The organism is Geodermatophilus saharensis, from assembly GCF_900188205.1.
Taxonomy (GTDB): domain Bacteria; phylum Actinomycetota; class Actinomycetes; order Mycobacteriales; family Geodermatophilaceae; genus Geodermatophilus; species Geodermatophilus saharensis.
Map to the genome: position 1 here is coordinate 205178 of NZ_FZOH01000001.1, position 56331 is coordinate 261508.

At 75.2% G+C, this 56331-nt stretch carries 56 protein-coding genes, 4 tRNA genes and 1 riboswitch (2 of these 61 only partly in view); of the genes, 46 read left to right on the forward strand and 14 right to left on the reverse strand.

Features of this window, described 5'->3' with window-relative positions:
- Both ccsB and CHC04_RS00980 read left to right on the forward strand, forming a co-directional pair.
- A protein-coding gene (gene ccsB / locus CHC04_RS00975; RefSeq protein ID WP_089402053.1) for a c-type cytochrome biogenesis protein CcsB crosses the window boundary here: on the forward strand, positions 1–858 show its 3' portion. The gene continues 102 nt to the left of window position 1, outside the view; the window shows 858 of its 960 coding nt (coding positions 103–960); the start codon falls outside the window, past its left edge; it ends in the stop codon at positions 856–858.
- Positions 859–990: 132 nt separating this feature from the next.
- A complete protein-coding gene (locus CHC04_RS00980; protein ID WP_089402054.1) occupies positions 991–1365 on the forward strand; it encodes a hypothetical protein in 375 nt (124 codons plus the stop codon).
- Positions 1366–1502: 137 nt separating this feature from the next.
- Here the strand turns inward: CHC04_RS00980 and CHC04_RS00985 are convergent, their stop codons facing one another.
- On the reverse strand, positions 1503–1715 hold the full coding sequence (locus CHC04_RS00985; RefSeq protein WP_089402593.1) for a hypothetical protein: 213 nt from the start codon (positions 1713–1715) through the stop codon (positions 1503–1505).
- A 104-nt stretch (positions 1716–1819) separates the two neighbouring features.
- On the opposite strand from CHC04_RS00985, the gene CHC04_RS00990 reads away from it, so the two are divergent.
- Positions 1820–2269: an Lrp/AsnC family transcriptional regulator gene (locus CHC04_RS00990; RefSeq protein ID WP_217897118.1), complete on the forward strand. Its 450-nt coding sequence runs from the start codon at positions 1820–1822 to the stop codon at positions 2267–2269.
- Positions 2262–2585, forward strand: a complete 324-nt coding sequence (locus tag CHC04_RS00995) for a DUF4229 domain-containing protein (protein ID WP_089402055.1) — start codon at positions 2262–2264, stop codon at positions 2583–2585. The genes CHC04_RS00990 and CHC04_RS00995 overlap by 8 nt, the downstream gene beginning before the upstream one ends.
- Positions 2586–2598: 13 nt before the next feature.
- On the opposite strand, the gene CHC04_RS01000 is transcribed toward CHC04_RS00995, so the two are convergent.
- From CHC04_RS01000 to menE, 3 genes are read right to left on the reverse strand one after another with little or no spacing between them, the layout of a single operon-like run.
- A complete protein-coding gene (locus CHC04_RS01000) occupies positions 2599–3000 on the reverse strand; it encodes a DUF6841 family protein (protein WP_089402056.1) in 402 nt (133 codons plus the stop codon).
- 25 nt (positions 3001–3025) lie between these two features.
- Complete coding sequence (locus CHC04_RS01005) at positions 3026–3898, reverse strand: 1,4-dihydroxy-2-naphthoate polyprenyltransferase (protein ID WP_089402057.1); 873 nt, start codon at positions 3896–3898, stop codon at positions 3026–3028.
- A complete protein-coding gene (gene menE, locus CHC04_RS01010) occupies positions 3898–5037 on the reverse strand; it encodes an o-succinylbenzoate--CoA ligase (RefSeq protein WP_089402058.1) in 1140 nt (379 codons plus the stop codon). Before menE ends, CHC04_RS01005 begins: the two co-directional genes overlap by 1 nt.
- A gap of 41 nt (positions 5038–5078) precedes the next feature.
- Between menE and CHC04_RS01015 the strand changes: the two genes are divergently transcribed.
- The 3 genes from CHC04_RS01015 to CHC04_RS25170 all read left to right on the forward strand — a co-directional run bounded on the left by CHC04_RS01015 (position 5079) and on the right by CHC04_RS25170 (position 9273).
- A complete protein-coding gene (locus tag CHC04_RS01015) occupies positions 5079–6035 on the forward strand; it encodes an o-succinylbenzoate synthase (protein ID WP_245816898.1) in 957 nt (318 codons plus the stop codon).
- Positions 6032–7711 (forward strand): 2-succinyl-5-enolpyruvyl-6-hydroxy-3-cyclohexene-1-carboxylic-acid synthase, encoded by a 1680-nt coding sequence (gene menD / locus CHC04_RS01020; protein ID WP_089402059.1) that lies wholly within the window; start codon positions 6032–6034, stop codon positions 7709–7711. The genes CHC04_RS01015 and menD overlap by 4 nt, the downstream gene beginning before the upstream one ends.
- Positions 7712–7981: 270 nt before the next feature.
- Positions 7982–8150, forward strand: a riboswitch (cyclic di-AMP (ydaO/yuaA leader).
- Between the two features lie 4 nt (positions 8151–8154).
- Entirely contained in the window at positions 8155–9273 is a 1119-nt protein-coding gene (locus CHC04_RS25170) for a LysM peptidoglycan-binding domain-containing protein (RefSeq protein ID WP_141233665.1), read from the forward strand.
- Positions 9274–9336: 63 nt separating this feature from the next.
- On the opposite strand, the gene CHC04_RS01035 is transcribed toward CHC04_RS25170, so the two are convergent.
- The 3 genes from CHC04_RS01035 to CHC04_RS01045 all read right to left on the reverse strand — a co-directional run bounded on the left by CHC04_RS01035 (position 9337) and on the right by CHC04_RS01045 (position 11901).
- Positions 9337–10218: a DNA polymerase beta superfamily protein gene (locus CHC04_RS01035; protein WP_217897119.1), complete on the reverse strand. Its 882-nt coding sequence runs from the start codon at positions 10216–10218 to the stop codon at positions 9337–9339.
- 41 nt (positions 10219–10259) lie between these two features.
- The gene (locus CHC04_RS01040; RefSeq protein WP_141233666.1) at positions 10260–10454 is read right to left on the reverse strand and encodes a hypothetical protein; all 195 of its coding nucleotides are present in this window, start codon (positions 10452–10454) and stop codon (positions 10260–10262) included.
- Positions 10455–10626: 172 nt separating this feature from the next.
- The gene (locus tag CHC04_RS01045; protein ID WP_089402061.1) at positions 10627–11901 is read right to left on the reverse strand and encodes an isochorismate synthase; all 1275 of its coding nucleotides are present in this window, start codon (positions 11899–11901) and stop codon (positions 10627–10629) included.
- A 36-nt stretch (positions 11902–11937) separates the two neighbouring features.
- Between CHC04_RS01045 and CHC04_RS01050 the strand changes: the two genes are divergently transcribed.
- The 21 genes from CHC04_RS01050 to CHC04_RS01145 all read left to right on the forward strand — a co-directional run bounded on the left by CHC04_RS01050 (position 11938) and on the right by CHC04_RS01145 (position 34520).
- Positions 11938–12681 (forward strand): demethylmenaquinone methyltransferase, encoded by a 744-nt coding sequence (locus CHC04_RS01050; protein WP_089402062.1) that lies wholly within the window; start codon positions 11938–11940, stop codon positions 12679–12681.
- 3 nt (positions 12682–12684) lie between these two features.
- The gene (locus CHC04_RS23845) at positions 12685–12831 is read left to right on the forward strand and encodes a hypothetical protein (RefSeq protein ID WP_170149164.1); all 147 of its coding nucleotides are present in this window, start codon (positions 12685–12687) and stop codon (positions 12829–12831) included.
- 13 nt (positions 12832–12844) lie between these two features.
- A complete protein-coding gene (locus CHC04_RS01055) occupies positions 12845–13519 on the forward strand; it encodes a phosphoribosyltransferase (protein WP_089402063.1) in 675 nt (224 codons plus the stop codon).
- Between the two features lie 97 nt (positions 13520–13616).
- Entirely contained in the window at positions 13617–14891 is a 1275-nt protein-coding gene (locus CHC04_RS01060) for a geranylgeranyl reductase family protein (RefSeq protein WP_089402064.1), read from the forward strand.
- A gap of 155 nt (positions 14892–15046) precedes the next feature.
- On the forward strand, positions 15047–15409 hold the full coding sequence (locus CHC04_RS01065; protein ID WP_089402065.1) for an NADH-quinone oxidoreductase subunit A: 363 nt from the start codon (positions 15047–15049) through the stop codon (positions 15407–15409).
- 66 nt (positions 15410–15475) lie between these two features.
- On the forward strand, positions 15476–16141 hold the full coding sequence (locus tag CHC04_RS01070) for a NuoB/complex I 20 kDa subunit family protein (protein WP_089402066.1): 666 nt from the start codon (positions 15476–15478) through the stop codon (positions 16139–16141).
- The gene (locus tag CHC04_RS01075; protein ID WP_089402067.1) at positions 16138–16878 is read left to right on the forward strand and encodes an NADH-quinone oxidoreductase subunit C; all 741 of its coding nucleotides are present in this window, start codon (positions 16138–16140) and stop codon (positions 16876–16878) included. Before CHC04_RS01070 ends, CHC04_RS01075 begins: the two co-directional genes overlap by 4 nt.
- Entirely contained in the window at positions 16875–18197 is a 1323-nt protein-coding gene (locus tag CHC04_RS01080; RefSeq protein WP_089402068.1) for an NADH-quinone oxidoreductase subunit D, read from the forward strand. The genes CHC04_RS01075 and CHC04_RS01080 overlap by 4 nt, the downstream gene beginning before the upstream one ends.
- Positions 18194–19246, forward strand: a complete 1053-nt coding sequence (gene nuoE / locus CHC04_RS01085; RefSeq protein WP_089402069.1) for an NADH-quinone oxidoreductase subunit NuoE — start codon at positions 18194–18196, stop codon at positions 19244–19246. Before CHC04_RS01080 ends, nuoE begins: the two co-directional genes overlap by 4 nt.
- A gap of 3 nt (positions 19247–19249) precedes the next feature.
- Entirely contained in the window at positions 19250–20578 is a 1329-nt protein-coding gene (nuoF, locus tag CHC04_RS01090; protein ID WP_089402070.1) for an NADH-quinone oxidoreductase subunit NuoF, read from the forward strand.
- On the forward strand, positions 20575–23079 hold the full coding sequence (locus CHC04_RS01095; protein WP_089402071.1) for an NADH-quinone oxidoreductase subunit G: 2505 nt from the start codon (positions 20575–20577) through the stop codon (positions 23077–23079). Before nuoF ends, CHC04_RS01095 begins: the two co-directional genes overlap by 4 nt.
- Entirely contained in the window at positions 23079–24602 is a 1524-nt protein-coding gene (nuoH, locus tag CHC04_RS01100; RefSeq protein WP_089402072.1) for an NADH-quinone oxidoreductase subunit NuoH, read from the forward strand. The genes CHC04_RS01095 and nuoH overlap by 1 nt, the downstream gene beginning before the upstream one ends.
- Entirely contained in the window at positions 24595–25248 is a 654-nt protein-coding gene (gene nuoI, locus CHC04_RS01105) for an NADH-quinone oxidoreductase subunit NuoI (protein WP_089402073.1), read from the forward strand. Before nuoH ends, nuoI begins: the two co-directional genes overlap by 8 nt.
- The gene (locus CHC04_RS01110; protein WP_089402074.1) at positions 25245–26033 is read left to right on the forward strand and encodes an NADH-quinone oxidoreductase subunit J; all 789 of its coding nucleotides are present in this window, start codon (positions 25245–25247) and stop codon (positions 26031–26033) included. The genes nuoI and CHC04_RS01110 overlap by 4 nt, the downstream gene beginning before the upstream one ends.
- A gap of 73 nt (positions 26034–26106) precedes the next feature.
- Positions 26107–26406, forward strand: a complete 300-nt coding sequence (gene nuoK, locus CHC04_RS01115; RefSeq protein ID WP_089402075.1) for an NADH-quinone oxidoreductase subunit NuoK — start codon at positions 26107–26109, stop codon at positions 26404–26406.
- An 18-nt stretch (positions 26407–26424) separates the two neighbouring features.
- A complete protein-coding gene (nuoL, locus tag CHC04_RS01120; RefSeq protein ID WP_217897120.1) occupies positions 26425–28329 on the forward strand; it encodes an NADH-quinone oxidoreductase subunit L in 1905 nt (634 codons plus the stop codon).
- 46 nt (positions 28330–28375) lie between these two features.
- Positions 28376–30127 carry an NADH-quinone oxidoreductase subunit M gene (locus tag CHC04_RS01125; RefSeq protein ID WP_089402076.1) on the forward strand — a complete coding sequence of 584 codons (1752 nt, stop codon included), beginning with the start codon at positions 28376–28378 and terminating at the stop codon, positions 30125–30127.
- On the forward strand, positions 30124–31671 hold the full coding sequence (nuoN, locus tag CHC04_RS01130; RefSeq protein ID WP_089402077.1) for an NADH-quinone oxidoreductase subunit NuoN: 1548 nt from the start codon (positions 30124–30126) through the stop codon (positions 31669–31671). Before CHC04_RS01125 ends, nuoN begins: the two co-directional genes overlap by 4 nt.
- Complete coding sequence (locus CHC04_RS01135) at positions 31671–32726, forward strand: polyprenyl synthetase family protein (protein WP_089402078.1); 1056 nt, start codon at positions 31671–31673, stop codon at positions 32724–32726. The genes nuoN and CHC04_RS01135 overlap by 1 nt, the downstream gene beginning before the upstream one ends.
- A 40-nt stretch (positions 32727–32766) precedes the next feature.
- Positions 32767–33984: a PQQ-dependent sugar dehydrogenase gene (locus tag CHC04_RS01140; protein WP_245816899.1), complete on the forward strand. Its 1218-nt coding sequence runs from the start codon at positions 32767–32769 to the stop codon at positions 33982–33984.
- Positions 33981–34520, forward strand: coding sequence for a phosphotransferase-like protein (locus CHC04_RS01145; RefSeq protein WP_089402080.1), 540 nt, complete (start codon positions 33981–33983; stop codon positions 34518–34520). The genes CHC04_RS01140 and CHC04_RS01145 overlap by 4 nt, the downstream gene beginning before the upstream one ends.
- Position 34521: 1 nt before the next feature.
- On the opposite strand, the gene CHC04_RS01150 is transcribed toward CHC04_RS01145, so the two are convergent.
- Complete coding sequence (locus CHC04_RS01150; RefSeq protein WP_089402081.1) at positions 34522–35184, reverse strand: pyridoxamine 5'-phosphate oxidase family protein; 663 nt, start codon at positions 35182–35184, stop codon at positions 34522–34524.
- 86 nt (positions 35185–35270) lie between these two features.
- Here CHC04_RS01150 and pdxR point away from each other — a divergent pair, with 86 nt between their 5' ends.
- Entirely contained in the window at positions 35271–36686 is a 1416-nt protein-coding gene (pdxR, locus tag CHC04_RS01155) for a MocR-like pyridoxine biosynthesis transcription factor PdxR (RefSeq protein WP_089402082.1), read from the forward strand.
- Here pdxR and CHC04_RS01160 read toward each other — a convergent pair whose 3' ends face one another.
- Together CHC04_RS01160 and CHC04_RS01165 are read right to left on the reverse strand one after the other, a co-directional pair.
- Positions 36687–37799: a 2-oxoacid:ferredoxin oxidoreductase subunit beta gene (locus CHC04_RS01160; RefSeq protein WP_217897121.1), complete on the reverse strand. Its 1113-nt coding sequence runs from the start codon at positions 37797–37799 to the stop codon at positions 36687–36689.
- Positions 37796–39739 carry a 2-oxoacid:acceptor oxidoreductase subunit alpha gene (locus CHC04_RS01165; RefSeq protein ID WP_089402083.1) on the reverse strand — a complete coding sequence of 648 codons (1944 nt, stop codon included), beginning with the start codon at positions 39737–39739 and terminating at the stop codon, positions 37796–37798. The genes CHC04_RS01160 and CHC04_RS01165 overlap by 4 nt, the downstream gene beginning before the upstream one ends.
- A 229-nt stretch (positions 39740–39968) precedes the next feature.
- Here CHC04_RS01165 and htpX point away from each other — a divergent pair, with 229 nt between their 5' ends.
- Complete coding sequence (gene htpX / locus CHC04_RS01170; RefSeq protein WP_089402084.1) at positions 39969–40832, forward strand: zinc metalloprotease HtpX; 864 nt, start codon at positions 39969–39971, stop codon at positions 40830–40832.
- A gap of 12 nt (positions 40833–40844) precedes the next feature.
- Here htpX and CHC04_RS01175 read toward each other — a convergent pair whose 3' ends face one another.
- Positions 40845–41738, reverse strand: a complete 894-nt coding sequence (locus CHC04_RS01175; protein WP_089402085.1) for a polysaccharide deacetylase family protein — start codon at positions 41736–41738, stop codon at positions 40845–40847.
- 144 nt (positions 41739–41882) lie between these two features.
- Positions 41883–42374: a YajQ family cyclic di-GMP-binding protein gene (locus CHC04_RS01180; RefSeq protein WP_089402086.1), complete on the reverse strand. Its 492-nt coding sequence runs from the start codon at positions 42372–42374 to the stop codon at positions 41883–41885.
- A gap of 92 nt (positions 42375–42466) precedes the next feature.
- Between CHC04_RS01180 and CHC04_RS01185 the strand changes: the two genes are divergently transcribed.
- Positions 42467–42548: transfer RNA gene (locus CHC04_RS01185), tRNA-Tyr, on the forward strand.
- A 54-nt stretch (positions 42549–42602) separates the two neighbouring features.
- Here the strand turns inward: CHC04_RS01185 and CHC04_RS01190 are convergent.
- Entirely contained in the window at positions 42603–43049 is a 447-nt protein-coding gene (locus CHC04_RS01190) for a pilus assembly protein TadG-related protein (RefSeq protein ID WP_245816901.1), read from the reverse strand.
- A 523-nt stretch (positions 43050–43572) separates the two neighbouring features.
- Here CHC04_RS01190 and CHC04_RS01195 point away from each other — a divergent pair.
- The 7 genes from CHC04_RS01195 to CHC04_RS01225 all read left to right on the forward strand — a co-directional run bounded on the left by CHC04_RS01195 (position 43573) and on the right by CHC04_RS01225 (position 48998).
- On the forward strand, positions 43573–46119 hold the full coding sequence (locus tag CHC04_RS01195; RefSeq protein ID WP_245816902.1) for a putative bifunctional diguanylate cyclase/phosphodiesterase: 2547 nt from the start codon (positions 43573–43575) through the stop codon (positions 46117–46119).
- A 64-nt stretch (positions 46120–46183) separates the two neighbouring features.
- A tRNA-Thr gene (locus CHC04_RS01200) sits at positions 46184–46256 on the forward strand.
- A 44-nt stretch (positions 46257–46300) separates the two neighbouring features.
- Positions 46301–46374: transfer RNA gene (locus CHC04_RS01205), tRNA-Met, on the forward strand.
- 104 nt (positions 46375–46478) lie between these two features.
- On the forward strand, positions 46479–46643 hold the full coding sequence (rpmG, locus tag CHC04_RS01210; protein WP_089303708.1) for a 50S ribosomal protein L33: 165 nt from the start codon (positions 46479–46481) through the stop codon (positions 46641–46643).
- A gap of 32 nt (positions 46644–46675) precedes the next feature.
- The gene (locus CHC04_RS01215) at positions 46676–47122 is read left to right on the forward strand and encodes a MaoC family dehydratase N-terminal domain-containing protein (protein ID WP_089402088.1); all 447 of its coding nucleotides are present in this window, start codon (positions 46676–46678) and stop codon (positions 47120–47122) included.
- A complete protein-coding gene (locus CHC04_RS01220; protein WP_089402089.1) occupies positions 47119–47547 on the forward strand; it encodes a MaoC/PaaZ C-terminal domain-containing protein in 429 nt (142 codons plus the stop codon). Before CHC04_RS01215 ends, CHC04_RS01220 begins: the two co-directional genes overlap by 4 nt.
- Positions 47544–48998, forward strand: coding sequence for a M1 family aminopeptidase (locus CHC04_RS01225; protein WP_089402090.1), 1455 nt, complete (start codon positions 47544–47546; stop codon positions 48996–48998). Before CHC04_RS01220 ends, CHC04_RS01225 begins: the two co-directional genes overlap by 4 nt.
- Position 48999: 1 nt before the next feature.
- Here CHC04_RS01225 and CHC04_RS01230 read toward each other — a convergent pair whose 3' ends face one another.
- Positions 49000–50235: a pyridoxal phosphate-dependent aminotransferase gene (locus tag CHC04_RS01230; protein ID WP_089402091.1), complete on the reverse strand. Its 1236-nt coding sequence runs from the start codon at positions 50233–50235 to the stop codon at positions 49000–49002.
- A gap of 244 nt (positions 50236–50479) precedes the next feature.
- Between CHC04_RS01230 and CHC04_RS01235 the strand changes: the two genes are divergently transcribed.
- The 8 genes from CHC04_RS01235 to rpoB all read left to right on the forward strand — a co-directional run.
- A tRNA-Trp gene (locus CHC04_RS01235) sits at positions 50480–50552 on the forward strand.
- Between the two features lie 163 nt (positions 50553–50715).
- On the forward strand, positions 50716–51255 hold the full coding sequence (gene secE, locus CHC04_RS01240) for a preprotein translocase subunit SecE (protein ID WP_089402092.1): 540 nt from the start codon (positions 50716–50718) through the stop codon (positions 51253–51255).
- A gap of 41 nt (positions 51256–51296) precedes the next feature.
- Positions 51297–52202: a transcription termination/antitermination protein NusG gene (gene nusG, locus CHC04_RS01245; protein ID WP_089402093.1), complete on the forward strand. Its 906-nt coding sequence runs from the start codon at positions 51297–51299 to the stop codon at positions 52200–52202.
- 86 nt (positions 52203–52288) lie between these two features.
- The gene (gene rplK / locus CHC04_RS01250) at positions 52289–52720 is read left to right on the forward strand and encodes a 50S ribosomal protein L11 (RefSeq protein ID WP_089402094.1); all 432 of its coding nucleotides are present in this window, start codon (positions 52289–52291) and stop codon (positions 52718–52720) included.
- 123 nt (positions 52721–52843) lie between these two features.
- Positions 52844–53563 carry a 50S ribosomal protein L1 gene (rplA, locus tag CHC04_RS01255; protein WP_089402095.1) on the forward strand — a complete coding sequence of 240 codons (720 nt, stop codon included), beginning with the start codon at positions 52844–52846 and terminating at the stop codon, positions 53561–53563.
- Positions 53564–54024: 461 nt separating this feature from the next.
- On the forward strand, positions 54025–54633 hold the full coding sequence (rplJ, locus tag CHC04_RS01260) for a 50S ribosomal protein L10 (protein WP_089402096.1): 609 nt from the start codon (positions 54025–54027) through the stop codon (positions 54631–54633).
- A 17-nt stretch (positions 54634–54650) separates the two neighbouring features.
- Positions 54651–55046 (forward strand): 50S ribosomal protein L7/L12, encoded by a 396-nt coding sequence (gene rplL / locus CHC04_RS01265; RefSeq protein WP_089402097.1) that lies wholly within the window; start codon positions 54651–54653, stop codon positions 55044–55046.
- A gap of 461 nt (positions 55047–55507) precedes the next feature.
- Positions 55508–56331, forward strand: the start of a protein-coding gene (gene rpoB, locus CHC04_RS01270) for a DNA-directed RNA polymerase subunit beta (protein ID WP_089402098.1). 2686 nt of this gene lie beyond the right edge of the window; the window shows 824 of its 3510 coding nt (coding positions 1–824); it begins with the start codon at positions 55508–55510; the stop codon falls past the right edge of the window.

Below are 56331 nucleotides of genomic sequence, written 5' to 3' on the forward strand. Positions count from 1 at the left end.
GGCCGCCGTCCGGTCCAGGAGCGCGAGCTCGTCGGCGCGGCCGGGACCGGCGCCCCCGCCGGCCCGTCCCGCCCCGACGCGCTGCCCGCCGACCCGCCGGCGGTGCGCCGCTGGGGCCGGGTGGCGGTGCTGCTCACGGCCGCCGGCGCGCTCACCCACGCCGGCGTCCTCGTCGCCCGCGGGCTGGCCACCGACCGGCTGCCCTGGGGCAACATGTACGAGTTCGCCACCGCCGTCGTGCTGGTCGCCGTCGTGGCCTACCTGGTGTTCGCGGTGCGCTCGCCGGGCCTGCGGCACCTGGGCCTGTTCGTGCTGGGCCCGGTGGTGCTCAGCATGGTCGCGATCGGGCTGTTCCTCTACGTCCAGAGCGGCCCGCTGGTGGCCGCCCTGCGCTCGAGCTGGCTGGCCGTGCACGTGTCCACGGCGATCCTCGGCTTCGGCATCTTCTTCGTCAGCGGCATCGCCAGCGTCCTGTACCTGGTCCGCTCGCGGTACGAGGAGCGGGGCGGCGGCGCCGACGGCGGGGTGCTCGGCCGGCTGCCGTCGGCGGCCACGCTGGACCGGGTCGCCCACCGCACGGCGGTCTTCGGCTTCCCGATCTGGACCTTCGCCGTCATCGCCGGCGCCATCTGGGCCGAGAGCGCCTGGGGCCGCTTCTGGGGCTGGGACCCCAAGGAGACGTGGGCGTTCATCGCCTGGGTCGTCTACGCCGCCTACCTGCACGCCCGCACCACGGCCGGCTGGCGCGGCCGCCCGGCGGCGTGGGTCAACGTGGTCGGCCTCGGCGTCATGGTGTTCAACCTGCTGTACGTGAACATGGTCTCCACCGGGCTGCACAGCTACGGCGGGGTCAACTGAATCGCGTCCCACCCGCCCCAGCACGCCACTCCCGTCCCTCGCGAGGGGGAGAGGTCCGCCGGACGCGCCGGTCGCGTGCTCCACTTGTCGCCATGACCGCTCGCACGGGGGGATCGCGCTCGGAGGTCCGCTGTGGGTAGGCACGCTGCGGCCGACGACGCCGGCACCGACCCCATCGTCGCTGCGGCGCTCGCCCGGCACGGGACGGCGCCCGGGACCCGGCACGCCTCCGCCACCGAGGGCGCCACCGACGGCGGCGCCGACGAGGGCACCGAGAGCGGCCTGGGCTGGCCCGGGGACACCACCACCGGCGGCGGGCTGGGCTGGCCCGGCTCGCTCGACGAGGCCCGCGAGACCGCCCGCATGGACGCCGTCCCGTCGGTGCCCGGAGCGCCCCGCGGCGCGGCCGCCGTGGGGATCACCGCCGGCGACGTCGCGCCCGGCGAGGACCCCGGGCAGCGGACCCGGCGCGGCTGGCGGCGGATGTTCGGCGGCACCGCCGCCTAGCACCCCCGCTCAGCACCCCCACAGCCGTGCACTTCCGCGGAAGTGCACGAAGGGGGCGGGCGGAGGCCGGGCACTTCCGCGGAGGTGCGCAGGAGAGCCGGGCACTTCCGCGGAAGTGCGCGGGGTCGTGCGCGGGACTAGGCGGGCGAGCCGTCGTCGCGGCGGACGCGGCGGCCGAGCTCGCGGAGGAACTCCGGGTCGTCGTCGGGGGCGACCGGGCGGGGAGCGCGCGAGGCGCGGGGACGGCGCTCGGGCCGCGGCCGGCGCAGCTCACCGCCGGCGGCGGCGGTCGCCCGCACGACGAGCAGGACCACGACCACGGCGATCACCAGCAGCACCACGAACGCCACGGCGCCCACCCCCCTCGACTCGGGCCTCTCCGCCACTGTACGACCGCTGGGATACTGCAGGGGTGGCGCGCGATGCGCCGCGCGGGGACCCCCGCCGAGTCTGGATGGAGCCCGTCATCGACGCCGTCGACCGCCAGCTGATCGACCTGCTGCGCGCCAACGGCCGGGCCAGCTACGCCGAGCTCGCCCGCCAGGTCGGCCTCTCGGCGCCGGCCGTGCACGAGCGGGTCGGCAAGCTCGAGGCGGCCGGCACCATCACCGGCTACCGCGCCGTCGTCGACCCGGCCGCCCTCGGGCTCGACGTCACCGCGCTCGTCGGCGTCATCGAGAGCGACTCGGTCGACGACACCGGCGTGGAGGCGGCGCTGCGGGCGATGCCCGAGGTCGAGGACTGCTGGCGCGTGGCCGGCAGCGAGGCCTTCGTGCTCAAGGTGCGGGTGACCGACATCCCGGCACTGGAGTCGGCCATCAACGCGTTGAACCGGATCGAGGGCGTCGCCCGGACCCGCACCACCGTGGTGCTGTCGACGAAGTGGGAGGGCCGTCATGGCTGAGCAGGAGCGCACCCCGGTCACGCCGGTGGGCCCGGACGGTCGGCCGGCGGTGCGGCCGAAGGTGCTGCCCTGGGTGCTCGTGCACACCATCGGCCGGCTGGCGGTCTTCGCGCTGCTGACCGTCGTCCTGTGGATGGTCGGCCTCGACTTCTGGTCGGGGATGCTCTTCGGCCTGGTCCTGTCGATGCCGGTGTCGTACTTCCTGCTGCGCCGCTCCCGCGAGCAGCTCAGCGTCGCCCTGGTCGCGCGGTCGGAGGAGAAGCGCCGCGCCAAGGAGCAGTTCCGCGCCCGGCTCTCGGGCGACGCCGCGGCCTGACCCCGTCCCGCGGTCAGGCCGCCGCGTGCACCAGCAGGGCCACGATGCGGCGGCCGGCCGGGCCCTCGACGACCACGTAGGTGGTCTCCACCCGGCCGATCGCACTGCCGTCGGCCCGCACCCGGGTGAAGGCGGCGCGGTGCAGCACGCACGTCCGGTTCACCACGGTCGTGACGGCAGAGAGCTCCTCGCTGCGGTCGTAGCCGGCCGCCCGCAGCGCCTCGACCTGCCGGCCCACGGCGGCCAGCACCCGCTCCTCGTCGGTCAGGACCACGCTCCCGGCGTCGCTGCTGAGCACCAGCGGCACGCCGTAGTGGGCCAGCAGCCGGGTGAGGTCGTCGGTGTCCCCGCGCCCCAGCGCGGCGAAGTCGGCCAGGTAGGCCGCGAACCACCTCCCGAACCCGGGCTCGTCCATGCCGGGAGTGTGGCCGCAGGGACGGTCAGCCCGACAGGGCGAGCCCGGCCGCCAGCAGCACACCGGTGGCCAGCGTGAGCAGCCCGGTGGCCTGCAGCGCGGCGATCAGCGCCGGCCCGCGGCCGCCGGAGAGCACCACCCGCGACGGCGGCAGCGCCAGCGGCGCGGCTGCCAGCCCGAGCAGCGTCCACGGCCGTCCCACCCCGATGGCGACGACGACGGCGAACGCGCCGGCCAGCAGCCCGACGTAGAGCAGCCGGGTGACCCGGTCGCCGAGCAGCACCGCCAGCGTCCGCTTGCCCACGACGGCGTCGCCGGCGACGTCGCGCAGGTTGTTGACCACCAGCAGCGCCACCGACAGCAGCCCGACCGGCACCGCCGCCGCGACGGCGAGCCCCTCGACCCGGCCGGTCTGCGCGAACGTCGTCCCGGCGACGGCGACCAGGCCGAAGAACACGAAGACGAACACCTCGCCCAGCGCCCGGTAGCCGTAGGGCAGCGGCCCGCCCGTGTAGGTCCACGCCGCGGCGATGCACACCGCCCCGACGGCGACCAGCCACCAGCTCGACAGCGCCGCCAGCGCCAGCCCCGCCACGCCCGCGACGGCGAAGGCGAGCAGCGCGGCGACGAGCACCTGCCGGGCCGGTGCGGCGCCCGAGCCGACCAGCCGCATCGGCCCCACCCGGTCGGCGTCGGTGCCGCGCCGGCCGTCGGAGTAGTCGTTGGCGTAGTTGACGGCCACCTGCAGGGCGAGCGCGACCAGCAGCGCCAGCAGCGCGGGGACCGGCCGGAACCCGTCGAGCGCGGCGGCCGCGCCGGTGCCCACGAGCACCGGTGCGAGAGCGGCGGGCAGCGTGCGGGGCCGGGCGCCGGCCACCCACTGCGCGGCGGTGGCCACTAGCGGTCCCCGCCGCCGAGCCGGGCCGCGACGCGGCGGCGGTCGGGCTTGCCGGTGTGCAGCGTGGGCACGGCGTCGACCAGGTGCAGCTCGCGCGGGGCGGCAGGGCCGCCCAGCCGCTCGGTGACCCACGGCCGGAGTGCGGCGAGGTCGGGCGCGGCGCCGGGCGCGGGCACGACGGCGGCCACCACCCGCTGCCCCCACTCCTCGTCCGGCCGACCGAAGACGACGGCGTCGGCGACGTCGGGGTGCTCGCGCAGCGCGCCCTCGACCGCCTGTGGCGCGACGTTGACCCCGCCGGTGACCACGACGTCGTCGAGCCGGCCGGTGACGGTCAGCCGCCCGTCCGGCCCGGTCGTGCCGGCGTCGCGGGTGCGGAACTTCCCGCCGGTGAAGGCCGCCGCCGTCGCCTCCGGGTCGCGGCGGTAGCCGAGTGCCAGCACGGGGCCGGCGATCGCGATCCCGTCGTCGTCGACGCGGACCCGGACGCCGTCGAGGGGGAGGCCGTCGTACACGCAGCCGCCGGAGGTCTCGGTCATGCCGTAGGTGGTGACCACGGCGACCCCGGCCGCCCGGGCGCGGGCGAGCAGGTCCGGGTCGGTGGCCGCGCCGCCGACGAGGACGGCGTCGAAGGCGCGCAGCGCCCCGGGTTCCGCGTCCAGGTACCGGCGCAGCTGGGTGGGGACCAGCGCGGTGCAGCGGCGGCCGCCGGGCATGCGGGCGACCGCGTCGGCCAGGGGCTCGCCCGGGGCGAGGACGACCGGGACGGTGCCGCCGACCACCGAGCGGACCAGCACCTGCAGCCCGGCGACCGCCGAGACCGGCAGCGCCAGCAGCCAGGTGCCGGGCCCGCCGAGACGGTCGAGGGTCGCGGTCGCCGAGGCCGTCAGCGCGGCGGCCGGCAGCAGCACGCCCCGGCCGCCGCCGGTGGACCCGGACGTGACGACGACGACGTCGGCGCCGTCCTCCAGGGGCTCGTCCGGCGCGAGGACCGCGCGGGCGGCCGTCGCGGCCGGGCCGGCCGGCAGGACGGCGAGCGGTGCGCCGCCGCCCAGGGCCGCGCGGACGGCGGGCAGCACGGTGCCGAGGGCGGCGTCGGGGGAGTCCGGCGCGGGGAGGACGGTCAGCTGCCGGGGCACGTCGAACGAGCCTACGTCGCGCCCGATCTACCCTGGCGGACGTGATCACCTCCGCTCTCCCGCCGGGGATCGCGGAGGCCGCGGTGTGGTCGGTGCCGATGCGCACGCGCTTCCGCGGCATCGACGTCCGCGACGGCGTCCTCGTGCGCGGCCCGGCCGGCTGGGGGGAGTTCTCCCCGTTCTGGGACTACGGCGTGCCCGAGAGCCGCCGGTGGTGGGCCGCCGCGGCCGAGGCGGCGCTGACCGGCTGGCCGGCGCCGGTGCGCGACGCCGTGCCGGTCAACGTCACCGTGCCCGCGGTGGACGCCGACCGCGCGCACGCGCTGGTGTCCGCGTCGGGCTGCCGGACGGCGAAGGTCAAGGTGGCCGAGCCCGGGCAGACCCCGGCCGACGACCTCGCCCGGGTCGAGGCCGTCCGCGACGCGCTCGGCCCCGGCGGCGCCGTCCGCGTCGACGCCAACGCCGCCTGGGACGTCGACACCGCGGTGGCCCGCATCCGGCAGCTGGACCGGGTGGGCCTGGAGTACGTCGAGCAGCCCTGCGCGACCGCCGAGGAGCTGGCCGCGCTGCGCCGGCGCACCGACGTCCGGATCGCCGGCGACGAGGTCCTCCGCCGCGCCGACGACCCGCTGGCGGTCGACCTGCGCGAGGCCTGCGACGTCGTCGTCCTCAAGGTGCAGCCGCTGGGCGGGGTGCGGGCGGCGCTGCGCGTCGCCGAGGCGCACGGCCTGCCCTGCGTCGTCTCCTCGGCGCTGGAGTCCTCGGTGGGCCTCGCCGCGGGCGTCGCGCTGGCCGCCGCCCTGCCCGAGCTGCCCTTCGCCTGCGGCCTGGCCACAGGGACCCTCCTCGACGGCGACGTGACGAGCCGGCCGCTGCTGCCCGTCGACGGCGCCCTGCCGGTGCGCCCGGTGACCCCCGACCGGCTGGCCGACGTGGCGGCGCCCCCCGGGGTGACCGGGCGGTGGGCCGACCGGCTGGCCGCGGTGCTGGCCGCGTGAACCCCTCCACCGCGCTGGCCCGCGTGCTGGTCGACGAGCTCGTCCGCGGCGGGGTCCGCGACGCCGTGGTCGCGCCGGGATCGCGCTCGGCGCCGGTCGCGCTGGCGCTCGTCGCGGCCGAGCGGGCCGGCGTCCTGCGGCTGCACGTGCGCATAGACGAGCGGACGGCGTCCTTCCTCGCCCTCGGCCTCGCCCGCGCCTCCGGCCGCCCGGTGCCGGTGCTCACCACCTCCGGGACGGCGACCGCGCACCTGCACGCCGCGGTGCTCGAGGCCGACGTCAGCGGCGTCCCGCTGCTCGCGCTCACCGCCGACCGGCCGCCGGAGCTGCGGTCCACCGGCGCCAACCAGACGATCGAGCAGCCCGGCCTCTACGGCGGCGCGGTGCGCTGGGCCGCCGACGTCGGCGTGCCCGAGGCCGGCCGCGAGGCAGCGCAGAACCGGTACTGGCGCTCGGTGGTGTCCCGGTCGCTGCTCGCGGCCACCGGCGCGCTGTCCGGCGACCCCGGCCCGGTCCAGCTGAACCTGCCCTTCCGCGACCCTCTGCTGCCCGAGGAGGAGCCCGGCCCGCTCGAGGGCCCGTGGGCCGGGCGCGACGCCGGCGCCCCGTGGACGGCCGGTGTCCCCGCGCCGGCCGCGTCCGGCCCGGTCGGGGACGGCCCGCGCACGCTCGTGGTCGCCGGGGACGGGCCCGGTGCCGTCGGCCGCGCCTGGGCGGCCGGCGCCGCCGCGGCGGGCTGGCCGGTGGTCGCCGAGCCCAGCGGCGGGGCGTGGACCGGCGACGCCGTCCGCGGCGGGGCGCTGCTGCTCGGCGTGCCCGCCTGGCTCGACGCCCACCGCCCCGACCGGGTCGTGGTGGTCGGCCGGCCCACGCTGTCGCGGCCGGTGTCGGCGCTGCTGGCCGACCCGCGGGTGCGGGTGGAGACGGTGACGGCGACCCCGCGCTGGCCCGACGCCGGCCGGTCGAGCGCGCTGGTCACCCGCGCCGCCCCGCCCGCGGGGCCGCCGTCGGACCCCGGTTGGGCCGCCGCCTGGGCCGGTGCCGGCGCACGGGTCGGGTCGGCCGTCGACGCGCTGCTGGACGCCGCGCCGGCCCCCACCGCCGCCCGGCTGGCCCGCGACGTCGTCGCCGCGCTGCCGGCCGGGGCGCTGCTGGTGCTGGGCTCCTCGACGCCGGTGCGCGACGTCGACCGGCTCGCCGTCCCGCGCGGCGATGTCACCGTGCTGGCCAACCGGGGCGTGGCCGGCATCGACGGCACGATCTCCACCGCGGTCGGGGCGGCGCTGGCCCACGGCGGCCCCGCGGTGGCGCTCCTGGGCGACCTGACGTTCCTGCACGACCTGCAGGGGCTGCTGACCGGCGAGGGCGAGGCGCGCCCGGACCTGACCGTCGTCGTGCCGGACAACGACGGCGGCGGGATCTTCGCCCAGCTCGAGCCCGGCCGGCCCGCGTACGCGCGCGACTACCGGCGGGTGTTCGGCACACCCCACGGGCGCGACCTCGTGGCGGTCGCGCAGGCGCTGGGGTGGGCCGCCACGCGGGTCGCCTCGCCGGGCGAGCTGCCGGACGCGCTGGCGCGGGGCGGGCCGCGGGTGGTCGCCATCGGCACCGACCAGCGGGCGGAGGCCGACCTCGCCGTCGCCCTCCGCGAGGCCGCGGCCGGCGCTCTCGGCTGAGCCCTGGGACCGGCGTCCCGCCCGCGTCCGGTGTGTGGTCCTGCTCGCACTCCCCGCCCGGCGCGACCCGGCGGCGTTCCGCGGCATCCCCCCGCTGACCTGGCCCTCCGGGGCGCGCCGGGGGCCGGCGGGGCGCCCCAGATACCCCGCGCGTCCCACCGCTAACGGAATGTGACCGGCGACACAACGACAGTTGCCATGACGATATGTAACGTTTTGGCTGCGCTCGGCCAATCGGAGCGCGGCGCCGGTCCGCCAAACCCTGCCCACCGGTCGCCCACACCAACACCCAGGGCAGGGGTGGGGGAACCACTTCCGGCGCGCGACGGCCTACGGGGGCCTGTCCTCGCGCGCCTCGGGGTGAAGCCGCGACAACGCGGCCGGGCACCGATCGCCCGAACCCGACAGCTCACCTCGCCGGCGGTGATCGGGAGATCATCACCATGCCCAAGCACCGCGCACCCCGCTACGTCCGCACCAAGAAGGTCATCGCCCGGGCCCCTGTCGTCGCCGGCGCCACCGCCGTCGGCCTCGGCGTCCTGAGCGCGCCCGCCTCCGCCCACGAGTCCCCGGGGACGCACGACTGGTCCGGCGTGGCCGAGTGCGAGTCCAGTGGCAACTGGAGCATCAACACCGGCAACGGCTACTACGGCGGCCTGCAGTTCAGCCAGTCCACCTGGGCCGGCTTCGGCGGCACCGGGCTCGCCGCCCGTGCCGACCTCGCCACCCCCGCCCAGCAGGTCGAGATCGCCGAGCGCGTCCTGGCCGGCCAGGGCATCGGCGCCTGGCCGCACTGCGGCGCGTTCCTGGCCGACGGCACCACCGCCGCCGCCGCCGCGGCGCCCGCCCCGGCCGCCGAGGCCGCCGAGGTCCCCGCCGCGGCTCCCGCCGAGCAGCCCGCGGCCGCCCCGGCCGACGACGCCACCGAGGACTACACGGTCCGCTGGGGCGACACGGTCAAGAAGATCGCCGACGCCCACCAGCAGAGCTGGCGCGAGCTGTACCAGCGCAACGTCGACGTCATCGGCGGCGACCCCAACCGGATCTACCCGGGCCAGGTGCTCGCCGTCAGCGGTGCGGCCCCGGCCGCCGAGGCCCCCGCGGCCGCCGCTCCGGCCCCGGCCGTCACCGCCGGCGAGTCCGCCCCCGCCGCCGAGGTCGCGCCGATCGCCGCGGCCGCGCCGCAGGTCGCGAACGCGATCGCCACGATCACCAACACCGCCGGTGCGGTGAAGCCGGTCGCCCAGGCCGCCGCCGACGTCGTCGTCAGCAACGTGCCGGGCGCCGCCGACATCACCATCGGCGGCACGCGAGCCAGCGCCGTCGACCCGAACGGGCACCCCTCGGGCCTGGCGCTGGACTACATGGTCGTGTCCGACGCCGCCCTCGGCGACGCGATCGCCCAGTACCACATCGACCACTGGGACGAGCTCGGCGTGGAGTACGTCATCTGGCAGCAGCGGATCCTGACCTCGCCCGACGGCGCGTGGAAGGCGATGGAGGACCGCGGCAGCGTGACCGCCAACCACTTCGACCACGTGCACGTGAACTACGCGGGCTGACCTCCCGCCACCCCGACGAGGGCCCCGGCCGCTGCCCAGCGGCCGGGGCCCTCGTCGTCCCGGTCAGCGGCCGAGGGTCGCCCAGTACGTCAGGTACGACCGGTGCAGCCAGCCGTCGACCCAGGCGCGGTCGGGCCGGGCGGGCACCGCGGGGCTGTCGCGCAGCGCGACCAGCCGCGCCTCGGCGTCGTCGACCGCGGCGACCACCTCGGCCAGCGGCACCTCGCCCCGCCGGACCCGGCGCAGGTACGCGCGGTCGGGCTCGGGAACCGGCAGCGTGATCCGGCCGGTGCTCAGCAGCTCCACGCCCTGCACGCCCAGCCGCAGGGCGTGCATCGCGTACTTCACGTCGAAGCCGTGCTGGGCCACGAGCTCGGGCCGGTCGGGATGCGCGCCGGCCTGGCCGGTCATCGCCGCCCGCTGGCCCCGCAGGTAGCCGAGGAACCGGTCGGCGGCCACGCGCGAGACGAACCGGTCGGCGTGCGCCACCAGCTCCGCGCCCGCGGCGTCGCGGACCACGACCTCCTCGTCGGGGACGAACAGCAGCAGCAGGACCGTCGGGTTGCCGTTCAGGGCCAGCCGGGCCCACTTGCGGGCCGAGTACACGACGACGTCGACGTCGCCGGCGCCCGACCGGTTGGCCAGCCCGCCAGGGCGGTCCCACGCGGTGTGCCGGTGGTACTGCTCGAAGGGCACGGTCTCGGCGGTCGACAGGCCGGCCGGCACGCGGGCGGTGCCGGTGACGTACTCCGGCGGCTCCAGGCAGATGCCCATCTCGTCACGGTCGTCCTGGCCGGCCACCGACGTGCCGTGCACGCCCGATCCCACCTGGGCCCGCAGCAGGGTGCCGCGTTCGGCGACGGCGCGGGCCTCGGCGGAGGCGTGCGGGTGGTCGTAGGGCGGCGGGAGCGAGCGGTCGCCGGGGACCAGGGGGACGGCGGGCACCGGCACACCCAACCAGCCCGGAGCCGGCCCGCCGACCGGTTTCACCCGGGTCGTCGCCACACCAGCGCGTAGCGCCAGAACACCGACCGGCGCACCCGGACACCGGGCAGGACCGCCGCCGCACGCCGCCGGACCTCCCGCACGGTCAGCCCGGGGTCACGCACCGGCATGCCCGGGGTCGCCGGGTCCCGCCGACCCCGGAACAGCCGGCCCAGCCCCACCCCGCGGTCCAGCACGGCGGCGAGCACCTCGACCGGGAGCTCGCGCGGCAGGTCGGGACGGGGAGGGCCACGGCGGCCAGCACGCCACCGGGCCGCACCGCCGCCGACAGCACCTGCAGCGCCGGCTCCCACCAGCCGGACGTTGGCCGGCACCCGGGCGCGGGCTCCCAGGACGGGACCGCCCGCATCAGTCCTCCAGCGCGGCCTGGAAGGCGGCGAACTTCGACTGCGTCTCGGCCAGCTCGGCCGCGGGGTCGGAGCCGGCCACGATGCCGCACCCGGCGAACAGCCGGGCGGTGCACGGGTCGTCCTCGCCGAGCTGCGCGCACCGCAGCGCCAGGCCGAACTCGCCGTCGCCGCGGGCGTCGAGCCAGCCGACCGGCCCCGCGTAGCGGCCGCGGTCCACGCCCTCCAGCTCGGCGATCACCGCGGTGGCCACGTCGGGCGGCGTGCCACCCACCGCGGCGGTCGGGTGCACGGCGTCGACCAGCTCGAGCAGCCCGGCGCGGCCGCCCGGTCCCGAGCGGCGCTGGGTGCCGGTGACGTCGGTGGCCAGGTGCCGCACGTTGGGGAGGGTCAGCAGCGCCGGCCCCTCGGGCACCGACAGGGCGGTGCAGTAGGGGTCGAGCGCCCGCACCAGCGAGTCGACGGCGAGGACGTGCTCGGCGCGGTCCTTCTCGCTCGCCAGCAGCGCCGCCGCGAGCCGCTCGTCGTCGGCACCCGCGCCGCGGGGGGCGGTGCCGGCCAGCACCCGTGCCGACAGCCGCCGGCCGGTGCGGCGCAGCAGCAGCTCCGGGGTGGCGCCCAGCAGTCCGTCGACGGCGAAGGTCCAGCAGTCGGGGAAGCGGGCGGCCAGCCGGTCGAGCAGCCGGCGCGGGTCGAGCGGCACGTCGGCGGTGACCAGCAGGTCGCGCGCGAGGACGACCTTGGCCAGGTCGCCGTCGCCGATCCGCCGGACCGCCGCGGCCACCGCGCCGCACCAGGACGCGGGGTCCATGGCGCCGTCGGCGTAGCGCAGCCTGGTGGGGGCGGGCGGCAGCGCGGTGGGGTCGCCGGCGAGCACGTCACGGGGGTCGACGTCGCCGGCGGTGGTCAGCCAGGCGGTGCCGCCCCGCCGGCCGACGACGACCTCCGGGACGACGAACACCGACGTGCCCGCGGCGGGGTCGAACGCGACGCTGGCGAACACCACCGGCCCCGAGCCCGGGACGCCCACCGCGTCGTCGACGGGGAGGGCGGCGCTGCGGTCGGCCCACCAGGCGGCGGCCTCGGCCAGTGCCCCGGGACCGCTGACCTCCAGCCGGTCGGCCTCGCCCCAGCCGACCAGTCCCTCGCCGCGGCGCACCCACGACAGGGCGCCGTCGCGGGGCAGCAGGCGCAGCAGGTCGGGGGAGTCGGGCAGCGCCACGGTGACGACCGCGGGCGCGGCGGCGTCCGGGGAGGTCACCGCCGCGGCTGTCACGCTCCCCAGCGTAGGCAGCCCGGTAGCGTCGGCGCCGTGGCGGACCGGCGAGACAGCGCACACCCCGCCGGGCACCGGGCCGGACTGGACAAGCAGCCGCACGAGGTCGCGGCCATGTTCGACGGCGTCGCGCGCCGGTACGACCTCACCAACACCGTGCTCTCCGGCGGGCGGGACGCCGCCTGGCGGCGCGCCACCCGCGAGGCGCTGGGCGCCCGGCCGGGCGACGTCGTCCTCGACGTCGCGGCGGGCACCGCGGTGTCCACCGTCGAGCTGGCCGCCGGCGGCGTGCACGCGATCGCCTGCGACTTCTCCCAGGGCATGCTCCGCGCCGGCTCGGCGCGGCCGGTGCCGAAGATCGCCGGCGACGCGATGGCGCTGCCGCTGGCCGACGCGAGCGTCGACGGGCTGGTGATCTCCTTCGGGCTGCGCAACGTGGCCGATCCCGACGCCGCGCTGCGCGAGTTCGCCCGGGTGGTGCGGCCGGGGGGCAGACTCGTCGTCTGCGAGTTCTCCAGCCCCACCTGGCGGCCGTTCCGCACCGTCTACACCGAGTACCTGATGCGCGCGCTGCCCCGGATCGCGCGCGCGGTGAGCAGCAACCCCGACGCCTACGTCTACCTCGCCGAGTCGATCCGCGCCTGGCCCGACCAGCCGGCCCTGGCCGCGCGGATCCAGGCCGCCGGGTGGGCCGACGTCGAGTGGCGGGACCTGACCGGCGGCATCGTCGCCCTGCACCGCGCCCGGCGCCCGGAGCACGCCCCGACGGCGGTAGCGTGACCCATGACGACACCGACGCCGATGCCCGAGCCGCCCGGCCCCTCGCCGTCGCCGGTCGACCCGATCTCCCCGCCGTCGCCGGCCCCGCTGCCGCAGCCGAGCCCGACCGACCCGACCGCGCCGCCGCCGACCGGCCCGCAGCCGGTCTGACCCGGTCCGCGCGGTGGACGGGCCGCCGTTCACCGACCGGCGCGACGCCGGCCGGCAGCTCGCCGCGCGCCTGACCGACCCCGCCCGCGACCCCGCCGTGCCGCTCGGCCCGGACACGCTGGTCCTGGGCCTGCCCCGCGGGGGCGTGCTCGTCGCCGCCGAGGTCGCCGCCGTGCTGGGTGCGGAGCTCGACGTCGTCGCCGTCCGCAAGCTCGGGGTGCCCGGCCGCCCGGAGCTGGCCATGGGCGCGGTCGCCGCGGTGGGGGAGGCGGTGCAGAGCGTCGGCGTCGAGGCGGTCCTCGCCCGGGTCGACGTCGACGGCGACGCCGCCGCCGAGGTCCGCCGCGCCGAGCTCGCCGAGCTGCGGCGCCGCCGGGAGGCCTACCGCGCCGACCGCCCGCCCCCGGCCCTCGCCGGCCGCACCGTGGTCCTCGTCGACGACGGCCTGGCCACCGGCGCCACGATGCGCGCGGCGCTGGCCGCCGTCCGCAGCGCCGGGCCGGCGGCCGTCGTCGTCGCCGTGCCCGTCGGCCCGCCCGCGCTGTGCGCCGAGCTGGCGGTCGGCGCCGGTGCCGACGAGGTCGTCTGCCTGGTCACGCCGCAGCCGTTCGGCGCGGTGGGCCGCTGGTACGCCGACTTCGGCCAGACCACCGACGAGGAGGTGCGGGCGGCCCTGGGTGCGGCATAGGAAGCGATGCGCACGTTCCCCGGCTCCGGACGTGCGGATAGCTTCCTGTGCCTGGGGGTCGCCGCCGACCACCGCCGAGCACCGAGGGGGCCAGCGCGTGACGAGTCCGACCGCCGGGGGCAGCGCCGACGTCGTCGTGGTGGGTGCCGGGCCCGCGGGGTCGGCCGCCGCCTGGACGCTGGCCACCGCCGGGCTCGACGTCGTCGTGCTGGAGAAGGCCCGCTTCCCGCGGGAGAAGGTGTGCGGCGACGGCCTCACGCCGCGCGCGGTCAAGGCGCTCGACGAGATGGGCGTGGACACCTCCCCGGCGGGCGGCTGGGTCCGGCACCGGGGGCTGCGGGTGTTCGGCGGCGGCCAGGTGGTCGAGGTCGACTGGCCGCAGCTGTCCTCCTGGCCCGACTTCGGCCTCATCCGGGCGCGGCGGGACCTCGACCCGATGCTCGCCGAGCACGCCGTCACCGCCGGCGCACGCCTCGAGCAGGAGGTCACCGTCACCGACCCGCTGCTCGACGACGCCGGCCGCGTCGCGGGCGTGCACGCCCAGGCCGGCCCGGGCCGCGAGCCGGTCACCTGGCGGGCGCCGCTGGTCGTCTCCGCCGAGGGCCTGTCCGGCCGGCTGGCCAAGGCGATCGGGCTGACCCGCCGCGAGGACCGCCCGCTCGGCGTCGCGGTGCGCCGCTACGTCGAGACCCCGCGCGGTGAGGACCCCTACCTCGACATCTCCTTCGACCTGTCCGCCGAGGGCCCCACCGCCGACTCGATGCCCGGCTACGGGTGGTCCTTCGGCATGGGCGACGGCACCGCCAACGTCGGGTTCGGCCTGCTCGACACCCGCCGCGGCGGGGAGACCGACCCCCGCACCGTGCTGCGCCGCTGGCTGGCCACGCTGCCGCCGGAGTGGCAGCTGGGGGAGGAGCACGCGGTCACCCCGCTGCGCGGCGCCGGCCTGCCGATGGCGCTCAACCGCGGACCGGCCTACACCCGCGGGCTGCTGCTGGCCGGCGACACCGCCGGGGTGGTCAACCCGTTCAACGGGGAGGGCATCAGCTACGCGCTGGAGACCGGCCGGATGGCCGCCGAGACCGCCGTCGAGGCGCTGGCCGCCCCCGAGGGCCCGGCCCGCGAGGCGGTGCTGCGCCGCTACCCCCGCCGGCTGCAGGAGGCCTACGGCCGCCACCACCGCCTCGGCACGGCCTTCCTCGCACTGCTCGACCGTCCGGGCCTGGTCCGCTTCGCCACCGCGCACGGGCTCAAGCGCCCGGCGATGGTGAACGCGGCGCTGCGGCTCATGGGCAACCTCTCCGACGGCCGCGACGGCGACCGCTTCGACCGCGCGATCGCGGTGCTCACCCGCCTGACCCCCGCCGTCTGACCCGCGCGGCGGGCCGGTCCGTGACCGGACCGTGACCGCCGGAAGTGAACTCACTCACCCCCCGTGCTTCCGATCCCGAGTTCGGCGGCATAGGCTCGTGGCACCGCGTTTGTGAACTTTTTCACAAGCGCACGAGCACGTGAGGGGAGGCGCCGGTGCTCTCGACCTACGTCCCGATCGTGGGCCTGTTCGCGCTGGCTGCGGCCTTCGCGCTGTTCTCGGTGGCGGTCGCGCCGTTCGTCGGCCCGCGCCGCTACAACCGGGCCAAGCTCGAGGCCTACGAGTGCGGCATCGAGCCGGTCGACCAGCCGCTGCACGGTGGCCGGTTCCCGGTGAAGTACTACCTGACGGCGATGCTCTTCATCGTCTTCGACATCGAGATCGTCTTCCTCTACCCGTGGGCCGTCGCCAACGACGCGCTCGGCGTCTTCGGCCTGGTCGAGATGGTCGTGTTCATCGGCACCGTCTTCCTCGCCTACGCCTACGTCTGGCGGCGCGGCGGTCTCGAGTGGGACTGACGAGCACCACCCCCACGCAGACGACGCAGACGCCCACGGGAACGACGCAGACGGCAGGGAGCTGAGATGGGTCTCGAGGAGAAGCTGCCCAGCGGCTTCCTGCTGACCTCGGTCGAGAAGCTGGTCAACTGGACGCGGAAGTCCTCGCTGTGGCCGGCCACCTTCGGCCTGGCCTGCTGCGCCATCGAGATGATGGCCACCGGCGCCGGCCGCTACGACCTCGCGCGCTTCGGCATGGAGGTCTTCCGCGCGTCCCCGCGCCAGGCCGACCTGATGATCGTCGCCGGGCGGGTGAGCCAGAAGATGGCGCCGGTCCTGCGGCAGATCTACGACCAGATGCCCGAGCCGCGGTGGGTGCTCGCCATGGGGGTGTGCGCCAGCTCCGGCGGCATGTTCAACAACTACGCGGTGGTGCAGGGCGTCGACCACGTCGTCCCCGTGGACATGTACCTGCCCGGCTGCCCGCCGCGGCCGGAGATGCTGATGGACGCCATCCTCAAGCTCCACCACAAGATCCAGCACGAGCCGCTCGGGGAGCGGCGTGCCCGCCAGCTCGAGCGCGACCGCGCCGAGGGCCGCGCCCGCGACCTGCTGGTCGAGATGCCCTCCACCGTGCGGGTGGACAAGGAGGCGCGGCGCGCCTACGAGGAGGCGGCGGCCGCCGGCCGCACCGGCCAGTTCCTCATCGAGCGCCGCGGCGGGCACGTGATCGAGCCGGAGAAGACCCGGTGACCGGCCCCGGTGACCGCTCCGGCCGCGACGAGGCGGCCGAGGGCGCGTACGCGGCGAGCGGCGGCTTCCGCAAGGGCGCGTTCGGCGTCTCCGGCAGCGGCGACACCTCCGGCTTCGGGGGCCTGGTGCGGGTCGAGCCGGGCGGCGCGGTGGCGCTGCACTCCACCGAGCGGCCCTACGGCGGCTGGTTCGACGAGGTGACCGACGCGCTCAGCGAGGCGGTCGGCGAGGCCACCTACGCGGCCGCGGTGCGGCGGGTGCTGGTCGACCGCGGCGAGATCACCTACTTCGTCGCCCGCGAGCACCTGCTCACCCTCGTGCGGGCGCTGCGCGACGACGACGCGCTGCGCTTCGAGCTGTGCAGCAGCGTCTCCGGCGTCGACTACCTCGACAGCGGCGGCCCGGCCGCCGGTCCCGGCCGGCCGCGGCTGCACGTCGTCTACCACCTGACCTCGATGACCTTCCGGCGGCGGATCCGCCTGGAGGTCGCCGTGACGGCCGAGGACCCGCACGTGCCGTCGGTGACGTCGGTGTACCCGACGGCGGACTGGCACGAGCGGGAGACCTACGACATGTTCGGCGTCGTCTTCGACGGGCACCCGGCGCTGACCCGGATCCTCATGCCCGACGACTGGGACGGCCACCCCCAGCGCAAGGACTACCCGCTCGGCGGCGTGCCCGTGGAGTACCACGGCGCCACGATCCCGCCGCCCGACACCCGACGGGCCTACCGATGAGCACCACGTACGACCCCTACGCGGGGTCCCGCCAGACCACCGAGGGCCGCGTCTACACCGTCACCGGTGGCGACTGGGACCAGACGCTCGGCGTCGACCTCTCCGGCGAGGAGCGGCTCGTCGTCAACATGGGGCCCCAGCACCCCTCGACGCACGGCGTCCTCCGCCTGGTCCTCGACCTGGAGGGCGAGACGGTGACCAAGGCGCGGGTGGTCATCGGCTACCTGCACACCGGCATCGAGAAGAACGTCGAGTACCGCAACTGGGTGCAGGGCACGACGTTCGTGACGCGGATGGACTACCTGTCCCCGCTGTACAACGAGGCCGGCTACTGCATGGCCGTCGAGAAGCTGCTCGGCATCGAGGTGCCGCAGCGGGCGCAGACCATCCGCGTGCTGGTCATGGAGATCAACCGGATCGCCTCCCACCTGGTGGGCCTGGCCACCGGCGGGATGGAGCTCGGCGCGCTCACCGGCATGACCAACGGCTTCCGCGAGCGCGAACTGTGCCTGGACCTGCTCGAGGAGATCACCGGGCTGCGGATGAACCACGCCTACATCCGCCCCGGCGGGGTGGCGCAGGACCTGCCGCCCGGCGTCGAGGGGTCGATCCGCGAGTGGCTCGCCGTCATGCCCGAGCGGCTGGCCGGCTACCACAAGCTGCTCACCGGCCAGCCGATCTGGCAGCGGCGGCTCAAGGACGTCGGCTACCTCGACGTGACCGGCTGCGTGGCCCTCGGCATCACCGGCCCCGTGCTGCGCGCCGCCGGCCTGCCGTGGGACCTGCGCAAGGTCGAGCCCTACCTCGGCTACGAGACCTACGACTTCGAGGTGCCCACCGCCGACACCTCCGACGCCTGGGGCCGCTACCTGGTCCGCATGGCCGAGATGTTCGAGTCGCTCAAGCTCGTCGAGCAGGCGCTCGACCGGCTCGAGCCCGGCCCGGTCATGGTCGAGGACCGCAAGATCGCCTGGCCGGCGCAGCTGTCGCTCGGCGCCGACGGGATGGGCAACTCCCTCGAGCACGTCCGGCACATCATGGGGACCTCGATGGAGGCCCTGATCCACCACTTCAAGCTGGTCACCGAGGGCTTCCGGGTGCCGGCCGGGCAGGTGTACGTGCCGGTCGAGTCACCCCGCGGGGAGCTCGGCTACCACGTGGTCAGCGACGGCAGCACCCGGCCGTGGCGCGTCCACGTGCGCGACCCCAGCTTCGTCAACCTGCAGGCCACGGCGGCCATGAGCGAGGGCGGCATGATCGCCGACGTCATCGCCGCCATCGCCTCGATCGACCCGGTGATGGGGGGTGTCGACCGGTGAGCTCGCTGCCCGGATCGGCCGAGGGCTCGGCGACGACGGGGCTGGTCGACAGCCCCGTCGAGCCGGCGCCGGCCGACCTGCCGCCGCTGCCCGAGCAGGCCCGGCTCGAGGCGCGGGAGATCATGTCCCGCTACCCGCAGCCGCGCTCGGCGCTGCTGCCGATGCTGCACCTGGTGCAGAGCTACCAGGGGTACGTCAGCCCCGAGGGCATCGCGCTGTGCGCCGAGGAGCTCGGGCTGACCCGCGCGGAGGTCGGCGCGGTCGCGACCTTCTACACGATGTACAAGCGCCGCCCGGCCGGCCGGCACCTGGTCAGCGTCTGCACCAACACGCTGTGCGCCGTCCTCGGCGGGCAGCGGATCATGGACGCGCTCTCCGCCGACCTCGGCGTCCACCACGACGAGACGGCCGCCGACGGCTCGGTCACCCTCGAGCACGCCGAGTGCCTGGCCGCCTGCGACTACGCGCCGGTGGTCACCGTCGACTACGAGTTCTACGACCAGCAGGACGTCGAGAGCGCCCGCGCGCTGGTCGCCGCGCTGCGCCGGGGCGAGAAGCCGCACCCCACCCGCGGCGCCCCGCTCACCGACTTCCGCGGCGTCTCCCGGCAGCTCGCGGGCCTGTCCCAGCACGCCGACGCCGGGGCCGCGCGCGCCGCCGTCGACGCCGACGGGCAGTGGGGCCCGACGCTGGCCGGGGTCCGGCTGGCCGCCGAGCGCGGCGAGGCCGCCCCGCCGATGGACGGCCCCGAGCCGCAGCCCGCCGACGCCGGCGAACCCGCCGACACGGTGGCGCCGTCCGGGGACGCCGGCACGACGCCGGAGAAGGAGGCCGCCGACGCCCGCGTCGCCGCGGCCGACACCCCCGCCGAGCGGGCCGGCGCCGCGCAGACCCACCCCGACCGCGGGACCGAGTACGGCCGGAGGACCCCCGGCGGCTCCCGTCCCACCCCCGACACCCCCGCGGGCACCGAGCCGGGCACCTCCGGCCAGGGGCCGACCTCCTCGGGGTCGCCCAACCCGAATCCACCCGGCACCCGGGAGGCCTGACCCGTGCCCCTCACCCCCGTCCTCACCTCGCGCTGGGGCGCCGACCAGCCGTGGCGGCTGTCCACCTACGAGTCCCTCGACGGCTACGCCGCGCTGCGCACCGCGCTGACCATGCAGCCCGACGAGCTGGTCTCGCTGGTCAAGGAGTCGGGCCTGCGCGGCCGCGGCGGCGCCGGCTTCCCCACCGGCATGAAGTGGAGCTTCATCCCGCAGCCCAAGCCGGGGGAGACGCCCACCGGTCCGGCCGCGATGCCCAAGTACCTCGTGGTCAACGCCGACGAGGGCGAGCCGGGCACCTGCAAGGACCTCCCGCTGATGATGACCGACCCGCACTCGCTGATCGAGGGCGTGATCATCTCCGCGTACGCGATCCGCTGCCGGTTCGCCGTCATCTACGTCCGCGGCGAGGCGGTGCACGCCCACCGCCGGCTGGTGTCGGCCGTCGAGGAGGCCTACGCGGCCGGCTACCTCGGCACCGACGTCCTCGGCTCGGGCTGGGACCTCGAGCTGGTCGTGCACGCCGGCGCCGGGGCCTACATCTGCGGCGAGGAGACGGCGCTGCTCGACTCGCTCGAGGGCTACCGCGGCCAGCCGCGGCTCAAGCCGCCGTTCCCGGCCGTCGCCGGGCTCTACGGCGCCCCGACCGTCATCAACAACGTCGAGACGCTGGCCACCGTGCCGTTCGTCGTCCGCGGCGGCGCGGAGTGGTTCAAGCGGTTCGGGCCGGAGAAGTCGCCGGGCCCGAAGATCTACTCGCTCTCCGGCCGGGTGGTGCGCCCGGGCCAGTACGAGGCCCCCATGGGCACCACCATGCGCGAGCTGCTGGAGATGGCCGGCGGCGTGCGCCCGGGCCACGAGCTCAAGTTCTGGACCCCGGGCGGCTCCTCGACGCCGTACTTCACCGCCGAGCACCTCGACGTGCCGCTCGACTTCGACTCCGTGGCCGCCGCCGGCTCCATGCTCGGCACCACCGCGCTGATGGTCTTCGACGAGACCGACTCGATCGTCGAGGCCACGCTGCGGTTCACCGAGTTCTACGCCCACGAGAGCTGCGGCAAGTGCACCCCCTGCCGCGAGGGCACCTACTGGCTGGTGCAGGTGCTGCAGCGGCTGGTCGACGGCCGGGGCACCGCCGCCGACCTCGACCTGCTCACCGACACGTGCGACAACATTCTCGGCCGGTCGTTCTGTGCCCTCGGCGACGGCGCGACCAGCTGCATCACCAGCTCGCTCAAGTACTTCCGCGACGACTACGTCGCCCTGCTGCCGCCCGAGGAGCGCGCCCGCCTGGGCCGCTCCCTGCGCCTCGAGCCCGTCGGAGTCGCCTCGTGACGTTGACCCCGGTCAGCCCGGAGCCCGCGGCGGCGGTGCCGCCGGGTGCTCCCGGACCGCACACCCCGCCCGACGCCGTCCACTGCACCATCGACGGCTTCGACGTCGCCGTGCCGAAGGGGACGCTGATCATCCGGGCCGCCGAGATGATCGGCGTGCAGATCCCGCGGTTCTGCGACCACCCGCTGCTTGAGCCCGTCGGCGCCTGCCGGCAGTGCCTGGTCGAGGTGGAGGGCCAGCGCAAGCCGGTGGCCTCCTGCACCATGCCGGTCTCCGAGGGCATGGCGGTGAAGACGCAGCTCACCAGCGCGGTCGCCGACAAGGCGCAGCAGGGCACCATGGAGCTGCTGCTGATCAACCACCCGCTGGACTGCCCGGTCTGCGACAAGGGCGGCGAGTGCCCGTTGCAGAACCAGGCGATGAGCAACGGCCGCGCCGAGTCCCGGTTCGTCGACGTCAAGCGGACCTATCCCAAGCCGCTGCCGATCAGCACCGAGATCCTGCTCGACCGCGAGCGCTGCGTGCTCTGCGCCCGGTGCACCCGCTTCTCGCAGCAGGTGGCCGGCGACCCGTTCATCGAGCTGTTCGAGCGGGGCGCGCTGGAGCAGGTCGCCGTCGCCGAGGACGAGCCGTTCTCCTCCTACTTCTCCGGCAACACCACGCAGATCTGCCCGGTGGGTGCGCTCACCAGCGCGCAGTACCGGTTCCGCTCGCGGCCCTTCGACCTGCGCAGCGAGCCCTCGGTCTGCGAGCACTGCGCCTCGGGCTGCTCGATGCGCACCGACTACCGGCGCGGGAAGGTCATGCGCCGGCTGGCGGGGGAGGACCCCGCGGTCAACGAGGAGTGGACCTGCGACAAGGGCCGCTTCGCCTTCCGCTACGCCGCCACCAACGACCGGCTGACCACGCCGCTGGTCCGGCGCGACGGGGTGCTCGAGCCGGCCTCGTGGCCGGAGGCGTGGGAGGCCGCCGCCGAGGGGCTGCGCGCGGCGCGCGCCGCCGGCGGGGTCGGCGTGCTGCCCGGCGGCCGGCTCACCGTCGAGGACGCCTACGCCTACGCGAAGTTCGCCCGGGTGGCCCTGCGCACCCACGACGTCGACGCCCGGGCCCGCGCGCACTCCGCCGAGGAGCAGGCCTTCCTCGCCGCGCACGTCGCCGGCACCGGCCCCGGCGCCGGCGCGGTCACCTACGACGAGCTGGCGGCCGCACCCGCCGTGCTGCTGGCCGGGTTCGAGCCGGAGGAGGAGTCGCCGATCGTCTTCCTCCGCCTGCGCAAGGCCGTCCGCAAGGGCTCGCTGCGCGTGTTCGACCTCGCGCCGTTCGCCACCCGCGCGGCGCACAAGCTCCAGGCCACCGTGCTGGTCACCCGCCCCGGCGACGAGGCCCGCGCGCTGGCCGCGCTGGCCGAGGGCAGCTGGGGCGGCCCGGCGGTCGAGGCGCTGCGGCAGCCCGGCGCGGTGGTCCTGGTCGGCGAGCGCCTGGCCGAGGTCCCCGGCGCGTTCAGCGCGGCGGTCGCGCTGGCCCGCGCCGCCGGCGCCCGCCTGGCGTGGGTGCCGCGGCGGGCCGGCGAGCGGGGCGCGGTGGAGGCCGGCGCGCTGCCCGGGCTGCTGCCCGGCGGCCGGCCGGTCGACGACCCCGTCGCCCGCGCCGAGGTGGCCACCGTCTGGGGCGTCGACCCCGTCGACCTGCCGGCCACGCCGGGGCGGGACACCACCGGCATCCTCACCGCGGTCCGCGACGGGCGGCTGGCCGGCCTGGTGGTCGGCGGCGTCGACCCCGCCGACCTGCCCGACCCCGCGCTGGCCGGAGCCGCGCTCGCCGCGGCGGCGTTCGTCGTCAGCCTCGAGCAGCGGCCCAGCGGCGTCACCGAGCACGCCGACGTCGTCCTGCCGGTCGCCGCCGCTCCGGAGAAGGCGGGCAGCTACCTCGACTGGGAGGGCCGGGTCCGCCCGTTCGACGCCACGCTGCACGGCACCGGGCAGCTGCCCGACGGCCGTGTGCTGCACGGCCTGGCCGAGTACCTCGACGTCGACCTGCGGCTGCCCGAGCCCGGGGCCGCCCGCGCCGAGCTCGCCGCCCTCGGACTCGCCGGCGCCCGCGCCGACGGCACCGGCCTCGACGTGCCCCCGGCCGTCGTCCCCGAGCCCGGCGACGGCGAGGCGCTGCTGGCCTCCTGGCGGCAGCTGCTCGACGTGGGCACCCTGCAGCGCGACGAGCCCGAGCTCGCCGGCACCGCCCGCCCGCCGGTGGCCCGGGTGTCCCCCGACGCCGCGGCGCGCCTCGGGCTGGCCGAGGGCGACCCGCTCACCGTCACCGGCGCCACCGGGTCGGTGACCCTGCCGGTGTGCCTCACCGCGATGCCCGACGACGTCGTGTGGCTGCCGATGCGCTCACCGGGCAGCGAGGTCCGCACCGGCCTCGGCACCGCACCGGGCGGCGTCGTCCGGCTCAGCGGTCCCCGCCACGGCGCCGCCGCCTCCGGCGCAGGAGGGATCGCCTGATGCTGTTCGCCGCGCCCGACCAGCCGACGCTCGAGGACTTCGGTCACGACGTCTGGTGGATCGTCCTCATCAAGATCGTCGGCGTCTTCGTGGTGCTGGTGCTGATGACGCTGTTCGCAATCGTCTTCGAGCGCAAGGTCGTCGCCCGCATGCAGCAGCGCTCGGGCCCCAACCGGGTGGGCCCGCGCGGGTCGCTGCAGAGCCTCGCCGACGGGCTGAAGCTGGCGTTCAAGGAAGACATCATGCCGGCGCTCGCGGACAAGCCGGTCTACTTCCTGGCGCCGGTCATCTCCGCCGTCCCGGCGTTCCTGGCCTTCTCGGTCATCCCGCTGGGCCCGACGGTGAGCATCTTCGGCGAGCGCACCCCGCTGCAGCTCACCGACGCCCCCATCGGCGTGCTCGTCGTGCTCGCCTGCTCGGCGATGGGCGTCTACGGCATCGTGCTGGCCGGCTGGGCGTCGGGCTCGACCTACCCGCTGCTCGGCGGGCTGCGCAGCGCCGCGCAGATGGTCAGCTACGAGATCGCGATGGGCCTGTCGATCGTCGCGGTGTTCCTCTACGCCGGGACGATGTCGACCTCGGAGATCGTCGCCGCCCAGGCCGACGGCCCGCAGCTGTCCTTCTTCGGCCTGGAGTTCACCGGCCCCGGCTGGTTCTCGATCCTGCTGCCGGTCAGCTTCGTCATCTACGCGATCGCCGTCGTCGGGGAGACCAACCGCGCGCCCTTCGACCTCCCCGAGGCCGAGAGCGAGCTGGTCGGCGGCTTCCACACCGAGTACACGTCGCTGAAGTTCGCGCTGTTCTTCCTCGCCGAGTACATCAACATGGTCACCGTCTCGGCGCTGGCCGCGACGCTGTTCCTCGGCGGCTGGCGGGCACCGTGGCCGCTGTCGATCTGGGACGGCGCCAACTCCGGCTGGTGGCCGCTGCTGTGGTTCGTCCTCAAGGTGGTCGCGGCGCTGTTCGTGTTCATCTGGCTGCGCGGCACGCTGCCCCGGTTGCGCTACGACCAGTTCATGCGCTTCGGCTGGAAGGTCCTCGTGCCGACGGCGCTGGTGTGGATCCTCGCCGTCGCCACGATGCGCACCGTCTCCCGCGAGACCGACCTGTCCACCGGCCAGGTCGCCGTCTTCGTCGGCGTGCCGATCGCGCTGCTGGTCCTGCTCGGCCTGTCGCTGGCCAGCCGGGCGAGCAACCGCGACACCCGGCTCATGGCCGCCGAGGCCGCCGCCGGCGAGGTGCACGCCGTCGACCCCGATCCCGATCCCGAGGTGCTGCCCCCGGCCGGGCCGCGGCGCCGCCCGGCGCAGCGCACCGGCCCCGCCCGCGCCGAGGGCGGCTTCCCGGTGCCGCCGATGGACCTCACCGTGCCCCCCTCGCCGCGGCTGCGCCGTGCCGACCGGGTCGCCGAGCCGGTGGGCGCCGGCCGTCCCGAGGGCGGCGTGGTGAGCACCGGACGCCGGGCCGCCGGCAGCACGGCGGGCAGCACCGCCACCAGCGCACAGGAGGACACCGATGGCTGAGCACGACCCGGCCACGAGCGGGGAGTCGAAGGGCCTCGCGCAGGCCTCGCGCGGTGGGGAGGTCGAGCGGGCCGGTCGCGGCGGGGCCGCGCCGGCGCCCCGCCGCAGCCTGCTGCCGGCGCCGGGTCAGGGCTTCGGCGTCACCTTCGCCCAGATGTTCAAGAAGGTGACCACCGAGCAGTACCCGGAGACCCCGAAGGTCACCAAGCCGCGCTACCACGGCCGGCACGTGCTCAACCGGCACCCCGACGGGCTGGAGAAGTGCGTCGGCTGCGAGCTGTGCGCCTGGGCCTGCCCGGCCGACGCCATCTACGTCGAGGGCGGGGACAACACCGAGGACGCCCGCTACTCGCCCGGTGAGCGCTACGGCGCCGTCTACCAGATCAACTACCTGCGCTGCATCTTCTGCGGGCTGTGCATCGAGGCGTGCCCGACCCGCTCGCTGACGATGAGCAACGACTTCGAGCTCGCCGACGACGACCGTCGCGACCTGATCTACACCAAGGAGCAGCTCATGGCGCCGCTCCTGCCCGGCATGGAGGCCCCGCCGCACCCGATGCGCCTGGGCGACGACGAGAAGGCGTACTACGTGCGCGAGCCGCAGTCGGGCTCGGCGGCCGAGCCGGTCACGGTGGAGCGGGCATGACCGACGTCGCCATCGGCACCGGCGAGGCCGTCGTCTTCTGGATCCTCGGGCCGGTCGCGCTCGCCGGCGCGCTCGGGATGGTGTTCAGCCGCAACGCCGTGCACTCGGCGCTGTGGCTGGTCACCACGATGCTCTCGCTCGGCGTCTTCTACGTCGTCCAGTCGGCGCCGTTCCTCGGCGCGGTGCAGATCATCGTCTACACCGGCGCGATCATGATCCTGTTCCTGTTCGTGCTCATGCTGGTCGGCCGGGACTCCTCCGACTCCGTCGTGGAGACGCTGCGCGGGCAGCGGGTCGCGGCCACCGTGCTCGGCGTCGGCTTCGCCGGCCTGGTCGGCGCCGGCATCGCCCGCGCCACCCGGGACACGGGGATCGAGGGCCTCGGCGACGCGGGCGGCACCGGCAACATCGAGACGATCGCCGGGGTGCTGTTCACCCGGTACCTGCTGGCCTTCGAGGTGACCAGCGCGCTGCTGATCACCGCCGCCGTGGGCGCGATGGTGCTGGCCCACATCGAGCGCGAGCCCGGCAGCCGGCAGACGCAGAAGGAGCTCTCGCGGGCCCGGTTCCTCACCGACCGGCCGCAGACCCTGCCCGGCCCCGGCGTCTTCGCGCGGGCCAACTCGGTGGCCACCGGCGCGCTGCTGCCCGACGGCCGCACCGCCGAGGACAGCCTGGCCACCGGCATCGAACCCCGGGAGGTCGAGCAGATGCCCCGACCCACCGGTCGCGCCCAGCTGGGCAGCCCCGACGCCGCCCTCGGCACGACGGACGAGCCACGGTGAGCGAGCGTGCGAGCTCACCCAGGGACGCAGCAGCGCCGCTCATGACCGCGACGAGCGCCGGCGAGGAGAGGGCATGAGCGTCACGCACTACCTGGTGCTCGCGGCGATCCTGTTCACCATCGGCGCGGTCGGCGTGCTGGTGCGGCGCAACGCGATCGTCGTGTTCATGTGCATCGAGCTGATGCTCAACTCGGTGAACCTGACCCTGGTCACCTTCGCCCGGGCCACCGGCACCATCGACGGCCAGATCATGGCGTTCTTCGTCATGGTCGTCGCCGCCGCCGAGGTCGTCGTCGGCCTGGCCATCATCATGTCGATCTACCGGACCCGCCGGTCGGCGTCGGTCGACGACGCCAACCTGCTCAAGTACTGACGGGAGCCGGCACACCTGATGGACACCGTCGCGGCCGAGGGCCTGCTGTCCGCATCCTGGCTGGTGATCGCCCTGCCGCTGCTCGGCGCGGCGGTGCTGCTGCTCGGCGGCCGGCGCACCGACGCCTGGGGTCACCTGCTCGGGACGGCGACCGTCGTCGCCGCGTTCGTCCTCGGCCTGCTGTGCACCGTGCAGCTGGCCGGCGTCGAGGGTCACGCGGTCGACGCCGAGCTGTTCACCTTCGTCTCCACCGGGTCGCTCGACGTCGGCGCCGGGCTGCTCGTCGACCCGCTGTCGGCGACGTTCATGCTGCTGATCACCGGCGTGGGCTCGCTCATCCACGTCTACTCGATCGGCTACATGGCGCACGACCCGCGCCGCCGCCGGTTCTTCGCCTACCTCAACCTCTTCGTCGCGGCGATGCTGCTGCTCGTCCTCGGCGACAACTACGTGGCCCTGTACGTCGGGTGGGAGGGCGTGGGCCTGGCCTCCTACCTGCTCATCGCCTTCTGGCATGACCGCCCGTCGGCGGCCACCGCGGCGAAGAAGGCGTTCGTCATGAACCGGGTCGGCGACGTCGGCCTGGCCCTGGCGATCTTCGTCATGTTCGCCCAGCTCGGCACCGTCTCCTACGAGGGCGTCTTCGGCGGGGTGGGGGCGCTGGCCGGCGGCACGCTGACGGCGCTGGGCCTGCTCCTGCTGCTCGGTGCGTGCGGCAAGTCCGGCCAGTTCCCGCTGCAGGCGTGGCTGCCCGACGCCATGGAGGGCCCGACGCCGGTCTCGGCGCTCATCCACGCCGCGACGATGGTGACCGCCGGCGTCTACCTCATCGCCCGCTCCGCGCCCATCTACGACCTCACGCCCACCGCCCGCGGTGTGGTGCTGGCCGTCGGCGCGATCACGCTGCTCTACGGCGCGATCGTGGGCTGCGCGTACGACGACATCAAGAAGGTGCTGGCGTACTCCACGGTCAGCCAGATCGGCTACATGTTCCTGGCCGTGGGCCTGGGCCCGGTCGGCTACGCCGCGGCGATCGCCCACCTGCTCACGCACGGCTTCTTCAAGGCCGGGCTGTTCCTCGGCGCCGGGTCGGTCATGCACGCGATGGGCGACGAGGTCGACATGCGCCGCTTCGGCGGGCTGGCCCGCAGGCTGCCGGTCACCTTCGTGACCTTCGGCCTGGGCTACCTCGCGCTCATCGGGTTCCCGTTCCTGTCCGGCTACTGGACGAAGGACGCGATCATCGAGGCCGCGCTCGACCGCGGCGACTGGGCGGGCTGGCTGCTCGGCGGCGTGGCCGTCCTCGGCGCCGGGCTGACCGCCTTCTACATGACCCGCCTGATGCTCATGACCTTCTTCGGCCGGCCGCGGTGGACCGAGGACCAGCACCCGCACGAGTCGCCGTCGGTCATGACCGCGCCGATGGTCGTGCTGGCCGTCGGCTCGGTGGCCGCCGGGTTCCTGCTGGTGCAGGTCTTCCCGCTCGACACCTGGCTCGAGCCGGTGTTCGGCGTCCCCGAGGAGGCCGAGCACGTGGTCGCCCCGGCCCTCGTCGGCCTCGTCGTCACCGCCGTCATGGCCCTCGGGGTGCTGGCCGCGTGGCTGTTCGTGGGCCGCCGCGAGGTGCCCGAGGTCGCGCCGGCCCGGGTCTCGCCGGTGGTCCGCGCGGCGCGGCGGGCGCTCTACGCCGACACGGTCAACGAGTCGCTGTTCATGCGGCCGGGCCAGTGGCTGACCCGCGCGCTGGTGTGGGTGGACAACCGCGGCGTCGACGGCGCCGTCAACGGCCTGGCCGCCACGCTCGGCGGGTCGTCGTCGCGGCTGGGCCGGGCACAGACCGGCTTCGTGCGCTCCTACGCGCTCGGGATGCTCGGCGGCGCCGTCGTGGTGGCCGGGGCGCTGCTGGCGGTGACGGCGGGATGACCGGACGGGCCCAGGAGAGGACGACGGAGAACGTGAGGGCGACGGCGTGAGCGACTCCCTGCTGCTCGTGGCGATGGTCGTGGTGCCCGCGGTGGGCGCGGCGGTCGTCGCCGGGCTGCCCCGCGAGCGCACCCCGCTGGCCCGGCAGGTCGCCCTCGGCGTCAGCCTGGTCGTGCTGGTGCTCGCGGTGCTGGCCACCGTCGCCTTCGACCCCGACGGCGACCGGTTCCAGCTGACCAGCTCCGTGCCGTGGATCCCCGGCTTCGGCGTCGACTTCGCCCTCGGCGTCGACGGCATCGCCCTGGTGATGCTGCTGCTGGTCGGCGTCCTGGTGCCGGTGGTCGTGCTCGCCTCGTGGGACGACACCCCGCCGGCGCGGCGGTCGATGCGGACGTTCTTCGCCTGGCTGCTGCTGCTCGAGGCGTGCATGGTCGGCGTCTTCGCCGCCACCGACGTCTTCCTCTTCTACGTCTTCTTCGAGGCGATGCTGGTCCCGATGTACTTCATCGTGGGCAGCTTCGGCGGCCCGCGCCGGCAGTACGCCGCGGTGAAGTTCTTCCTCTACAGCCTGCTCGGCGGGCTGGTCATGCTCGCCGCCGTCATCGGGCTGTACGTGGTCAGCGCGTCGGCGGGGGAGGGGACCTTCGCCTTCGAGTCGCTGCGGCAGCTCGACATCGACCCCGACGTGCAGCGCCTGCTGTTCCTCGGCTTCTTCGTGGCGTTCGCGATCAAGGCGCCGCTGGTGCCGCTGCACACCTGGCTGCCCGACGCCGGCGCCGAGGCGCCGATCGGTGGCGCGGTGCTGCTGGTCGGCGTGCTCGACAAGGTCGGCACCTTCGGGTTCCTGCGCTACTGCCTGCCGCTGTTCCCCGACGCCTCCCGTGACTTCGCCCCGTTGGTCCTCGTCCTCGCCGTCGCCGGGGTGCTCTACGCCGCGCTCCTGGCGATGGGGCAGAACGACATGAAACGGCTGGTCAGCTACACCTCGATCGCGCACTTCGGGTTCATCGCGCTGGGCGTCTTCGCCTTCACCACCGAGGCCGCCACCGGCGCGGTGCTGTACATGGTCAACCACGGCATCGCCACCGGGCTGCTGTTCCTCGTCGTCGGCATGCTCATCGCCCGCGGCGGCTCCCGGCTGGTCGGCGACTACGGCGGGGTGGCCAGCCGCGCGCCCAAGCTGGCCGGGGTCTTCCTCGTCGCCGGGCTCGCGTCGCTGGCGCTGCCGGGCACCAACAGCTTCGTCAGCGAGTTCCTCGTGCTCATCGGGTCGTTCCCGACCCGGCCGGTGTTCACCGTCCTGGCCACCGTCGGGATCATCCTGGCCGCGCTCTACGTGCTGCTGCTCTACCAACGCACGATGCACGGCCCGCCGCGCGGCGTGCTGTTCCCCGCCGACCCCGCCACCGCCGACCCCGCCACCGCCGACCCCGCCACCGCCGACCCCGCCACCGCCGACACCTCCGCGGCCGGCGAGCCGGCGCCGGCCGGCGGGCACGGGGCCACGGCGGCGTCGGCCACGGCGACGGGGACGGGGACGGCCACGGGGACGGCCACGGCAACGGGGACGGCGACGCTCACCGAGGCGCCGCCCGCCCGCACCACGACGCTGCTGCACGACCTCACCCGCCGCGAGACGGTCGTCGTCGCCCCGCTGGTGGCGCTGATCCTCGTCCTCGGCTTCTACCCGCAGCCGCTGGTCCGGCTGATCGAGCCGGCCGTCGCGGCCACGATGAGCGACGTCGGCGCCGACCCGGCCGGGACCACCCCCGCCACGACCGAGGGGACCGACCGATGACGATCGAGGCGCCCGACCTGTCGCTGGCCGCCCTCGCCCCGCTGCTGTTCGTCTTCGGCGCGGCGTGCATCGGCGTGCTGGTCGAGGCGTTCGGCCCGCGCGACTCCCGCCACCCGGTGCAGGTCGCCGTGGCGCTGGTCGGCACCCTCGGCGGATTGGTCACCACCGTGCTGCTCGCCGGCACCCGGGAGGTCACCGCCGGCGGCGCGCTCGCCGTCGACGGCGCCGGGCTGTTCCTGCAGGCCACCATCGCCGGTCTCGGCGCGCTGTCGCTCCTGCTGTTCGCCGAGCGCAACCTCGACCCCGCCCGCTCGGCGTTCGTCGTCTCCGCCGCGGTGCCGGCCGGCAGCGTCCGCGACCGCGAGCTGCTCACCGTGCAGCGGGTGCAGACCGAGGTCTACCCGCTGGCCACCTTCGCCATCGGCGGCATGATGCTGTTCGTCACCGCCAACGACCTGCTGGTCATGTTCGTGGCGCTGGAGGTGCTCAGCCTCCCGCTGTACCTGATCAGCGGCCTGGCCCGCCGGCGGCGGTTGCTGTCGCAGGAGGCGGCGGTCAAGTACTTCCTGCTCGGGTCGTTCGCCTCGGCGTTCTTCCTCTACGGCGTGGCGCTGGTCTACGGCGCCACCGGCACCGTCCGGCTGGCGGGGGTGCGCGAGGCGGTCGCGGGCGCGGAGGGCGGCACGCTGGTCGTCCTCGGCCTGGCGCTGCTGGTCGTGGGCCTGCTGTTCAAGGCCAGCGTCGCGCCCTTCCACACCTGGACGCCCGACGTCTACCAGGGCGCGCCCACCCCGGTGACCGCGTTCATGGCCGCCTGCACCAAGGTCGCGGCGTTCGGCGCGATCCTGCGGCTGCTCTACGTCGCCTTCGGCACCGAGGAGTGGACCTGGCGGCCGCTGGTCTATGGCGTCGCCATCGTCTCCATGGTCATCGGCGCGGTGCTGGGCCTGACCCAGACCGACCTCAAGCGGATGCTCGCCTACTCCTCCGTGGCGCACGCCGGGTTCCTGCTCACCGGCGTCCTGGGCCTGCCGGCCACGGGTGACGCCGCCGGGTCGGGCCTGCCCGCGGTGATGTTCTACCTGCTCGCCTACGGGCTGACCACGCTCGGCGCGTTCGCCGTCCTCACCCTGGTGCGCAGCGGCGAGGGGGAGGCCACCCACCTGTCGCAGTGGGCCGGCCTGGCGCAGCGGTCGCCGCTGACCGCCGCGGTCATGAGCCTGTTCCTGCTCGCGCTCGCCGGGATCCCGCTCACCAGCGGCTTCACCGGCAAGTTCGCCGTCTTCCGGGCCGCGATCGAGGACGGCGCCTGGCCGCTGGCCCTGGTGGCGCTGCTGGCCAGCGCGGTGGCGGCGTTCTTCTACCTGCGGGTCATCGTGCTCATGTACTTCTCCGAGCCCGCGGTCGACGGCCCGACCGTCGGCGTGCCCGGACTGCCCACGACGATCGTGCTCGCGGTGACGGCGGCGGCCACCCTGTTGCTGGGCATCGTCCCCGGGGCGGTGCTCGGTCTGGCCGATCGGGCGGCTATCTTCGTCGGTTGATGACCGGACCCCGTGCCGCCGTCGACGGGAGCGCCCCGGCCGAGGTCTGGCACCGCATCGCCACCCCCGCGTCCACGATGGGGACGTGGCTCCCCTCGGGGTCCCTCGGGGACTCCCTCGCCGAGGGTCTCGCCCGCGTGGAGTCGACCCTCGCCGCCGCGGTGACCAGCGAGCACCCCTTCGTCTCCGAGGCCGCCGGTCACCTCATGGCCGCCGGGGGCAAGCGGTTCCGGCCCATGCTGGCGCTGCTCGCCGCGCACCTCGGGAACGCGCGGGCACCGGAGGTGGTGCAGGCCGCCGTCGTCTGCGAGCTCACCCACCTGGCCACGCTGTACCACGACGACGTCATGGACGAGGCCGACGTGCGCCGCGGGGCGCAGAGCGCCAACAGCCGCTGGACCAACAGCGTCGCCATCCTGACCGGCGACTTCCTCTTCGCCCGCGCCTCGGACCTGCTCGCCGACCTCGGCCCCGAGGCCGTCCGCATCCAGGCACGGACCTTCGAGCGGCTGGTCACCGGGCAGATCCGGGAGACCGTGGGCGCCCGGCAGGGCGAGGACCGCGTGGCCCACTACCTCGAGGTGCTCGCCGACAAGACCGGCTCGCTGGTGGCCACCTCCGCCCGCTTCGGTGCCTCCTTCGCCGGCGTCGACGCCGCCCTGGTCGAGGCGCTGACCCGCTTCGGCGAGGAGGTCGGCGTCGCCTTCCAGCTCTCCGACGACCTCCTCGACATCGTCACCGACGGCGCCTCCGGCAAGTCCCCGGGCACCGACCTGCGCGAGGGCATCGCCACCCTGCCGGCGCTGATCGCGCTCGCCGGCGACGACCCCGCCGACGCGCGGCTGCGCGAGCTGGTCTCCCGCCCGCTGTCCGACGACGGCGAGCACGCCGAGGCCCTGACGCTGCTGCGCGGCTCCGCGGCGCTCGGGCGGGCCGGCGAGGTGCTGCGGGAGTACGCCGACCGGGCGCGCACGTCGCTGTCCGGGGTGCCGGCGGGCGAGGTGCGCGACGCGCTGTCGGCGCTGTGCGACTACGTGGTCACCCGCACCAGCTAGCGGACGGCGCCGTCCCCGCCGCTCGGGGATGCTCGGCGGGGTGAGGTCCGTCCCCGTCGTGTTCCTGGCCACCGCGCTGGTGCTCATCGGCTGCTCCGCGGCCGGGACCGGCGACCTCCCCGGCGCGCAGGAGCAGAAGTCCACCGCCACCCCGGACGGCGGGGTCGCGGCGCCGGACGGCCTGCCCGCGCTGCGGGTGCAGACCGTCCTCGACGGGCTCGACCACCCGTGGGACGTCGCCCGCGCCCCCGACGGGACGCTGCTGGTCGACGAGCGCGGCGGCCGGCTCACCGCCGTCGCGCCCGACGGCACCGCCCGCGAGCTCGACGCCGACCTCGCCGACCTCTTCGCCGAGGGCGAGACCGGCCTGATGGGCCTGGTGCTCAGCCCCGCCTTCGCCGAGGACCGCCGCTTCTACACCTGCCAGGGGGTCGAGGAGGACGGCGGCGCCGAGATCCAGGTGATCGCCTGGACGGTGGACGAGGACTGGACCACGGCCACCCGCGTCGCCGACCCGCTGCTCGGCGGCATCCCGGTCAACGAGGCCACCGGCCGGCACGGCGGCTGCCGGGTGCGCTTCGACCCCTCCGGCGCGCTGCTGGTGGGCACCGGCGACAACGCCGTCGGCAGCCACCCGCAGGACCTCGGCTCCCTGGCGGGCAAGGTGCTGCGCATCGACCCGGCCACCGGCGGCCCGGCGCCCGGCAACCCCTTCGCCGACGACGCCGACCCCGACACCCGGCTGCTGCTGTCCTCGGGGCACCGCAACGTGCAGGGCATCGCCGTCCGGCCGGGCAGCGGGCAGGTCCTCACCGTCGAGCAGGGGCCCGACCGCGACGACGAGGTGAACCTGTCGGTGCCGGGCGGCAACTACGGCTGGGACCCCGACGGCCCCGGCGGGGACTACGACGAGAGCGTCCCGATGACCGACCCCGCGATCCCCGGCGCCGTCCCGGCGGTCTGGTCCTCCGGCGGCCCCACCATCGCCACCAGCGGCGCGGACGTCGTCAGCGGCCCCCGGTGGGGCGGCTACGACGGGGCGCTGCTCGTCGGCGTGCTTAAGGACACCGGCGTGCTGGCGCTGCGCCTCGACGGCACCGGCCGGCTGCTGGAGCAGTTCCGCGTGCCCGAGCTGGAGGACACCCTCGGGCGGGTGCGCTCACCGGTGGCCGGCGCCGACGGCGCCCTGTACCTCACCACCGACAACGGCGGGGGCGAGGACCGCCTGCTGCGGGTCACCCCCGAGCCGTCCCGGTGACGGTCCTGCTGGTCACCGGCGCCCAGGCGTCGGGCAAGTCGACGGTCGGGCGGCTGGTGGCCGGCCGGGCGTCCCGGGGCGTCTTCCTCGACGGCGACACCTTCTGGCAGGCGGTGGTCTCCGGCCGCGCGGACATGACCGGGGACCCGACGCCCGAGGCGCTCGAGCAGCTGCACCTGCGGTACCGCGCACTGGGACGGGCCGCCGCGGTCTACGCGGCCGCCGGCTTCCGCACCGTCGTGGCCGACAACGTCTACGGCGACGACCTGCGCGTCCTCCGCGACGCCGTCGCCCCGCTGCGCCTCCTCACCGTCGCCCTGACCCCGGCACCCGAGGCGGTGGTGGCCCGCGAGCGCGGCCGGGGGTCGGGTGCGTACGCGGCATGGTCGGGGTCCGGGGCGGAGCTGCTCGACGCGGTGCGCACCTTCGACACGTGGGTGCGCGCGACGCCGGCCGACCTGTTCCACGACTCGACCGGCGAGGCCCCCGAGCAGACGGCGGCCGCCGTGCACGCCTGGGCGCTGCGGGCCCGGTAGCTCAGCGCAGCCGCCGGCCGCGCACGCGGTCGGGCACCGCGACCCCCTCCGGGAGCAGCGGGTCGGGCTCGGGCTCGCCCAGGACGGTCCGCACCGGCAGCACGCCGGCCCACACCGGCGCGGCGAGGTCGCGCTCGTCCTCGCCGGGCGGGCCGGTGCGCACCTTGACGCTGGCCTCGGTGAGGTCCAGCGCCAGCAGCGCCGTCGCCGCCAGCTCCTTGCGGTCGGGCTGCCGGGTGGCCGCCCAGGAGCCCGGCGCCAGGTGCTCGGTCAGCACCTGCAGCCCGAGCAGCCGCTCGTCGGCGCCGGTCACCACCCGGGCGGTCCCGTGGACGACGGCGCAGCGGTAGTTCATCGAGTGGTGGAACGCCGAGCGGGCGTAGACGACGCCGTCGACGTGCGTGACGGTGAAGCACACCGGCGCCCCGGCGCCCGCGGCCCGCAGCGTCGCCGCGCCGGTCGAACCGTGCAGGTAGAGAGTGTCGCCGTGCCGGCCGTAGCCGGTGGGCAGCACGACCGGCGCGCCGCCCAGGACGACGCCCAGGTGCCCGACCAGCCCGGCGTCGAGGACGGCGTACAGCTCGGCACGGTCGGTGCGGGACCGGGCCGAGCCCCGGCGCACGGTGCTGCGGTCGGTCGGCGAGAGCGGCGGTGCGGTGTCCACGGCAAGAGCCTGCCGGGGCCGGTGGCCTGCCGGAAGGGCCAGTACGCTCCCGTTCCACCAGGCCACTCGGGACCGGAGGACACCGCGTGCACGTGCCACCCGTCGTGCTGGAGCGGGACGCGGACCGCCCGCTGGCCACCCAGCTGGCCGACGCCCTGCGCGCCGCCACCGCGGGCGGTGTCCTGCGCCCCGGCGACCGGCTGCCCTCGACCCGGGAGCTCGCCGCCGCCCTGCGGGTGAGCCGCACCGTGACCGCCGCGGCCTACGACCAGCTGGTGGCCGAGGGCTGGGCCGCCGGCCGCCGCGGCGCGGGCACCTTCGTGGTGGGTGCCGCACCCTCCGCGCCGGCGCCGCGGCAGGCCGGGGCCCGGGAGCCCGACCGCCGCGCGCCGGCGGTCGACCTGCGCGCGGGGTCGCCCTGCCTGGAGGTGCTCGACCCGGCCGCGTGGCGGCGGGCCTGGCGCGCCGCCGGCGACACCCCGCCCGACGCCCTCCCCGACCCGGCCGGCGACCCCGCCTTCCAGGCCACGGTCGCCGAGCACCTGCTCCGGCACCGCGGGCTGCCGGTCGAGCCCCCGGCCGTGCTGGCGACCGCGGGCACGTCCACGGCGGTGGCGGAGGTGGCCCGGCTCCTGCCGCCGGGCAGCCGCGTCGGCGTCGAGGACCCCGGCTACCAGCGGGCGGCGGAGGCGCTCCGGGCGGCCGGCGTCGAGGTGGTGCCCTGCCCGGTCGACGACGACGGGCTCGTCGTCGACGCGGTGCCGGACGGGCTGGCCGCCGTCTACTGCACGCCGGCCCACCAGTGGCCGCTCGGGCGGCGGATGCCGGCGGCGCGGCGGGTGGCGCTGGTCGCCCGGGCCCGTGCGGAGGGCTGGTGGGTCCTCGAGGACGACTACGACGGCGAGCTGCGCTACGACGTCGCCCCGCTGCCACTGCTGGCCGCGCTCGGCCCCGACGTCGTCGTGCACCTGGGCACGAGCAGCAAGGTCGTGAGCCCGACCCTCGGCGTCGGGTGGCTGGTGGCACCCGCGGCGCTGCGGGCGGACCTGCTCGACCGGCGGACGGCGACCGGCACCCGGCCCGCGCGGGCGGGGCAGCGGGTGCTCGCCGCCATGGCGGCCTCCGGTGACCTCTCCCGGCACCTGCGGCGGCTGCGCCGGGAGCTGGCCGAGCGGCGCGGGCAGGTGACCACGGAGCTCGGCCGGGCCGGCGTGCCCGTGGCGGGGGACCCGGCCGGGGCGCACGTGCTCGTCCCGCTGCCCGACGCGGCCACGGAGGCGGCCGCCGTCGCCGGGGCCGCCGCGCGGGGCCTCGCCGTCGACGGCCTGGCCCGGCACCGCACCGGTCCGGGACCGCACCGGCCGGCGGCCGGACTGGTGCTCGGCTTCGCCGCCCCGTCCCGCGCCGAGCTGCTCCGGTCGCTGCCGCTGCTCGCGGACGTCGTCCGGAACGCGACCGGCGCGCCACCCCGAGGGGGTGGCGCGCCGGTCGTCAGCGGCTGATCAGGCGGACACGGTCCAGGTGTCGGTGCCGGCCAGCAGCGCCTCGAGGTCGCCGGGGCCCTGGGTCCGGGCCTCCTCGAGCTGGTCGAGCATCATCCGGTCGTAGGTCGGCTTGCTGACCGAGCGGAAGACGCCCATCGGCGTGTAGCGCAGGTCCTGGCTGGACAGCCGCGAGAGCGCGAACGCGTAGGACGGGTCCTCCCGCGTGGCGTCGTGGACGACGATCTCGCTCGCGTCGACCTGGTTGGTCTCGGCGACCCGCAGCCCGCCGAACTCGTCGCGGACCACGCACGAGGCGCCGTCGGGACCGAAGACCAGGGGCTCGCCGTGCCGCAGCGGGATCGTCCACGTCGGGCCGGTCGCCGGGTCCTTGAGCAGGTCGAACGCGCCGTCGTTGAAGATGTTGCAGTTCTGGTAGATCTCCACCAGCGCGGTGCCCCGGTGCTCGGCGGCCTGCCGCAGCACCTCGGTGAGGCCCTTGCGGTCGGAGTCCATCGCCCGGCCCACGAACGTCGCGTCGGCACCGAGGGCCAGCGACACCGGGTTGAACGGGTGGTCCAGCGACCCCATGGGCGTGGACTTGGTGACCTTGCCGACCTCGGACGTGGGGGAGTACTGGCCCTTGGTCAGCCCGTAGATCCGGTTGTTGAACAGCAGGATCGTCATGTCCACGTTGCGGCGCAGGGCGTGGATCAGGTGGTTGCCGCCGATCGACAGCGCGTCGCCGTCGCCGGTGACGACCCACACCGACAGGTCCGGCCGGGAGGCGGCCAGGCCGGTGGCGATCGCCGGGGCGCGGCCGTGGATCGAGTGCATCCCGTAGGTGTTCATGTAGTACGGGAAGCGCGAGGAGCAGCCGATGCCCGAGACGATGACCATGTCCTCGCGGGCGATCCCGAGCGAGGGCAGGAAGCTCTGGACGGCGTTGAGGATGACGTAGTCACCGCAGCCGGGGCACCAGCGCACCTCCTGGTCGGTCTTCATGTCCTTGGCCTTGAGGGCGGCCTGCTTCTCGCCCTGGGTCTCGACCGAGTCGGCGATCGCCTGCTGGATGCGGGCGTCGATCGGCGTCCCCGGCATGCCGAGGTCGTGCACGTGCGGGGAGGTGGTCACGTCGTGCCTCCGGTGCTGGCGGTCGGAGTGGTGGAGTCGATGACGTCCTGCACGACCGCGGCGAGCTCGGCGGCCCGGAAGGGCAGCCCGCGCACCTGGGTGTGGCTCTGGACGTCGACGAGGTACTTCGCGCGCAGGAGCAGCGCGAGCTGCCCCATGTTCATCTCCGGGCAGACCACCCGGTCGTACCGGCCCAGGACCTCGCCGAGGTCGGCCGGCATGGGGTTGACGTGCCGCAGGTGGATCTGGGCGACCGACCGGCCGGAGCGGCGGATCCGCCGGCAGGCCGCGCCGATCGGCCCGTAGGTCGAGCCCCAGCCGATCACCGCCACCCGCGCGTCGCCGTCGGGGTCGTCGACGTCGGTGGGCGGGATGTCGGCGGCGATGCCGTCGACCTTGGCCTGCCGCAGCCGGGTCATCAGGTCGTGGTTGGCCGGGTCGTAGGAGATGTTGCCGCTCTTGTCGGCCTTCTCCAGCCCGCCGATGCGGTGCTGCATGCCCGCGGTGCCAGGGACCGCCCACGGGCGGGCCAGCGTCTCGGGGTCGCGCAGGTAGGGCAGGAACTCCGGCGTCCCGTCGGCGGCCGCGCCGTTGGGCTCGGTGGCGAACTCGACCCGCAGGTCGGGCAGCTCGTCGACGGCGGGGACGGCCCACGGCTCGGCGCCGTTGGCCAGGTACCCGTCGGACAGCAGCATGACCGGCGTCCGGTACTTCAGCGCGATCCGCGCCGCCTCCAGCGCGGCGTCGAAGCAGTCACCGGGGGAGCGGGGTGCGATCACCGGCAGCGGGGCCTCGCCGTTGCGCCCGAACATGGCCTGCAGCAGGTCCGACTGCTCGGTCTTGGTGGGCAGCCCGGTGGAGGGCCCGCCGCGCTGCACGTCGACGACGACCAGCGGCAGCTCGGTCATCACGGCCAGGCCCAGCGCCTCGGACTTGAGCGAGACACCGGGGCCCGACGTCGTCGTGATGCCGAGCGCGCCGCCGAACGAGGCGCCCAGCGCCGCGCCGATGCCGGCGATCTCGTCCTCGGCCTGGAAGGTGCGCACGCCGAAGGCCTTGTGCCGCGACAGCTCGTGGAGGATGTCCGACGCCGGGGTGATCGGGTAGGCGCCGAGGAACACCGGCAGGCCCGACCGCTGCCCGGCGGCGACCAGCCCGAGGGCCAGCGCCTGGTTGCCGGAGATGTTGCGGTAGCGGCCCGGCGGCATCGGCGCGGGCTTGATCTCGTAGGAGACCGCGAAGGCCTCCGTCGTCTCGCCGTAGTTGTAGCCGGCGCGGAAGGCGGCGATGTTGGCCGCGGCGATCCCGGGCTTGCGGCGGAACTGCCGCTCGAGGAAGCGCACGGTGCCCTCGGTGGGCCGGTGGTACATCCAGCTCAGCAGGCCGAGGGTGAACATGTTCTTGCTGCGCTCGGCCTCCTTCTTGCCGAGGCCGGAGTCGGCCAGCGCCTCGAGCGTCATGGAGGTGAGCGGGACGGCGACGACCTGCCAGCCGTCGAGCGAGCCGTCCTCGAGGGGGTTGGTGGCGTAGCCGACCTTCGCCAGGTTGCGCGGGGTGAACTCGTCGCTGTCGGCGATGACCAGCCCGCCGCCGGGCAGGTCGCCGAGGTTGGCCTTGAGCGCCGCGGGGTTCATCGCCACGAGGACGTCCGGGGCGTCACCCGGCGTCATGATGTCGTGGTCGGCGAAGTGCAGCTGGAAGGAGCTGACGCCGGGCAGGGTGCCCGTCGGCGCGCGGATCTCGGCGGGGAAGTTGGGCAGCGTCGACAGGTCGTTGCCGAAGGACGCGGTCTCGCTGGTGAAGCGGTTGCCGGTCAGCTGCATGCCGTCACCCGAGTCGCCGGCCAGCCGGATCACGACGCGGTCGAGCTCGACGACGCTCTTGACGAGCCCACCGGGGGCCGAGCTGCCGGGCGTGGTGGTCGGTTCGAGAGCAGTCATCTGGCGTGGTACCTCCAGCGGCCGAGGTTACGTGGCGGCGTGCCGGCCGAACCGTGACGCGGATCACGGACGGTAGCCGGTGTGCCCGGCGGGGCGGGGTCTGTCCAGCGCAACTCCTCGCGCGCGGCCGCCATTCCGGACGCCGCCGTCCGTGACCGGGGTCGCAGCCGGGGCCGGGGTCGCAGCCGGGGCCGGGGAACGGCGGTTCCCGCCGTTCCGTTCACGAGGGGTGCGGCGCTGGGGCAACGGGGTGCGGACGGCCCTCCTGCTGGGGCTGATGGCCGGCGTCGTGCTCGCCGCGGGTGGGCTGGTGGCCGGCCGCGCGGGGCTGGTGGTCGCGCTCGTGGTCGCCCTCGGGGTGAACGGGTGGGCCTGGTACCGCTCCGACCGGCTGGCGCTGCGGGCCATGCGCGCGTTCCCGGTCACCGAGACGCAGGCGCCGGGCCTCTACGCGATGGTGCGCGAGCTGGCCACCCAGGCGCGCCGGCCCATGCCGCGGCTCTACGTCAGCCCGACCGACCAGCCCAACGCCTTCGCCACCGGGCGCACGCCGCGCCGGGCCGCGGTGTGCTGCACGCAGGGCGTGCTCGAGCTGCTCGACCGCCGGCAGCTGCGCGCGGTGCTGGCCCACGAGCTCTCGCACGTCTACAACCGCGACGTCCTGCTCGGGTCGGTCGCCGGCGCGCTGGCCGCCGTCGTCACCTACCTGGCGCACGTGGCCACGTTCAGCACGCTGTTCGGCGGCCGCGACGACGAGCGCGAGGGCGGCCTGCTCGGCACGCTCCTGCTCGTGCTGCTCGGTCCGCTGGCCGCCGGCCTGGTGCGGCTCGCGGTCGGCCGCAGCCGCGAGTACGAGGCCGACGCCGACGGCGCGCGGCTGTGCGGCGACCCGCTGGCCCTGGCCGGTGCCCTGCGCCGGATCGCGGCGGGCACCGAGGCCCGGCCGCTGCCGGCCGACGAGCGGCTCGTGGCGCAGGGCCACCTGATGATCGCGGCACCGTTCCGCCCGGCCGGCCTGGCGGCGCTGTTCGCCACCCACCCGCCGATGGCCGAGCGCATCGCCCGGCTGGAGCGGATGGCCCGGGAGGGCTGACCGGGCGCGCGCTCAGAACGCCGCGTCCATCTGGGCGATCAGCGTCGGGCCGTCCCAGGTCGGCGGCGGCATGATCCGCCGGATGGTCATCAGCGGCCGGTCCGGGTCCTGGGCGTCGCCGAGCTGGAAGGCCGCCCGGTAGCCGGCGGCCGCCACGTGGTCCACGGCCTCCTGCGACCAGACGCCGTACGGATAGGCCAGCAGGTCCACGGGGTGGCCGAGGATGCCGCCGAGCTGCGCCCGCGGCTCGTCGACCTGCACCCGCCACTGGTCGCCGCCGAGCCGGTCCATCCGCTGGTGGTCGTAGGAGTGGGCCCCGATGGTCATGCCGGCGCGGTCGAGGTCGCGCAGGTCGTCCTCGCTGAGCCACCCCTCGGCGCCGAGCACCATCGTCTGCGGGAAGAAGGTCCCCACGAAGCCGAAGCGGACGAGCTCGGGGAGGGCCACGGCGTGGTGGGACCCCCAGCCGTCGTCGAAGGTCAGCAGGACGGGCCTGGCCGGCAGGGGAGTGCCGAACTCGAGGTGGTCGACGAGCGCCGTGCCGCTGACCGGCGTGAACCCGCCGTCGCGCAGGGCCTGCAGCTGGGCGGTCAGGACCGACGGCGGCGTGATGATGCTGCGGGCCGCCTCGCTGTCGGTCGGGATGTGGTCGCGCAGGTTGTGGAAGCACAGCACCGGCACCGTCGAGCGGGCCAGGACCTCCTGCGGCGTGCCCGGGGTCGGAGGCGGTGTGGTGGCCGGCGGGGCCGGGGGCTCCGTGGTGGTCGGTGCGGCCGTGGTGGTCGGAGCGGCGGAGGTCGTGCCCGGGCCCGTCGTGCCGGCCGAGCGGGTGAAGGACGCGGGCCCGCGGGAGCAGCCGGCCAGCGCGGCGGCGGCTGCGGCGGCCAGGAACTGGCGTCTGCGCACGCATCGAGCGTCCTGCGCTCACGGTGTGTGAGACAAGCCCCTCGCGGCAGAAAGCGGCCGGTTCCGTCTCCCCTCGGGAGGGGGAGCTGCGTCGGGTCGCCCGCGGGGTCGGGGCGCCGTCCGGACGCCCCGACCCCGCGCCCCTCAGCGGTAGTTGTCGAACTGCAGGGCGACGTCGAGGTCCTTGCCGCGCAGCAGCTGCTGCACCGCCTGCAGGTCGTCGCGCTTCTTGCCGCTGACCCGCAGCTGGTCGCCCTGGATCTGCGCCTGGACGCCCTTGGGGCCCTCGTCGCGGATGAGCTTGGCGATCTTCTTGGCGGTGTCGGACTCGATGCCCTGCTTGATCCGCGCGGACAGCTTGTAGGCCTTGCCCGAGGCCTGCGGCTCGTCGGCGTCGAGCGCCTTGAGCGAGATGCCCCGCTTCACCAGCTTGTCCTTGAAGACGTCGAGGGCGGCGGTGACCCGCTCCTCGGTGTCGGCCTCGAGCAGGACGCCGTTCTCGCCGGCCCAGGAGATGCGGGCGTTGGTGCCGCGGAAGTCGAAGCGCTGGGAGAGCTCCTTGCCCGCCTGGTTGAGCGCGTTGTCGATCTCCTGGCGATCGACCTTGCTCACGACGTCGAAGGACGCGTCGGCCATGTCTGCTCCTCACCTCCGCGGGCGGTGCGACCCGCCGCGGGACCAGTCGGACCTCGTCGGCCCGTCTTGTACGCTCTCTCCCGTGGCACCACGGCGGGTTGCCCGAGTGGCCAATGGGAGCGGACTGTAAATCCGTCGGCTTAGCCTACGAAGGTTCGAATCCTTCACCCGCCACGCCCGTGGCAGCGGCCCCCGACCGGCAGGTCGGGGGCCGCTGTGCGTCCGGCGTCAGCCCAGCGTCGGTGCCCGCGCGCCGGCGACGGCGTCGACCTGGAGGGGCCGGCCACCGAGGAAGAGCCAGCCGAAGGCGAGGTCGACCGAGCGGCCGCAGCGGACGGTCACCTCGGTGCCGTCGGTCTCGGCCGACCAGCTGTCGAGGGCGGTCCCGCCGTCGGCGAGGTGGTCGGCGACGGCGGCCCGCGCGGTCTCGGTGGTCAGTGGCAGCGTCGTACCGACACCCGTGGCGTACACGCGGGCCTCGTCGATCCGGTTGGCCGCGGCCAGCGCGGCGCCGTCGCACGCCGCCTGCAGGTCCTGCCGCTCGAGGAAGGCGTCGGAGGCCGCGATGGCCCCGAGGGCCATGAACACCGCCACCAGCCAGCAGACGAGTACGAAGGGGAGGGCGGACCCGCGCTCACCGTGGTGAGCGGGCACGCGCTGGTCCGCCGTCGGCACGGCGGGCAGCGTAGGGCCGTCCCGGACCCGTCCGGCGCTCGTCCCCAGGGGCTCCGCCCACCGCGGGTCACCGTTCACCCGCCCAAGTGACACTGGGGGGTCTCCAGTTGACCTGGTGTCACAAAGTAACGGCGTGTCACCCGATCGTGATTCTCCGTGCTTGACTCGCGCGGGTGAGGGCACCAAGGTCATCAGTGCGGTCCGTACACGAACGACGCTCTGCCCCCGCGCCCGGGTGACAGCCGCACGTCAACAGCTGTCCCTTCCTGCCTGAGGAGGCGTCATGAACGAGCGTGGTGCGAAGTGGGCCCGGGGTGCCAAGTGGGCGCGCGGTGCCAAGTGGGCGCGGGGCGCCAAGTGGGCACGTGGAGCCAAGTGGGCCTGACCTGTAGGTGACCCCGCCTCGACCGGGCGGGGTCCGGTCGCCCGGATCCCCGGTCTACCCCCGACGGGGTGGTTCGGTTCTGGGGGAGCGCTCGCGCTGTTAGCCTCGGCGCCGCTGTCCTCCTTCTCACAGATCCGGGTGACCTTGGCGAGTCGCGCGCGTGCCACGCCCCGTCGTGCCGGCGCGCTGCTCCCCCTCGGCGTGATCGCCGCGGCCGGCGTGGTCCTGGCCGCCGGGGCCGGTGTCCTCGCGTTCCCCGCGGCGCCGACCGACTTCCGGCTGGTGCCCTTCGTCCTCGTGGTGGCGGCCTTCTTCGCCACCGACATGGTCTCCCTCCACGTGGAGTTCCGGCGCCAGACGTGGGCGTGGTCGGTCAGCGAGCTCGCTCTCACGATCGCCCTCGTCGAGGTGGGTGGCGTGTGGGCCGCGGCCGCTCGGGTGGTCGGGCTCGGCGCCAGCATGGTCTACCAGCGGTACGCCGGTGCGAAGGTCGTCTACAACCTCGCCGTCGCCGTCATCGAGGTCGCCGCGGCCGTCACCGTGCTCCGGCTGCTGCCGTTCGGAGCACTGGACGACCCCCTCAGCTGGCTCAGCCTGCTCGCCGCCGTCCTGGTGGCCGACCTGGTGGGGGCCCCCCTCGTCGTCGCGGCCATCCGGCTCAGTGGCGGCAACCCCGGCCGGCGGCTCTGGAAGGAGCTGCTCCTCCCCATCGGGGTCGTCGCGCCCTTCGCCGTCTGCGTCGGGCTCGTCGCCACCCTGCTCAACGACCGCACCCACTGGGCCGTGGTCCTGATCGCACCGGCGGCCGTGGCCGTCATCCTGCTGTTCCGCCGGTTCGCCGAGGTGTCCCGCGCGGGCCAGGCCCTGGAACGCATCTACGACTTCGCCCGGCAGGTGGAGCAGATCCGGCCGGACACCGACGGCCCGCTGCAGATCGTGCAGGCGGTCAAGGAGCTGCTCAACGCCGACAAGGTCGCGCTGTGGCTGCCGCCGTACCTCGACGAGCCGCCCCGCCTGGTGGTGGCCGGTGACGGCGGGGTCACCTGGTACGACGGGCCCGCCGACCCCGAGGACGTCCTGCGCCAGCGGGCGCTGACCCCCGGCTCGGCGGAGCCGGTCCTGGTCGCCGCGGCCCGGGCCGACGCCGCCGAGGCCGCCGCCCTCGCCCGCCGCGGCGCCCAGGAGGTGCTCGGGGCCCCGGTCGCCACGGCGGCCGGCGAGCCCGGCTACCTCGAGGTCTGCGACCGCCGCAGCGACGTCGTGTCCTTCTCCGGCAGCGACCGCTCGGCGCTGGACTCGATGCTCACCCACGTCAACGCGGCCATCCGCCAGCAACAGCTGCTCACCCAGATCCGCTACGACGCCGACCACGACCGGCTGACCGGCCTGCCCAACCGGCAGCGGCTCGCCGTCGAGATCGACCAGCTGCTCGAGGCCGACCCGGTGGGCGCGCGGGCCGGGCTGGTGCTGGCCGCCCTGGGCAACCACACCGAGATCGTCGACACGCTCGGCCACGCGGCCGCCGACGAGCTCCTGCTCGTCACCGCCGGCCTGCTGCGCGAGCACGCGCCGCCGGACGCCCTCGTGGCGCGCATGGAGGGCGAGCAGTTCGCCGTCCTGCTGCCGGGGCTGTCCCTGGCCGCCACCGAGCGGGCCGCGCGCCGGCTGCGCGAGGCGGCCTCCACCCGGGCGCGCGTCGCCGGCCTGGACCTCGAGGTCACGCTGACCATCGGCGTGGTCGCCGCGCCGGTGCACGGCAGCGACTCCGGCACCCTCATGCAGCGCGCCGACGTCGCCCTGCTCGCCGCCACCGACAGCTCCGGCGTGGCCAGCTACCACCAGGTCCTCGACCAGCAGAGCCTGCGCCGCCTGCAGCTGGGCACCGAGCTGGAGCAGGCGATGGCCGACGGGCAGATCAGCGTGGTCTTCCAGCCGATCATCGACGCCCGGACCTCCGACATCGTCTCGGTGGAGACGCTGGTGCGCTGGGCCCACCCCCGGTTCGGTGCCATCCCGCCGGACGAGTTCATCCACCTCGCCGAGCAGATCGGCCGGATCGGCCCGCTCACCGACCACGTGCTCGACCTGGCCCTGGCCCGCTGCCGCCGGTGGCTGGACCAGGACATCGGCCTGTCGGTGGCGGTCAACCTCTCCGCGCGCTGCCTGGCCGAGCCCGACCTGGTCGAGCGGGTGCAGCGGGCGCTGCGCCGCCACGGCGTCCCGGGCGAGCTGCTCATCCTCGAGCTCACCGAGGGCAGCGTCGTCGACGACTCGGTGCGCTCCAGCACGGTGCTGGAGGACCTGCACGCGCTGGGCCTGCGGCTGTCGATGGACGACTTCGGCACCGGCTACTCGTCGCTGTCGCAGCTGCGACAGCTGCCCATCGACGAGGTCAAGATCGACAAGTCCTTCGTGCTGGGCATGTCCACCAGCCAGGGCGAGTCGTTCATCGCCCGGTCGATCATCGAGCTCGCGCACAACCTGGGCCTGCGCGTCGTCGCCGAGGGTGTCGAGGACGAGCTCACCCGCAAGCTGCTCACCGAGATGGGCTGCGACAAGCTGCAGGGCTTCCTGGTCAGCCGGCCGCTGCCGGACGAGCGGCTGGAGAGCTGGCTGCTGGCCCGCACCGGCGTGCGCTCGGCGGCACCGGGTGCCCAGCACCGCCGGCTGTTCGTCCGGGCCTGAGCCGGGGCCCCTGCGGAGGCCGCCGGAGGCATCGGGTACAGTTCTCTGCGGCTCCTCGGAGCAGGCCCCTTTAGCTCAGTCGGCAGAGCGTCTCCATGGTAAGGAGAAGGTCTACGGTTCGATTCCGTAAAGGGGCTCCGACCACCGGTCCAGTCGCGAGACCGGGCCGCGCGGTCCTCCCGGCGGTGTAGCTCAGCCAGGCAGAGCAAGCGGCTCATAATCGCTGTGTCACCGGTTCAAATCCGGTCACCGCTACCCCAGACGGACCCCGGGCACCGGGGTCCGTCGCCGTGTCGGCGCCCGCCGGCACGGGCACCGGCCCGCAGCGGGCCGGTCCGCACAAGGCGAGGAGTGCCTCCATGGCAGCCACCGACGTCCGTCCGAAGATCACCCTGGCCTGCCAGGAGTGCAAGAGCCGGAACTACATCACCCGCAAGAACCGGCGCAACGACCCCGACCGGCTCGAGCTGAAGAAGTTCTGCCCCCGCGACCGGCGGCACACCGTCCACCGCGAGACCCGCTGACGCCGGTCCGCGACGGAACAGGGAGGGCGGGAGTGGCGCTGGACGCAGGACTGGTCGGGCGCAGCTACCCGCCCTCCGCCGTCTACGAGGTCGGCCGCGCGAAGATCGCCGAGTTCGCCGCCGCGGTCGGTGCCACCGACCCGGCCCACACCGACCCCGCGGCCGCCCGCGCGCTCGGCCACGCCGACGTCGTCGCGCCGCCCACGTTCGCCATCGTGGTCACCCTCGGTGCGGCCGACGTCGTCATCGCCGACCCCGACGTGGCCCTCGACTACAGCCGCGTCGTGCACGGCGAGCAGCGCTTCACCCACCACCGCCCCATCCGGGCCGGCGACCGGCTGGTCAGCACCACGACGATCGAGGCGGTGCGCACCGTGGCAGGCAACGACATGCTCACGACCCGGGTCGACGTCGCCACCGAGGACGGCGAGGCCGTCTGCACCGCCACCTCGCTGCTCGTGGCACGGGGGACGGCGTGAGCGCCCGCCTGCGCGCCGCGGACGTCGCCGTCGGCACCGAGCTCCCCGAGCGGACCCACCGGCTGACCCGCGCGGACCTGGTCCGCTACGCCGGCGCCTCCGGTGACCTCAACCCGATCCACTGGAGCGACCGCGTCGCCACCGGCGTGGGGCTGCCCGGCGTCATCGCACACGGGATGCTCACCATGGGCCTGGCCGCCCGCACCGTCACCGACTGGGCCGGCGACCCCGCCGCCGTCGTCGAGTACCAGGTCCGCTTCGGCCGGCCGGTCGTCGTCCCCGACGACGACGCCGGCGCCGAGGTCACCGTCCGCGGGAAGGTCGGCGCCGTCCTCGACGGCGGCCGCGTCCGCGTCGACCTCACCGTCACCAGCGGCGGCGAGAAGGTTCTCTCGCTGGCCCGCGCCACCGTCGCCCTGGCATGACGCTCCGGCGGGGGGCGCTGGCCGCCGCGGCCCTGCTGCTGTGCGGCTGCACGTCGTTCACCGACACGGTCGCCGAGCCGGAGACCGGGACCGCGCCGGGCACGCCCCCGGCGGCCACACCGTCGGACGACGCGGGCGCCGCGGAGGACGAGGACCGCTGCCCGGCCGAGCGCGCCGCCCCCGACCCCGCCCGCCCCGTCGTCGACCTCGACTTCCGGCTGTCGACCGACCTGCGCACCGTCACCGGCACCGAGACCGTCGTCTTCACCCCCGACACCGCCACCGACGAGCTGGTCTTCCGGCTGGTCCCCAACGGCCCCACCGCGGCCGGGCTCGGCAACCGGCTCACCGTCGACGACGTCCGCGGCGACGACGTCGACCAGGCCGGGTACGAGGACGCCGGCGCGGAGGGCCCCGGCGGGCTCTACGTGCTGCAGCTCGACGGCGAGCTGGCGGCCGGGGAGTCCACCGAGGTGGAGCTGGACTTCACGCTGTCGCTGGGCCAGGGCGGCTTCGAGCGGTTCGGCACGGCCGAGGGCACCGCCTGGTGGGCCAGCGGCTTCCCGCTGCTGGCCTGGGAGCCCGGGGTCGGGTGGGCCCGCGACCCGTTCGTCGGGATCCTCGGCGAGACGGCGACCAGCCCGGTCGCCGACACCACGGTCACCGTCGACGTTCCCGAGGACCTGACCGTGCTCACGACCGGCGCGCAGGAGGAGCCCTCCGCGGCCGAGGACGGCCGGCGCACCTGGACCTCCCGCGAGCCGGTGGCCCGCGACGTCAGCGTCGCCGTCGGGCCGTTCCGCACCGCCGGCCTCACCACCGCCGGCGGGGTGGAGATCACCACCGGCGTCCTCGACGGCGCCGCCGTCGGGCCCGGCGAGCTCGCGGACTGGACCGCCGACGCCGTCACGGGGCTGGCCGACCGGTTCGGCGCCTTCCCCTACGACACGCTCACCGTGCCGCTGCTGCCCGTCGAGGGCGGCGGCATCGAGTACCCGAGCTCGATCCTCATGGCCGGCGCCGACCGCTCGGTGCTCGAGCACGAGGTCGCGCACATGTGGTTCTACGGCATGGTCGGCGGCTCGCAGTTCCGCGACCCGTGGCTGGACGAGGCCTTCGCCACCTACGCCGAGGCGGTCGACGACCAGGCGTCGCGCGAGGTCCTGGACCGGGCGCTGGCCGTCTCGGGCGACGTCGGTGCGTCGATGGGCGAGTTCGGCGGCACCGACGAGTACTTCGCCGCCGTGTACGGCAAGGGCGCCGCCGCGCTGCTCGCCGCCCGCGACGCCGCCGGGGCCGGACCGTTCGACGCCGCGCTGCGCTGCTACGTGCAGCGCAACGCCTGGGCCATCGCCACGCCCGACGACGTCGCCGCCGCCCTCGCCGACCTGCCGGCCGCCCGCGACGTGCTCGTGGCCGCCGGTGCCCTCGACGAGGACGACACGGACTGACTCAGGCCAGCAGCCGCTGCAGCCGCGACACGCCCTCGACGAGGTCGTCGTCGCCGAGCGCGTAGGACATCCGCACGTAGCCGGGCGTGCCGAACGCCTCCCCGGGGACGACGGCGACCTCGGCCTCCTCCAGGACGATCTCGGCGAACTCGACGCTCGACGACGCCGTCCGCCCGTTGACCGGCCGGCCGAGCAGTCCCTTGACCGACGGGTAGACGTAGAACGCGCCCCGCGGCTCGGGGCAGGTCACGCCCGGGATCTCCCGCAGCATCGACACGATCGTCTTCCGGCGGCGGTCGAACGCCTCCCGCATCTGCGCCACCGCCGACAGGTCGCCGGTGAGCGCGGCCACCGCGGCCGCCTGGGACACGTTGGCGACGTTGGACGTCGCGTGCGACTGCAGGTTGGTCGCCGCCTTGACGACGTCGGCCGGCCCGACCATCCAGCCCACCCGCCAGCCGGTCATGGCGTAGGTCTTGGCCACGCCGTTGACGACCACGCAGCGGTCGGCGAGCTCGGGCACCACCACCGGCATCGACGGCGCGGTGGCCCCGCCGTAGGTCAGGTGCTCGTAGATCTCGTCGGTGAGCACCCACAGCCCGGCCTCCAGCGCCCAGCGACCGATGGCCTCGACCTGGTCGGGCGGGTACACCGCGCCCGTCGGGTTGGACGGCGAGACGAACAGCAGCACCTTGGTCCGCTCGGTGCGGGCGGCCTCGAGCTGGTCGACCGAGACCAGGTAGCCGCTGTCCTCGTCGGCGACCACCGGCACCGGCACCCCGCCGGCCAGCCGGATCGCCTCCGGGTAGGTGGTCCAGTACGGGGCGGGCACGAGCACCTCGTCGCCCGGGTCGAGCATCGCGGCGAAGGCCTCGTAGACGGCCTGCTTGCCGCCGTTGGTGACCAGCACCTGCGCGGGCGTGACGGTCAGCCCCGAGTCCCGCGCCGTCTTGGCGACGATCGCCTCCCTGAGCGCCGGGAGCCCCCCGGCCGGGGTGTAGCGGTGCATCGCCGGCTGGCGGCAGGCGGCGACGGCGGCCTCGACGACGTAGTCCGGCGTCGGGAAGTCCGGCTCGCCGGCGCCGAAGCCGATGACCGGCTTGCCCGCCGCCTTGAGCGCCTTGGCCTTGGCGTCGACCGCGAGCGTCGCGGACTCGGTGATGGCCGCGACGCGCCGCGAGACGCGGCGGTCGGCGGGGGAGAGGGCAGCGGTCCCCGACGGGGAGGCGGCGGTCATGGCCCCATCCTGCCGGAGGAGCCGCCGTCCGGGCGGCCCGGTCGGGCATCGGTGCCACGGCCCGGAGCCCCCGTCCGGGGCGCGTCCCGGAGCGCGGTCACGGACTCCTCCCGCGGTCCCGTACACTGGCAATCCTGGGGCGATCGACCCCGCCACCGGCGTGCCCCGGGACCTCCTGGGAACGGCGCGCCGACCGGCGGGTGCGGACGCTCCGGGGCAGTCCGGGATCGCGGTCCCGGACCCGAGGGGTGTAGCTCAACTGGCAGAGCAGCGGTCTCCAAAACCGCAGGCTGCAGGTTCAAGTCCTGTCACCCCTGCCCGTGCCGCCGGTACCGCCGGCGGGCAGCACGACCCGGCACCGCCCCGTGTCCCGGCAGCGCCGGCCGCGGCCGGTGCCGCCCCGGGTACTGCACGGTCCGGGGAGCAGGACACCAGACGGCCGGAGAGCAGCGGCCACCACCACGACGCGAGCGAGGCGCAGTGAGCGACGAGAAGCCGGGCCGCGGGGAGGACCCCCGCGCCGCCTCCGACGCCGAGCTGACCGACGAGCAGCTCGACCGCGAGGCCCCGGGCGTCGACGACGCCGGCGAGCTCGAGGCCGCCGAGGACGAGATCGCCGCCGAGGCCGCGGCCGAGGAGGACAAGGTCGTCCCCGCCCCGGCCCGCCGCCGGGGCGGCCGGATCACCGCCGACGACGACGAGGACGACGAGCCCGCGGCCGCCCGCACCCGCCGCGCGGCCCGCGAGCGCACCAGCCGCCCGGCCGGCCGGTCCGAGGGGTCCGGCACCCGCTCCCGCGCCGCCGCCCAGCGCGCCCGCACCGACGAGGTCCGCCGGCGCCGCGACCTGCGCCGGTTCCTGCGCGAGGTCGTCGCCGAGCTGCGGAAGGTGATCTGGCCCGGCCGCCGCGAGCTGATCACCTACACCACGGTCGTCATCCTCTTCGTGGCCTTCATGGTGGCCCTGGTCGCGGGCCTGGACGTCCTCTTCGCGCAGGGCGTGCTCGCCGTCTTCGGCTGACCGCCCCGCGCCCGCCCGCACCCGAGAAGGAAGAGATCCCCGTGACCGACCCCCGCGAGCCCTTCGACACCGACAGCGACGTCGAGGCGATCGACCTCGACGACGAGCGGCTCGACGTCCGCGGCAGCGTCGACCTCGAGACCGGCGCCGACGCGGCCGGTGCCGCCGAGAGCTCGGCCGACACCACCGACCAGGACACCGCCACCGGCGTGGCCGACGTGACCCCGCTGGTCGAGAGCGGCGGCCGCGACAGCCTCGTCGGCGACCCGCTGGCGGCGCCCGCCCCCGACCACGACCCGATCGTCACCGAGGCGCTGGCCGAGGCCGAGGCGGAGGACGCCGACCCGCGGGAGACCCTCAAGCGGACGCTGCGCACGCAGTTCGGCGACTGGTACGTCATCCACTCCTACGCGGGCTACGAGAACAAGGTGAAGACCAACCTCGAGTCCCGCATCCAGTCGCTGGACATGGAGGACTACATCTTCCAGATCGAGGTGCCCACCGAGGAGGTCACCGAGATCAAGAACGGCAAGCGCACCCAGGTCAACCGGAAGAAGCTGCCCGGCTACCTGCTCGTCCGGATGGACCTCAACGACGAGTCCTGGGGCGCGGTCCGCAACACCCCCGGCGTCACCGGCTTCGTGGGCGCCACCTCGCGGCCCTCGCCGCTGAGCATCGACGAGGTCGTCAACCTGCTGGTGCCCGACGCGCCGCCGCAGGCGGCCAAGGTCGCCGAGGCCGCGTCACCGGCCGCGGCCGCCGCGCCGGCCGCCGTGGTCGACTTCGAGGTCGGCGAGTCGGTCACCGTCATGGACGGCCCGTTCGCCACCCTCCCGGCGACCATCAACGAGATCAACGCCGAGCAGCAGAAGCTGCAGGTGCTGGTCTCGATCTTCGGCCGGGAGACGCCGGTCGAGCTGTCGTTCACCCAGGTCGCGAAGATCTGAGTCGACCCCCTCGTCCCCACCCTCCGCACGCTCGGGGTGGGACCCTGCGAGGGGGCCGTTCCACCCCGTCACGAAGAAGGAAAGACATGCCCCCCAGGAAGCGGTTGACCGCGGTCATCAAGCTCCAGATCAACGCCGGTGCGGCCACCCCCGCGCCGCCGGTGGGTCCGGCGCTGGGCCAGCACGGCGTCAACATCATGGAGTTCTGCAAGGCGTACAACGCCGCCACGGAGTCGCAGCGCGGCAACGTGATCCCGGTCGAGATCTCGGTCTACGAGGACCGCTCGTTCACCTTCGTCACCAAGACCCCGCCCGCGGCGCGCATGCTGCTCAAGGCCGCCGGGGTCGAGAAGGGCTCCGGCGAGCCGCACAAGACCAAGGTCGCCACCGTCACGCGCGACCAGGTCCGTGAGATCGCGCAGACCAAGATGCCCGACCTCAACGCCAACGACCTCGACGAGGCCGAGAAGATCATCGCCGGCACCGCCCGGTCGATGGGCATCACCGTCCAGGGCTGATCCCGCTCCTGGAAGTCGCCGGCACCGCCCGGCGTCGCGCCACCGACAGCACCCGTGGGAGGGCCTGCGCCAGGCCCGGGCACCACGAGACTCCCGCCGGCACGGCGGGGGAGAGGACACACCATGGCGAAGCACGGCAAGAAGTACCTCGAGGCCGCGGCCAAGGTCGACCGCGAGAAGCTCTACAGCCCGCTGCAGGCCGCGGGTCTGGCCAAGGAGACCTCGCCGACCGCGTACGACGCCACCGTCGAGGTGGCCATGCGGCTGGGCGTCGACCCGCGCAAGGCCGACCAGATGGTCCGCGGCACGGTGAACCTGCCGCACGGCACCGGCAAGACCGCCCGCGTCATCGTCTTCGCGACCGGTGACAAGGCCGCCGAGGCCGAGGCCGCCGGTGCCGACGTCGTCGGCTCCGACGACCTGATCGCGCGCATCCAGGAGGGCTTCCTGGACTTCGACGCCGCGATCGCCACGCCCGACCAGATGGCCAAGGTCGGCCGCATCGCGCGCATCCTCGGCCCCCGCGGCCTGATGCCGAACCCGAAGACCGGCACGGTGACCCCCGACGTCACCAAGGCGGTCGCCGACATCAAGGGCGGGAAGATCAACTTCCGCGTCGACAAGCAGGCCAACCTGCACCTGGTGATCGGCAAGACCTCCTTCGACGAGACCCGGCTGGTCGAGAACTACGCCGCCGCGCTCGACGAGGTGCTGCGCGCCAAGCCGGCCGCGGCCAAGGGCCGGTACCTGAAGAAGGTCACCATCTCCACCACCATGGGCCCGGGCATCCCGGTCGACCCGAACCGCACCCGCAACCTGACGGTGGACGAGCCCACCGCCTGAGGGAGGACCTCGTCCTCCCCGGGCGAGGCCACCCACGCAGGTCGCCAGGAGGCCCCGCCGCGCACCGCGCGGCGGGGCCTCCGCCGTCCGTGCGCCCGTCCGTGCGCCCGCCCGTGCCCGGGACGAGATCGCCGGTCTCGTACGCCTCCGGCCCGCCGTGCGTACGAGACCGGCGATCTCGTCGCGGAGGGGGACGACGGCGGCGGGGGAGGGGGCCGGCCGGCGGCGTGTACGCTGGGCGGCGTTCCCCCCACGACCGCTGGTCGTCGCACGTCCGCGTGCGATCGAAGGTCCCGGATCCCCGGGCGGCCCGCGCAGGAGGACGGTTCGATCGACGCGGGCCCCTGCCGCTCGCGTCCCTCGCCCCGTGCGCCCTGCGCCGGGGCGTTCCTCGTCTCCGGGCCCCGATCGCGGCGCTCCGTACGGCGCTCGGCGGTCGCCCGTCCGACGAGAGGAGGCCCATGCCCACGCAGGCGAAGGCCGCGGTGATCGACGAGATCACCGAGCGGTTCCAGAAGTCCAGCGCGGCCGTGCTCACCGAGTACCGCGGGCTCACCGTGTCGCAGCTGACCCAGCTGCGTCGTTCCCTCGGTGCGGGCAGCAGCTACGCCGTCGTCAAGAACACCCTGACGAAGCGGGCGGCGGACGAGGTCGGCCACGCCGACCTGGCCCCGCTGCTCAACGGCCCCACCGCGATCGCCTTCATCGAGGGCGACGTCGTCGAGGCCGCCAAGGCCATCCGCGACTTCGCGCGCGCCAACCCGCTGCTCGTCGTCAAGGGCGGCGTCGTCGAGGGCCGCACCGTCGGCCCCGCCGAGGTCACCGCCCTGGCCGACGTCGAGCCGCGCGAGGTGCTGCTGGCCAAGCTGGCCGGCGCGATGAAGGGCAACCTGACCAAGGCCGCCGGCCTGTTCCAGGCCCCGCTGTCGCAGGTCGCCCGCCTGGCCGCGGCGCTGCAGGAGAAGAGGGAGTCCGCCGAGGGCCCCGCCGCTCCCGCCGCCGACACCGCTGCCGCCGACACCACCACCGACACCGCCGAGACCGCGGACGCCGCGGCCGGCACCGACTGACCCCAGAAGGAGAGATCATGGCCAAGCTGTCCACCACGGAGCTGCTCGACGCGTTCAAGGAGATGACGCTGCTCGAGCTGTCCGACTTCGTGAAGCAGTTCGAGGAGACCTTCGAGGTCACCGCTGCCGCTCCGGTCGCCGTCGCGGCCGCCGCCCCCGCCGGTGGCGGTGGCGACGGTGGCGCCCCCGCCGCCGAGGAGCAGGACGAGTTCGACGTCATCCTCGAGAGCGCCGGCGACAAGAAGATCCAGGTCATCAAGGAGGTGCGCGGCCTGACCTCGCTCGGCCTCAAGGAGGCCAAGGACCTGGTCGACGGCGCGCCGAAGCCGGTCCTGGAGAAGGTCGCCAAGGACGCTGCCGAGAAGGCCAAGGCCGCCCTCGAGGGCGCCGGCGCCACCGTCACCGTCAAGTGACCCCCTCCCCGGCCGTCACCGCGGCCGGGTAGCACCACCCGCACACGACAGGGGCCGTCCTCCTCCGGGAGGGCGGCCTCCGTCGCGTCCGGAGGAGGGGAGCGGCGGCCACTCCGGACGGCGATCGGCGGCGTGGCGGAGACAACCGGCCCACCCGGCTGGCATCATGGCGACGCGGAACGCCGCCCGACTGCCGGACGCCGTCCTTCCCGGGCCGTGGTGTGGGTCGCCCCTCACCCCCCGACGTGGACAGCCTCCGTCAGCAGGGGTAGGGTTCTCTGTTGCGCTGCCCCCTGACTGCCTGCCCGCCGAGCCGGGTCGCCTGGGGTGCCCGGGATCCTCCGGGCGCCCGGTCGACCGAGCGGGCCGGTCGCCGCGGACAGCCCCGCCGAAACCGACGACGACCCAGGACGAACCGCACCCACCGCCCGCACGTCGTGAGGTCCTTGGAAGGACGCATCTTGGCAGGCTCTCGCCCCACCAGCATCTCCCCCAGCACCACCGAGTCCGGCGGCTACGGCCAGCAGAACCAGACTCCCTCGGCCGGCCCGCGCACCGGTGAGGCCGACCAGCAGAAGATCCCCGGCGCGCCGCTCCGGGTCTCGTTCGCGAAGATCTCCGAGCCCCTCGAGGTCCCGGACCTGCTCGCCCTGCAGACCGCGTCCTTCGACTGGCTGATCGGCAGCCCCGAGTGGCGGGCCACCCTCTCGCCCGAGGAGCAGGCCACCGCCGTCGGCGGCCTGGCCGAGATCCTCGAGGAGATCTCCCCGATCGAGGACTTCAGCGGCTCCATGTCGCTGTCCTTCTCCAACCCGCGCTTCGAGGACGTCAAGGCGTCCCTCGAGGAGTGCAAGGACAAGGACATGACCTACGCGGCGCCGCTGTTCGTCACCGCTGAGTTCATGAACAACACCACCGGCGAGATCAAGTCGCAGACGGTGTTCATGGGCGACTTCCCGATCATGACGAACAAGGGCACGTTCGTCATCAACGGCACCGAGCGCGTCGTCGTCTCCCAGCTCGTGCGCAGCCCGGGCGTCTACTTCGACAAGACCCTGGACAAGACCTCCGACAAGGACGTCTTCAGCGCCAAGGTCATCCCCAGCCGCGGTGCGTGGCTCGAGTTCGACGTCGACAAGCGCGACACCGTCGGCGTCCGCATCGACCGCAAGCGCCGCCAGCCGGTCACCGTGCTGCTCAAGGCGCTGGGCTGGACCGAGGACCGCATCCGCGAGCACTTCCAGTGGTCGCCCACGGTCCTGGCCACCCTGGAGAAGGACCACAT

Coding starts and splice junctions, on each gene's coding strand:
- CHC04_RS01110 (WP_089402074.1), top strand. CDS start 25,245: ATGACCGACGTCGCCATCGGCACCGGCGAGGCCGTCGTCTTCTGGATC.
- CHC04_RS01135 (WP_089402078.1), top strand. CDS start 31,671: ATGACCGGACCCCGTGCCGCCGTCGACGGGAGCGCCCCGGCCGAGGTC.
- nuoK (WP_089402075.1), top strand. CDS start 26,107: ATGAGCGTCACGCACTACCTGGTGCTCGCGGCGATCCTGTTCACCATC.
- CHC04_RS01000 (WP_089402056.1), bottom strand. CDS start 3,000: ATGGACGAGCCCGGGTTCGGGAGGTGGTTCGCGGCCTACCTGGCCGAC.
- CHC04_RS01180 (WP_089402086.1), bottom strand. CDS start 42,374: ATGGCCGACGCGTCCTTCGACGTCGTGAGCAAGGTCGATCGCCAGGAG.
- CHC04_RS01225 (WP_089402090.1), top strand. CDS start 47,544: ATGACGCTCCGGCGGGGGGCGCTGGCCGCCGCGGCCCTGCTGCTGTGC.
- nuoN (WP_089402077.1), top strand. CDS start 30,124: ATGACGATCGAGGCGCCCGACCTGTCGCTGGCCGCCCTCGCCCCGCTG.
- CHC04_RS00995 (WP_089402055.1), top strand. CDS start 2,262: ATGGCTGAGCAGGAGCGCACCCCGGTCACGCCGGTGGGCCCGGACGGT.
- rplJ (WP_089402096.1), top strand. CDS start 54,025: ATGCCCACGCAGGCGAAGGCCGCGGTGATCGACGAGATCACCGAGCGG.
- rplA (WP_089402095.1), top strand. CDS start 52,844: ATGGCGAAGCACGGCAAGAAGTACCTCGAGGCCGCGGCCAAGGTCGAC.
- CHC04_RS23845 (WP_170149164.1), top strand. CDS start 12,685: ATGACGACACCGACGCCGATGCCCGAGCCGCCCGGCCCCTCGCCGTCG.
- CHC04_RS01230 (WP_089402091.1), bottom strand. CDS start 50,235: ATGACCGCCGCCTCCCCGTCGGGGACCGCTGCCCTCTCCCCCGCCGAC.
- nuoI (WP_089402073.1), top strand. CDS start 24,595: ATGGCTGAGCACGACCCGGCCACGAGCGGGGAGTCGAAGGGCCTCGCG.
- CHC04_RS25170 (WP_141233665.1), top strand. CDS start 8,155: ATGCCCAAGCACCGCGCACCCCGCTACGTCCGCACCAAGAAGGTCATC.
- CHC04_RS00990 (WP_217897118.1), top strand. CDS start 1,820: ATGGAGCCCGTCATCGACGCCGTCGACCGCCAGCTGATCGACCTGCTG.
- rplK (WP_089402094.1), top strand. CDS start 52,289: ATGCCCCCCAGGAAGCGGTTGACCGCGGTCATCAAGCTCCAGATCAAC.
- CHC04_RS01070 (WP_089402066.1), top strand. CDS start 15,476: ATGGGTCTCGAGGAGAAGCTGCCCAGCGGCTTCCTGCTGACCTCGGTC.
- CHC04_RS01080 (WP_089402068.1), top strand. CDS start 16,875: ATGAGCACCACGTACGACCCCTACGCGGGGTCCCGCCAGACCACCGAG.
- nuoL (WP_217897120.1), top strand. CDS start 26,425: ATGGACACCGTCGCGGCCGAGGGCCTGCTGTCCGCATCCTGGCTGGTG.
- rplL (WP_089402097.1), top strand. CDS start 54,651: ATGGCCAAGCTGTCCACCACGGAGCTGCTCGACGCGTTCAAGGAGATG.
- rpmG (WP_089303708.1), top strand. CDS start 46,479: ATGGCAGCCACCGACGTCCGTCCGAAGATCACCCTGGCCTGCCAGGAG.
- CHC04_RS01165 (WP_089402083.1), bottom strand. CDS start 39,739: ATGACTGCTCTCGAACCGACCACCACGCCCGGCAGCTCGGCCCCCGGT.
- nuoH (WP_089402072.1), top strand. CDS start 23,079: ATGCTGTTCGCCGCGCCCGACCAGCCGACGCTCGAGGACTTCGGTCAC.